Here is a 57,671-nt window from a genome sequence, read left to right on the forward strand (position 1 = left end):
GCGCGACGCTCATCGCGACCTTGCTGTTGACACTTCAGGGGACCCCTTATATTTATCAAGGCGAGGAAATCGGCATGACCAACAACGAATTCGACGGTCTTGCGGAGATAGACGACCCGATGACCGTCGGCGTGGTCGAGGACCTCATCGCCGATGGAGCCGTCAACTCTTACGAGGAGGTTCGCGACCTCGTCAACTACCAGAGCCGCGACCACGCTCGTACGCCCATGCAGTGGAACGAAAGTGAGAACGCCAACTTCACCGACGAGGACCCTTGGTTCGACGTTAACGACAACTACGACGAGATCAACGTCGAGGCATTGCGGTCCGATACTGACTCAATCTGGTACCACTATCAGGACCTGATTGAACTCCGCCACGAGGAGGACGCACTCGTTTACGGGGACTACGAGCTACTGCTGCCTGACCACGACCAGTTCTACGCCTACAAGCGGACGCTCGACGACGAGCGGTTCTTGATTGTTCTCAACTGGTCGGGCGAATCAGCGACATTTGACGCTGATATTCAGGCCACAGATTCCGAGAAGGTGATCAGCAACTACTCTGACTCACCGACCATCCCGTCCGGTGAAACGTTCCGACCGTACGAAGCAGTCGTCTATCGCTGTTAAACGACGTCTCTGCTTTCTCGCTCATCGACAGTGACTACAACTCCGGACTCCCGGCGAGCTGTCTTCCAGCGCGTTGCTCAGAAGTCGACGCCGGGGGTGCTCTCGCCGATCTGTCTCGGATCGTGGCCCGACGCGAACCCCACCTTTCGATCACCACGACTGACCTGCCGGAGGTAACTGAACTGGCCCGCGAGCGCATCGAGGCCGAGGGTCTTGAGGATCGGATCGACGCCGTTAGCAGCGACTACAATGAGGTGCCCATCCCCGACGCGGATCTCGTAACAGCGAGTCTGATACTCCATTAGGAGAATCTGGAGACGAAGAAGGCGCTCATGGAGAAATTCTACGACGCCGTCAACCCGGGAGGAACCTTCATCGCCATCGATCACATCATCGACGACGAACGCCGGGTAAATACCATGGGCCTGATTTTGGCGCTGCTGAATACAGGGTGCGCATTCAGCAACAGACTTCGATCGGCATTCTCCTAGACAGGTGCTAACTCTTAACAGGGCTATCCACGAATACCCGATAAGAGAGGGCACTATCGTGACCTTAGCATCCGTTCCAGAGTACGACCCGGGGCAAATCGCTCGTAATACCGGGTTTGCCATCGTCGTTGGGGCGGGAATGGCTGGACTGATGACGGCCCGCGTGCTGGCAGATTCGTTCGAGCGAGTAACGCTCATCGAGAAAGATGCTCTCAGGGACTCCCCCGTGAGCCGGAAAGGTACCCCGCAGGCAAACCACATTCACAATCTCCACGAAGCCGGTCGACAAACCCTCGAAGATTTATTCCCCGGTTTCAGCGAGGAGTTGCTCGCTGCCGGAGGAAACCGAATCGAAATCAACCGTGACTCCCGCGTGTTCATTGAGGAGGATGTGCTGGCCCACGGACCGGCTCAACTACCGATGTATTGTGCCAGTCGGCCGCTCTTCGAACTGGTCACGCGGCGGCGGGTCGACGACATCGAAAACGTCTCGCTCAAGGATAACTGCCAGTTCGTCGATTACCTCGCCGGGGGGACAGCGGATGTCGAGGGAGTAACGATCCGTCAGGACGGGCGCACAGAAGATATCCCTGCGAATCTGGTCGTCGATGCAACTGGACGGACCTCCCGAACCCCGGACTGGCTGGCAGACCACGACTATCCGATGCCCACAGTCGACAAGGTTCACATTGACGTGGCATACAGCACTGCGTTCGTCAACCGACCTACGGATGAACAACAAACGTGTGTTGTTCTTCCGAATCCCCCGCGCAAACGCGGCGGTGGCATGTTCCCGGTCGAAAACGGCCGGTGGATGATGACGCTCTTCGGGGTCCATGGGGAACACGCCCCACCGGAGCCTGAGGGGTTCACTGACTTCGCAGCCAGCTTGCCGATTGCTGATTTCGAGCGCGTTATCGACGAACACGGGCTGGTGAGTGAAACGATCGAGCAATACCCGTTTCCCTCAAACAGGCGGATCAGGTACGAGGAGATCGACCGCTTTCCCGACGGGTTGCTCGTGATCGGTGACGGAATCGCCAGTTTCAATCCAATCTACGGTCAAGGGATGTCGGTCGCCGCCCTTGAGGCCATCCAGCTCCATCACACCCTCGCAGCGGGCAGAAGTGACGATGTAGCCCACCGATTCTTCCAACGAGCCACAACGGTTGTTGACGATGCGTGGATGCTTGCGGTCGGCTCTGATTTCCAATTCGAACAGACGACCGGGCCGAAACCCACCGGAACGGATCTAATCAACAGGTATCTCTCGCGGCTGCTCCGGACAGCCCGGACCGACGGGAAGGTCGCCGATGCCTTCAATCGGGTTATCATCATGGAGGAGCGGCCGACCTTGTTGTTTCGTCCAGGCATCTTGTGGAGAGTCCTCACGCCGAGTTTCTGAATCACGTGCTGAAACCGCTCTCTGTATCGGTCACGCTGCTTCTGACAGAGAATGGGCAGTCGATCGAACCCGTGCAAGGTACAGCGCACGTATATATCAAAGTGAGTCGACGAAATCGCTCAGGACCTGATTGAACCGCTCAGGTTCCTCGATCGTGATACAGTGGCCGCTTTCCTCGAACAATTCAAAGCTGCTGTCCGGGACGACTTCGGCGACGTACTTTACGGAAGCAACGCTTCGCCACTTCTCGTCCGCCCCGGCGCACACTAACATCGGAACGTCGATATCAGGAAGAACATCCGGTGGTTCACGCAGAACATCAGCAAAGATCGCAGTCTTGATCGGGGGCGGGGTATGCGATGCCTCGTCGAACATCATCTTTTTGAGTTCCTCAGCCGAAGGATCTTTGAGTAGTAATTCGTTCTGCCGTTCGGTGAGGCTCAGATGGTCGGTCTGGATATCGACGAAGACACCGCTGAGTTCCTCCAGCCCCATTCGTCCAAATTCGTAGTCCTCCTGCTGGAATGGGGACGGTTCACTATCGACATTAACCAAACCTCGCACCCGTTCGGTTCCAAACTGATCAACAAACTCCCACGCGACGCCCGCGCCCATCGACCAGCCGACCATGATGACGTCGTCCAGATCAAGGTGGAGGAGGAATTCGTGTACATCGCTCGCGTATTGGCGGACGGTGTGGCCGTGCTCTGTTTTCTCTGACCGACCGTGGCCTCTGAAATCGAGGGCGACTGTCCGATATTTATCTGACAGGGCCGTGAGTTGTGGTTCGAAATATCTGAGTCCAGCCCACGCTCCATGGAGGAAGAGGATCGGTTGCCCCTCTCCGTAGTCCTCATAATAGAGGGCGGCTCCGTTGCATTGGGTCACTGCCATAGCTTCATGCTACGGGTCCTATCTGGATAACCGTTCGCTGCCGAGTAAGGCTCTGTATTCAGCATGTCCGTTCTGAGGGAGATGAGGTATGTACGTTTCCGGTCGCTTGGCTACTAGCAGTATTCAGGTGTGGTGAGGAGACAGCCAGACAGGGACTCTGCGGGAAACGGCGTTCCTTATTCAGAAACTACTAGTAGATGCACCAATTGCGAGAACCGACAGACTGCAGCCGTCTAACTTGACTGAATTTACCAAATGTTGAAGTTATCTGGGGACTGCTGAATACAGCGCGCATATTCAGCAGTCGGTGAATTCGACACTGGTGACCTCAAACCGGGCACCACCAAATTGGCTGTCGGTCACATTGATGTTCCACCCATGCGCGTCAGCGATCTCCTGCACGATCTTGAGTCCGAATCCAGTTCCATCCTCGTTCGTCGAATATCCAGCCTCGAATATTCGTTCACGTTCGTCTTCAGGGGAGCCGGGACCGTCATCGGCGACGTAGAATCCTCGCTCAGCATCTAATTCCCCGACATCGACGGTTACATCACCCTCGCTGTGCTCGACTGCGTTCCGCAGCAAGTTCTCGAAGAGTTGCTTCAGCCGGCTCTCGTCAGCGCGGATCGTTCGGTGGATTTCGATGGTAAGTGCCGCGCCGTTCGTTTCGACGTTCTGCCAGCATCCACGAATAATGTCGCCCAAATCGACAGATTCCGGCTCGCTAACTCGTTCCCCTTCACGAGCGAGGGCGAGCAAGTCATCGATCAACGAGAGACTTCGCTCAACTGCGTTGGCCGCATCGTCTAGATGGTCACTCTCGTGCTCCTCCGATGCCAGTTCGAGTCGGCCCTGTGCGACGTTTAGTGGATTCCTCAAATCGTGACTAACAACGCTACTAAACTGCTCTAGCCGCTCATTCTGCCGGTGCAGCGCATTCTCATGCTGCTTGCGGGCCGTCACATCCCGATAGAGCCAGAGGATTGCGTTCCCGTCCGGGAGCGAGTACGGAATATAGTCGCGCTTGACTATCCGTCCGTCTGCGAGTTCGAACTCTTCATTCTGAACCAGATCGCATTCCTCGACTCGCTGTTCAGTCTTGTATAAGAATTCGTCAGGGTCCGCGAACAGGTCCTTCACCTCTCGTGCGGTTGCTCTACAGTCGCGTCCAACTAAACCGTCCGCCGAAACGGGGAGATCCAAAACGGCAGACAGCCTGTCGTTGGCCATGAGTACCTCTCGATTTGCATCCTCGACGAGAACACCCATCGGGAGGTTCTCTACGATTGTCCGCAATACTGTATTCGCTGCTTCCAGTTCCTGTTGATTCTCCTTCTCGTCTGTGATTTCCGTGATGAATCCCTCCAGCGCCTCAACCTCCCCGTTCTCCGAACCAACTCCCTGACCGCGTTCTCGAACCCACTTGGTGTCTCCCTGTTTTGTACGGATGCGGTACGTGAGATCGAACGTCGTTCCAGTTTCGAGTGCGTTCTGCACAGCGTTCCAGACATCTTCGCGGTCGTCCGAGTGGATAATCTCATCGCCGAAGATCGCACCCTTGCTTTCGATTTCCTCCTCCAGATAACCAGTTAATTCCTCGACCTCGCCTCTGACGTTTTCCATCGGCCATCCCTGTTCATTCTGACATCGGTAGACCATCCCGGGCAAATTGTCAAGAAGAGTCTCTAACCGCCGTTCACGTTCCTTTCGCTGCGTGATATCACGCCCGATTCCGATAAGCCCGATTAGGTCGCCGTCTATGTCGGTAAGCCGTGAGCCGGTGAACTCGTACGGAATCCGTTCGCCGTCCGCTGTCAAAAAACGTGACTCGACGGTTACGCCTCCTGTCGTCAGCGTTTCGTCGATTGCCTCAGCGATCGTTGCTTGCTCGTCACTCGGGAAGAAATCAGTCGCTTGCATGTCCGCGATTTCGTCATCATCATAGCCGGTGACTTCTGAGAGTTCAGAATTCCATCGCTTGAGAGTCCCATCCGTTCCAACCACGTAAAACGTGTCGTTGAGTGTGTCCAAAGCCTGGTCAATGAACTCTCGTTGTTCACGAAGATTCGATTGGGTCTCCAGCGAGTAGAACGCGTGCGCAATGTTGTCTCCAAGCTCAATGAGTAATTCTCTTTCAGCGTCATCGAATGCATAGGAGCGATTTGCGTAGACGACGAGTTCACCGTACAGTGTTTCCTCGTGTTTGAGGGGAAGAGCGGCGACCGCTCGATATCCGCGCTTTATCGCTTCCTCTCGCCATGGTTCGAACTCCGGGTCGTCGTCGATGTTCTGTGAGATCGCAATACGGCCTTCACGGATTGCTGTGCCACCAGGGCCCTGACCAGTGGGCGACTCATCAGCAGTAACCGTGATTGTATCGAGATACCTGTCTTCGATACCGGCTGCTGCCCGTGGTTCGATTCGTTTCGTGTCGGGATCGACTCCGCCGATCCAGGCGAACAAGTAAGGGTCTGAATCGCTGATGATCTCGCAGATCTCGGCTTCCACATCTGCTCGGGATTCCGCCCGGACGAGTGCCTGGTTGATCTCGTTGACCAGGTTGCGGATACGATCGAGGTTCGTGGCGCGTTGCTGTGCCCGGTACTGCTCAACAGCGTTCTGTATACGATTCGTGAGGACGTTGTATTGGGTTGTTCCAGATTCCTTTTGGAGATAGTCGGTAGCTCCAGCCGTGATCGCGTCACTGGCTACCTCCTCTGACCCCTTTCCAGTATACAAAATAAACGGGAGGCATGGATGGTCCTCCCGGACCGTTTCGAGGAACTCAATCCCATTCTGGCCGGGCATATCATAATCGCTGACGATACAACTGTAATCGTTCTCAGTTAATTTTTCCCGGCCCACACTCGGGCTTGTTGCTGTATCTACCTTGATCTCCTTAGCCTCTTGTTCCAAGAAGTCAGAAACCATCTCGGCGAATCCTGGTTCATCGTCAACGTGAAGGACCGAGATTACTTCAGGGGCTTCACTCATAGGATCTCATCTGATTGCAAATAGTGTACGGTGAATTCATATAATACCGTCGCCCACCTACAGACAGAGAGCAGCAGATAATTCAGCGACAAGGTGAAGAAGAAACGAATTCGCCGTGCTGACAACATCCTCTCTATTCAGCACGCGGTTTCTGACAGCATCACGGAAGATCCCTGGATTCTCATTCCAAGCTAATAGCAGTTTCCGGATGTCATGACTGCACAACCTGAGAGACACTTTTGGCGGAGCGGCGTTTCACATTCAGGAACTACTAGTAGTCACAACGGTTGCAAAGATCGGCAGATGGCGTCCGACTGATTGTGTAGAACCCCACTATGTCTGACATGGTTTTGGAGGTCTGCTGAATACAGCGCGCTCATTCACCAAGGAACACGGAAAGGACCTCTAACGCCTCCTCGTGGGCCTTGGTCAGGCCCCCTCCGCTGGCTTTTCGGCCACGAAGAGATACTGATTGAAATTGAAAAAGAACTCCCCTTCCTCGGCCCGTTCGTGGAGGTCCTTGACCCACGCCTCGGCTTCTGCCTCGTCGATACCGCCCTGTTCGGTTACGAACTCCCGGATGGGTGGAATCATCGCCGCAGCGACCGCATCCTCGTTCAGTTCGGTCTCGAAGTGGACGTACACATCCTGCTCGGTCACCTCGAAGTTCGCCCGCTCCAGTCGTGGCTTGAGCGTCCGTGCGAGCCGCGGATGCGGACAGTGGGTATCGAACGCCGAGATGATTCGTTCCGAGCGTGCCTCATCGGCGGCGTGGAACGTCATCGTGCTCCAGTCCGAATCGAAGACGACAGCCCGTCCGCCGGGGCGGAGAGCACGATACAGCTCCCCGAATGCGGCGTCGAGGTCGGGGACGTATTCGTAGACCTGGACTGCTGTGGCCACGTCGAATGCCCCGTCTTCGAGGGGCAGGTCTGCGGCGTCGCCCTGCTCGAACGTTGCTTGTGGCTGGCCTGCACAGCGCTCGCGGGCGACCGTCAGCATCGGTTCCGCGGTGTCGATTCCGTGTACACGACCGGTTTCGCCAACGTCCTCCGCCAACCCTCGTGATTCGAATCCCGGCCCGGTCCCAATTGAAAGGACGTGTTCGCCCGGATCGAGCGCGAGTGCATTCCGGATCCGTCGGCGTCGTTCGGCCATCGATGCCGTGCGGTAGATCCGTTCCATCTCCGCTACCCACTCTTCGTCGAAGTCGATCCCCTCACTCACGACGAATCACGGCAAGGCAGCCTCGTATTGTGTCCGTCCCACTCGTGTCGCTGTTCCCCATGAATGATGTTTGTTAACACTAAGCAAAAAACGCTCCTACGAAGTGGTTGAACCTATCTTACCGATTTCGATGAATACAGTCTATTGACCGGGTTTAATTGCCGAGTAGCACGTGTGAGTCGGCCAGTCGTCATTGAAGCAGATACGAAATTGATAATTAAGAGGATGTCAACCAGAAGCCACATTGGGATCGTTCCGCAACGGCTGTCGGTGAACCGCCTACTAGGTAGGACTGCCGACGTACCGCTGTCGGTTCTACCAGATTCGTTGATGTTCAAGGGTTCGTGCTAAATACAGGGCGCGAAAGCACCACTCACTTGGTCAATGGGTGGTCTGGCCGTTGTAGACGGCCCCTCGGTTGTATCCTTCATCTAAACGGAACTCGGGGTGAGGGGGCGCTCACCCTGAGCGGATGTTCCGCACCAGTGCCCGGCCGAAGGTAACCGGATGCAAAAGCGGCGTCAGGACTTGCCCCATACCCTCCTCGGGGTCGTGGAAGACGCCCAACTGTCGGGCGAGCCCCGCACGGTCGTAGTAGACGCGCTCGCCGGCGAGTTTACCCTGGTCGTCGAAGGAGAACACTGAGCACGCATCAAATTCGACCTCCCGGCCGGTCCCCGGGAGCCCACGCAAATTCCCCTCGTGGGTCCCGCTCTGTGTGGTCTCCAGAATCACGTGATCGTCGGTCACGTGACGCTGGTGAATCTCGATGTGGAAGTCGGGGAGTGCCTGGAGCAACTCATCGTAGTAGGCACGGACGCTGTCGCGGCCATCGTGGTGCTCGCCGACCGGTTCGTTATCGTACCACGCTCCCTCCCCGAACGTCGCCATGATCCCGTCGAGATCGTGTTGATTCTCCTGTCGGACGTGTTCTTCGACGATCGCCAGGCGCTCCTCACGCGGTGCTGGTGTCTCCTCTGCCCCCGAATCGTTCGCGGCCATAATCCTTCACGTTCGATAATGATTATTTGGAGGGGCATAGTAGTGCGGGAAGATGACGATGAACTAGACTCGGTCACTGCCGGAAAAGCACATCTGATATACTGCTGAATCTACCCTCTCTATTCAGCACGCTGTTTCTGACGGCATTCAGGCAAATTCCGGGATTTCCACCATGAACTACTAGCAGTTCTCAGGTGTTGTGGCCGCACAGCTGGACAGAGACTTGTCGGGAAACGGCGTTCGTCACACCCGTTGTGAACAGCGAATCGGGACTGGTCGCTCCGTTCGTGTTACAAATACTCACTACACTCCTGCAAAGAAAGGGCCGCTCCCGAGTTCTGCAGCTAGCAGACAGCCACGTCAGCGGGGGCAGGGCACGTGCCACCGCGTTCCTCAAGGTTGGTTCCGTGTCGATTCTCTCCTCAGACCGTGTTCGTCACAGGGTTACCCCGAATACTCCACCACAACGGGTGTGACGCCACCAGTCGTCGCTTTTCGGTCGCTGTCCTCCAGCAAATCTAAGCCGACATAGCGTTGCTCGACCAATCCTTCGGCAGTCTCCATATCCATCGCCAGCAACTCCGTCTGTGTCTGGTCCCGCCCGACCTGCCGGGTCTTCGCACCGAGATCATCGCCGCCTAACTCCTGCATTTTCTCCCAGACACGCTTGACCGTCTGTCGATGCGGCTCTTTCCCAAGTTCGGCGGTCAAAGCAGTCTCTACATCGTCCTTCGTGAAGAAGACGCCACTCCCGTCAGTCCGTTCCGTAGCGAACTCTGGCCATCGCTTGGCGACACTAATCGCCCGGTAGGTGTTCTGACGGTTCGACCGCTCGACGAACATGGTCTTGACCTTCGCTTGACGGCAGTTTGCGAAGAAATCCAGCGGCGACGAACTGGGTTCGATGCCTTCGGGCAGGGTTTCGGCGTCTTCCTGCTGATTAGGGTCAGCCTCTAATTGCTGCGCCTTGGCGATGGCGCTCTTGGCGATCTCGTGGGTTTCTTCCTGTTGTTCCTCAACGTCGTCGAGGCGACTCTCGGCTTCGGCCGATTTGCCCACAGCGGTCGTCGCGACGTCATGGGTTTGTTCCTGCTTGGCTTCGAGTTCGTCGACGCGATCTTGGAGCTGGTCGATGGTCGCAACCAGTCCTTCGAGAACACTCGAAACGGGGGGTGGGGTTTCGTCTTCGAGCTGGCCCACCAGTTCCTGCAGGGCCTCAGTATCCGGCGCGTCGTCATCGTCGCTGATGTCCATCTCGAGCTGGGCGGCCAGCTGGTCGTCGGTAGCTGTACTGTCCGATCCACTGTCGTCGGCGTCGGTGTTGCGTGGCATACTGACCACAAGGCCCGTTCCGGAATCGAACCGGAATGACCGACCACGGGACGGGCTATAATCGAGTGGTGGGCAGCAGGCGCTGGCCGCTCTGGACGATGCAGTGGACACGGGCGAACGCGCCATCGGGCGCGCGGCGTCTCATCCCTCGACCTCCGTGCGGCGTTCGATGACGACGTCATGCCCGTAGTTGCCATCCCGATACTGGACGGCGAGATTCTCGACGGCGGCGAACTCGTCGGTCCACTCGGTGTAGTGGACGAGGTCCCCGACGTGATAGCGCAGTCGCCACTGCGGACGCTGTGCGGGCGCTGGCTCGGGTGCAGTAGTCTGAGAACGGTCTGTCTGGGCCATCACCGGCCACCCCCAGTCGTCGAGTGGACAGTCTCACGGCGTCGCTGGTGGCAGCGAACTGAACGAGGGGGCTGGCGAGGGAACCCGAATCTATCTAGCGGGAAGGTTTTTACAACTAACTGGTTAACAAAGTGACTGCTGTCAGCGGTCCAGTCGTGAATCCTTGGTTCTCGCGTCCGGTGGTCTGGTACTCCCACCGGACGCTTCGGCCTGATACACGAACACCGATGTGTCTCCCAGCCGCGGCCATCCTGTCTGTCGTGGGCTTGGCTGTGGTGCTGGCAGTCCGTCGCAGTGAGCGCCCGCGTGTGCCTGCGCGACAGTAGTCCTGCGCGGGTCATTGGGGCTCACGCTCCTGGCGGGCAGCACCATCGAGACCGGGCTCATCGAGGTGCTGGTATTCATCCAAGGGGACAGTAAATTTCGCGAGCTCAGTAGTCTGTTTCACCGCGAGTGCCAGCTCCTCACGACGGTGGCGGTCACCGGCCGAGGCGGCGAGTTGCTGGAGCGTCTCGGTAGCTAAGTCGGCCAGCAAGACGCCAGTGAGAGTGTTGTCAGCGTCGTCAACGGCGGTGACGAGCAGCCGTGGGGCACTGTCGAGTTTAGTGAGGACGACGACCGCGCCGACGGCGGGCGTCATTGGTCCCCTCCCAGCGGGGCGCTTCTAATCGACCAGTGTTGGTCGGGGTTCGACGGCCGTCTGTGGGTCTCAGCGCTGGCTGGGCAAGTTAGTGAGACGGGGCCAGTCATGGCCGGTCGGCCTCCGTCGGGGAGTGATCACCGCCGTCGGCGACCGGCCGCGGGCGGTCACAGCAGCTAGCGAGGGTGTTGGCCTGGTGGGCGAGCAGGCGTCGTCCAGCGTCAGTCAGGGTATACGCGTTGGTGCGGTCGTCGAGGGGGGCACAGTCAACGAGCTGGTGCTCGATGAGCTGGTCGAGGTTCTGGTAGAGACGGCTGTGATTGATCGGGTCGCTGTAGCGCTCATCGAGGTAATCCTTGAGCGCGAGGCCGTAGGGTTTCTCGTCGATGGCAGCGATGGCCTGCAAGACGTCCCGCTGGAAGCCTGAGAGGTCGTAGTAGGTTGGCGAGCGATGCGTCTCGTCGTGGGTCGGCGTTTGCTCAGTCATGAGTTCAGTGCGACGCCGTTATTTTTTGTTTATCTCAGGGATTTGCTCAGGTTCATCTCGCCCCGAACAGCGCCTCACATGTTTGCTGTTATCCCACAGCCTATTAGTTGTTGCCCCACAGTTAACTTCTGTATGGACGCCTTCAAGATTAGGCAAGTTCTTTTCGGGCCCTATTCGACAGTATTGGTAAGAATGCCCGGTGGTCGGAAACCAGAGACCGAAGATATTGAGATCCTCCGCTTGATTGCTCTCCACCCAGGTCCGGGTGTAGCCTCAACGGAGCTTGCTGATCTTTTAGAGATGACTCAACAAGGAATAACACCACGTCTCACGTCTTTAGCTGACGATGGTCTAGTCCAATATCGGACAATCGGTGGGACTAATGTCTATACACTCACGTTAGAAGGTCAGGAATATGTTGCACGTCGACTGATCAGCAATTACGAAGATGGTCGCCAGTAGGCACTGCCACCGCTTTTCTTCTTTTCTATGTCACCTCGCTTGTGTAGCTGAGTGAGTCGATAATGAGCCGACTGCTGGGTAATATCGAATACTCTCGCTACTTCTGTAGTTGTCAAGGGCCAATCGGAGTTCTCTAACAACTTTTCAACCGCGTTATAGCTTAATTCTCTGTTTCCCTCTGGACTATCACCACTCATTAGGTGGTATTTAGCTGTTATCCAACAAAGAACTTATGGTGGTGGCGTAACATAAGCCAAGTATAGGAACGCACGCGTCGCTGGTCGATTTCTGCGGTCAGGAAATCGCCCCGGTGTTAGAGCACCGAGGCGCGTGGTTCCAGGAAAGAACCAATGGCAACTACGCAAGCCAATCCCCAAGAACGTATCGCCCGCGACCGACTGACCCAGCAGCCGTGCTTCGTCGGCATCGACGGTGACGACGCCGGCCATTACTGGGACAGCTACGAATCTGCTATTGTCGTCGTCGACCCAGATCTGAATACCGAGAAATTCGAACTCGACGAGACGCCCTGTCAAACCCTCCGAGACTGGTGTGAGCACACGCGGCAGAAGCGTGGCTGGAGTGTCGGTCCGCATGTTGGCGGCTCACTGGTCGGCGACCTTGTTCGAGGTGTCGAAGCATGAGCTGTACCGTCGACGATCGAAAGCAAGTCCGGCGGGCTGCCCGGGCGATTCGAGATGCGGTGCCGACCATCGCCGTTGACGTCGTTGCGCCGAACGCGAGTCGACACGACGCGTGGACGCTCGACGCCGTGTTACGTGACCGAGAGAGTGTGCCGCCCGAAGTGCTGCGGGAATTAGCGTTGGCCGGGTTGACGCTGCAGCCGGTGCCGTCGCAGGCTGGGTATCAGCATGTGGTAGCGACGATATAGACAATTTACGGCTAATTGGTAACAAGACGTTTCAGGGATTCTAATCTCATTCTGGACCTTTCCCCCATCATGATCGATATTTGGAGGGCTACTCGCCGGGGCTCCGTCAATACGGGTGCCTGCCGAGGCTAGGGTAGAATGCTTACCCAATCGTCGCGGAGTGGAGTTCATCATGCGCTATCCCTCACTGAGGAATTCGCGTCGAATTTCCATCTTCTCGCGTTCCGTGCGCTCGTCATAGTGCTGGTCCAGCACGTCCTTGAAGACGTTCGACCGGTCAGAGACGACCTCTTGGGGCGTCCCGTTCCGGAGGTGATCAGTTATCGATCCACGCCGAATACCGTGTGGCGAACGTGAGGACGGACACCCGGCACGCTTACCATGGCGCCTATACTCGCACGTCTCCGGATCCTTGTCGTGAGGGCAACCGCCAATTCCACACGGCTGCGTTATCCGGTAAATCGTCTCCCGGACCGCGCCCTTGCTGAGCCGGCCTTGTGAGCTGGTGATTAGCGGCTTTCGCCGGTGGTCGTCGACAACGTTCTCGCGGTTGTGTTTGAGGTAGCTTCCCCGGAATGTGCATACATCGAGGATTGTGAATACATCTGCGTCTGACCCCGGGAGGTCGTAGCTTGATCACCGCTACAGAAAGGTTAGCCCCACTTCGACTCCGTTCCATCTGCATCAGCCAAGGCACATGTACTGAATTGGATCTGATTCGTGAGATAATCATGACCAAAGAGGGCTGCTGCGTTGCTCCGACTACAATAAGTGATGAAAACAGTAATCCAACAATTGTCTCTTTCAACGGCAGGAAAGATATATCGGTGGGGAATTATAGAATTGAATCGAAACTTGCAGACTACAAATAGAGAATCTACTCAGACCCGGCCAAGGATACCTGAAACTATTACGTCTCTTGGGTCTGTTGAAAAATTAGAGCAACTGTATGTAGCCAATCCTAGAACTGTCTTAATCCATCTGTTGGGCATTCTTGGGGTAGGAAATGGCCTTATTTTAAGTTTGTTTACGGTTATTTATGATTTTGGCGACTTGCTACCGGCCCAGGGCACGGCTGTTACATACCTTTCTGCAATTGCGGGGGCTCAAGCAAGTGTTCTGGCAATTGGGGTGTCTGTCCTTTTGTTGGGTTTCGAGCTGATCGCTAATAGGTACTCTACCCAACTGACATCAATTATACTTGAAAACCCAGTTTTCCCGACCACATTTGCACTTTTAATCGGGTCAATTGCACTCGATCTCTGGCTCATTTTCAATATAGAAGGGCTCTATGCCCCTATTTCGATTTTTGGTTACACGGAATTAATATCGATAATCGTGGGACTCCTTCTGTACCTCACTGCCCCAGTAGCCTTCTTATCGGCTCTAACTTTGTATTTCACAGTCCGTCATGGGGTAAGAAATGGCACACCTGAGGGTGTCGTAAAGTCCTTTAGAAACCAACTGTCCCCAGACAAATACGTGTCCCAGGCCCTCCAATCAGAGGAAGATGAAACAATCCTCCATCCCTTGGCGGACCTCAATTTTATAATCTCAGATTCCATTCAAAAGCAGGAACCGCGAATTGTACATATGGCATTCGATGTTTATTCCTCAAAGTTACTTGCTGCCACAGAGCATGCTATGGAAGGGGAACGAGTTGACCTTCTTTCGGACGCAAACGGGGATTACGGTGGGCCTCTGTTTAAGCCTGTATTGAAGTCCCAATTACCCAGAATAATCAACGCAGATCTTCAATCTCAGCAGGAGATAACAGAGAAAGCATCAAATCTACTCCAAGAATTGTCTAGTAATACACAAAAAGATGAGGAGTATAATTTGGCAGTCCCGATCGCCTTTAGCTATGTCCGAATAGTCGATAAAGCACCTCTAACTCAAAATACCGAGAACTATCTCTCGAATATTATAATCAATCTTGGTGATCTTATCCGAGCAAGAATCCACCAAGGTCAGTATTCAAACGTCGTCACGATTTGTCGCCACTCGATGACAATTGTGGATTCAGATGTTTCACCCCAGAACAAACCGGCGAAACAAATTCTCTATGCATTTTTAGGTGAAATTGCGGATTCCTTCGTTTCTATTGAGGATACATATAGAGGCAGCCCTCTCTTAGTTCTGGGTGGCCAGGTAAGCGATACTAGATCAGAAACAATACGCGAACTAACGAAGTTGTTTTTGAGGTGTGTCGCTTTGTTGATTGACTCGTCACCTGACTCTGAGCAATCCCAGCGCATTCAATCTCTTTGGGAGACCGTTCTTACAATATCTAGAAACACAGTGTCCGACCGATATCTGGAGATACTCTGCCAAGGTGTTATTGAAACTACTTTATTGTTCCAAGAGAAGTCGGCTGATTTCGATCAAGAAGAGTGGACCAACCTTCTTGCTCGGACGATGGAACACCAAGGCCCAGAAACAGTGCTTAATGCATTTGACGCAATTGGAGACCGAAAATACACTACGAGTTCACATTGGGGAACGGAGAAATTTTGGGATGACTTAGATTCGAGGAATTATTCCTCAGGAATTCTTCCATCAAGTCAACATCCTACATCGACATATTCGAATACAGGTGCAATAAACGAAATCAGGGACCAAGTGCTTGATGAATATCGAAGACGAAACTGGGATAATAAATTCATTCGACGGTTCGTTCAGAATCGTCCTGGCGCTGTCGAATCCGGTCTCTCTATAAGAAAGACAGATGTGGAATTTGACCCAGTAGATTACCTCTGCCGAGATAAACGCAACCGAGCAGTTCATCTCGTGATATGTGAGAAATTCTATGAAGAAATGCTATCTCAATTGGATTTGACTGGTATTCAGAGAACCATCATCATCTCAGCAAGAGAGCCAGAAGAAACAGAAGAAATCAGGGAAGCCCTTGAATATGATGACTTAGAGATATGCTTGATGGATTTCGTGGACCGCCCGGAGCCATCCCAAACCCAACTTAGAGAATTCTTCCGTGATGCAAGGTCAAAACAGGAAAATAGCGGAACAGACATCAAAAGAGCTCCCAAGACGCAGTCTACTATTCCTGATTACGGATAACCGTTTAACGTATTCTTTGCCCGTTGGATATCAGATACCAGAAGGGGGGAACAGTTTCTCCCTGTACTTATATCCAGCAATCGAATTTCCTTATGATCAAATGTGTCAACTATGTGATCAAATATAACCTCTGGCTCTAATAACTTTCGACAGTGTTTACACTCCCCTACTAAGCGTGACATAGCAGGATCTCCTCTAAATATTGCTTCGCTCACCGCATAATTTGGATAGCCGCAAACACATTCGTAGGGTAGTGCCACTAGCGAAAGACCTCCAACTAACTCTCGACCCGGCTGACTAGGTTCCGTGTACTCTAGATGGCTACCTTCGGTTAGAAACGAATATTCTCCCCTCTTTCGAATGACAATATTATACTCTCGACCCATTATCGGGATCGCTCCTTACATTGATGTTCACTTGTCATTGGTTATAAAATATTGTTTAAAGGTACCAGAGGAAACCATGATTGACCCATTCACATATGGGTATTTACACTCAAACGTTATGGAGATCTCCTCTCTGCTGTTCCAGCTTCACCTCCGTGGGCTGCTGGTAGTAATGCTCGTTAAGCATGTCTCGGCCGACATTCATTCCGGTGCTGATGATCTGACGGGAACGGCCTGACTCTGAAATTATGGGATGCTTCCGTAACGGGTCGTGCGCCAGTTCAGCGACTCGCCGCCCTTCCGATCCTATCATTGATATCCACTCATATTTTGTTGTAATATAATCTGAAAATCCGAAAGATGGCTTAGACTAAGTAAAGGTTATATCACGCGATTTTAATGACATAACCATCCAGATGACTCAGAAGACAATTGGACAGAACACCGGTCAATCGGGCCGGGTGAATTTGTCGGGACCTGAACTCGACCAATTCGATGCGGAGGTTGGAGACACCATCAAGGTTGATGTCGCCGAATCGAAGGGAATCGCCAAGGCGATTATCGAGAACAGCACGGAGAGTGAGTTCGTGATTGTGTCCAAACCAGCAGCTGATTCATCATCCACGGAGGAAATCGATGAGTAGCAAGCACCCCTCTCTTTTCGAGAGCTGTCAGCCACGAGACGATGTCTTAGACGGCTCGCTCCAGGAGGAACAGTTTGCTGCGAAACTATCGACTGTCGTCCACAACCCTGAGAAGGCAGCTCCAGTCTATCGAGACCCCGACTCGTTCTACGATATGACCTACCCCACGGAGGGGCTCCGTACGCTGCTTTCCAATCTCACAGGCCGTTTCTTGGCAACGACAGAGTACGATCCGGGATCGTATACCTCGAGTATTCTCTGCCTCGACACACGATTCGGTGGTGGGAAAACGCACGACCTCATCGCGTCGTACCATCTTGCCGAGAACCCTGCCGATATTGACGATCTCTCGCACTACCTGCTGGACGGTGATGAGGAACTTGCGGCTGATTACCAGAGTGCGGTAGACGAGGGCCTCGACATCGCAACGGGGGTCTTCATCGGAACGAAGGCTGATAGCAAGGATGCCCGCCATGCTGACGATGACCCGAATGCTCCGAACGCTCGGACCATGTGGGGTGAACTCGCGTACCAGCTCTACGGGCTCGATGGCTACGAGTACCTGAAGGACTACGACCAAGACCGGGACGCACCCGGTGAGGGGACGCTCTCGAAACTCTTCGCTCAGTACGATCAGCCGGCTCTCATTCTGATTGACGAAATCGCCGACTACATGAACAAAGCCGCGGGGACACCTGTCGGCGACAAGACGCTCGCCGATCAGACGCTTTCGTTCGTGATGGCGCTCCTCGAAGCGGCTGCCGAATCGGAGCACGTCACGGTCGTCTACTCCATCGCGGATACGGCGTTTGGTGAGCAGGCTGACCGGGTTCGTGATGGCGTCCGTGATCACATTGAGGAGGTCAACGAGATCGGCCGCCGGCAGCACAAGACGGTCACGCCGACCGATGAAAACGAGATCGGACAAGTCCTCCAGCACCGACTCTTCTCGGAAGTACCAGAAAACGCCGCGCGCGAAGCCGCTGACTCATACTTCCAATTCTATGACCAGGAAGACCGGCAGTATCCACAGGAAGCCACCGACGCTGGCTACGTGGATGTCCTCGCTCGCGAATACCCCTTCCATCCCTCCTTAATCGACGCTCTCACGGACAAGATCGATACCATCCCTCGATTCCAGCGCACGCGTGACGCCCTCCGCTTGCTGGCTCGAGCCGTCTACTACCTCTGGAATCATCAGCCCGACAGTTACGACCGCCACTGGATTCGGATTTACGACCTCACAGTCGCCGACGACGATCCCGGTGGTGGGATTCAGACGATCCTTCGCGAGCGGCTATTCGACTTCGTCGATCTCGGTCCCGCAGTGACCGCCGACATCTACGACGACGATGGTACCGCGCACGCCCAGCTTGAGGATCGTAAATGGACCGAAAACGGCCTCCCGCCGCTCGGCACCCACCTAACAACGACAGTTCTCTGGCACAGCCTCGCATATGGTGAACAGGCCGCAGGCCTAACTCACGCCGATTTGAACCTCGCCATCGGTCATCCTGATCTGAACTTCGACGACTACGATGCCGCACTATCCGCACTCCGGGGCGACGATATGGATGTCGCGTGTTACTTCCTCTACGAGGAAGAGCGCCTCCGGTTCAAGCAAGAACCAAACCTGATCCGGATCATCGACCAGCGAATCGAGTCTACCCCCGAAGCGAGCGCTCATTCGCGTTTCGAGAACCGACTCACCTCAAAGGAAATCGGCGATGGTGGCTTCCAGCCGGTGGAGTTCCCTGAATCGCCGGCGGACTTACCGGATACCCCGGATACGCCGAAGCTCGCGATGATGCATCCGGACACCGCTGCTGTCGAAGACGGGGGCGATACGCCGCCGAACCGGGTAACTCAGCTCTACGAGCAGCAAGCCGCAAAACACGAGGGAGAGACTGAGACGCGAATCTACAAGAACTACGCTCTGTTCCTCGCCCCTGACGCTGATCGAATGGATGCGGCAATCGACGAGGCTCGCCGTCTTGAGGCAATTGAAGCCCTGCTTGATAGCCCTGAGCAGAAAGCCGACCTCTCCTCGGAACAGATCGAAGAGCTCCGAGAACGGAGCGACGAGGCACAGCTGATGCTCGGAGAGCTCGTTCGGAACGTCTACCGGCACCTCTACTACCCTGACCGGGACGGGCTCACCCACATCACAATCGGTGCGACCGAATCCAACGGCGGGACGACACTGGTCGATGCGGTCCAGACAACGCTTGAGGATAAGATCGTGAAACGCGACGCCGGTGCTCGTGGGTCTGCTCACGTCCAACAGAAACTCTGGCAGCAGACCCAGGACGCTATGTCCACCGAAGCGCTGGTCAACCAATACGCGAAGAAGCCGGGGCTGGACTACCTCTTCAGTACGAAACCAATTCGAGAGACTGTCTCATCTCTCGTTAGTGACCACGGGTACGCATACTGGGATGGTGAGTCTGGTACTGCATACTGGGCCGGGACGACAGAGCCGTCGACGTGGCCACACCCGGAACCGTTCGCGGAATCCCCTGATGTCGAGACCTCGATTCGGGACAGCGATGTCCAGATCGGGAGCGTCTTCGTCGTCTACCGAGATATCGACGCGCTCGTCGACGACCACCTCGACGAAATCGACCGGCCAGAACAGACGGTTGCCACCTGTGCTGAGTGTGGGGCGGAGGTTGAAAACCCAGAAGGTAGCGAACCCTTCTACTGTGAGGAACACCAGTCCGATACGACCTGTAGTTCCTGCGGCAAAGAGGTCGCTAGCGAGCAGCTGTTGGACGAACGCGGTCGATGCCAGGAGTGCCAGCCCGACGAGTCCTGGGAGGCAAGCAAGAAGATGATGTCTGCCTCACGGGCGTTCTCGGAAGTCCGCCGTGATGCGGAATCCAAGGCCAGAACCGACCGGACGCCGCTGCTTGAAGAAGTGACCATCCAGGTCGGTGGTGACGAACCTTTCCAAGCGGCCAAGTTCATCAGTCAGCGACCTGGATTCAAAGCCCGCGAAGATGCGGTGACGGTTCGAATGCAGTACGAAACCCGGACTGACGACGGGACGTACAGCGCAGAATTCACAGGCTCACCAAACCGATTCCGGGACGTGATCGACCAGCCCGGCTCGTTCGGCGATGATCGAGAGACCATCCAGTTCCGCTTCCAGTTTGACGAGCCCGAACCGATTACTGACGAGGGCGACGACCTCCTCGCTGCGCTCGACAACGACCTCGATGCGGGTAACATCGACGTCCGAGTCGAAGGGCGTGGCCCGATCCAGGCGAGCTCGGAGGTGACGGTCTGATGGCGAGTCGCGGATCGGAATTTGAGGCTGCCCCGGCAGAGGGAACAGAGGAGGATCGGCTAGTCCGCTACGGGACGAGTATGTTTGGTGGCCGCCCAACGTTCACGCTCGTCCGGCGAGAAACAGACGGTGGCGGAGAGTGGACGCTCCATGAACTACTCCCCCGCGAACAGGCTGAAGCCCGCCGTGATCGCCTGGAGCGGGATGGCCGTTCGCTGAGTATCACACCAGTCGAGGATCTCGTCTCGGACATCGCTGGTGACGACCTCCTTTCCAAGCTCGATGGATGGACGTGGGATGAGTGGGCCGGCGTAAAGGTCGCACGGCTTGACCCGACCCGCGTCCGTGCGCTTCAGGATGTCGTCCGGGAGGCGATCGAAGGCACGCCAGGAGATTCATCAGAAGTTCTCACTGGGGGGACTGGGTTCGTGTTCCTACCCGAGACGGCAGGCGTCCGGCTTGCTGTTGCCTTCCGTGGCGTGAAGCCGATCCAGCGTATCGACCGGATGCGGTCGCTGGCTCGAGGCGTTGCACGGATGAGCGATGAGGAGTGTTACTACTGGTACGCGAAGTGTCGGTCCCCGTCGAGTCCGAACGGTGAAAAGGCGCTTCGAGTGTTGCTGACTGACCACATCAAATAGATCAATGACTGAGAACAAGTCTAATCCGGATGCAATTGAGGGACAGAGTCTTGCAATAGAGGGGAAACTCCCACTGAAAGCCGTTGGGATAGAGAATCTGAAGGAGGCAAACCCTAAACATATGCCTCCCCATCGGTATCTTCATCCTTGGTTTGCTCGCCGTCCTACACCTGCGGCTAGGTTAGCGACTTTGGCCTCAATCCTCCCAGAAGGTATTGATTCTGATCAAATACTTAGCTGGATTCAAATTGGCCCCAAAGAAGGAATTGAAGGGGATATTTCGGAATACGTTGAACAAAAGAAAGCTAGTGAGGGAGATAGAAGCGGTTCTCTGGGCGACCATTACGGTTATCCACGCCCATTTACACAATCTCCGAATAAAAAAGAGAGAGATGAAATCCATGAAATACTGGAAGAGACATGGGATGGTGAACTTCCAACCGTCTTAGACCCTTGTGCGGGTGGAGGTGTTATTCCATACGAGGCGATCAGATATGGTTTGCCGACTAAAGTCAACGAGCTAAACCCAGTTCCATCGGTAATATTACAGGTATTGCTGAATTACGCACCAAGAGTTGGCTCATTAAAGGACGATTTGGAGCGGTGGAGCCAGCGTATTGATGATCTTGCGGAGGAGAGACTGGAACAGTATTTCCCATCGGAAGGAGAACATGACTCCGTTGATTCCTATGTCTGCGCTCATGTCGTTACCTGTCCCGACTGTGGAACAGACATACCGTTAGTTTCGAAATGGTCTATTCGCACAAGACGGAGTGCAGATACGGTCATCTCTGTTCCTGAAGTAGGTGAAGATGGCTCGATTGAGTACGATTGTATCATTGAGCCGACGGAGGAGGAACTAGACGGATTTGATCATAAACAGGGGACTGTTTCTCGAGGGGGTGACGCTGAGTGTCTGAATTGTGGGATCGTCACCGAATCAGAGGATATCGTAGATATGCATCAAGACGGGGATTTCAGTTATGACATTATCTGTGTCCGGTATATGGACTCCTCTGGCAGCTACAGCTTCCGAGCCCCTAATAAAGCTGATTACCAAGCTTTAGAAAGTGCCGAACAACGTATTGAGTCCGATTTTGACCTTGCATCCTTCTTGACTACTCCTCTCCCAGAAGGCGAAAAGACCCGGGAACCACGGGAACATGGGATTCACGAATGGAGAGATATGTTCACTCCACGCCAGTTGGTTTCTCACTACGAGTATTATAGGGCGTTTGAAGATAGGAAAGACGAAATTCAAGAAGAATACCCGGAAGATGAAGCAGAGGCACTTCTGACTGTTCTCTCCCTAGTTCCAGGTAAACTCGTTGACTATAATTCCCGCTTTTCACCATGGCATACCGGGAAAGGATATCCCTCGAACGCAATGGGGGGGAAACACCTGTCCCTTGCTAAATCGTTTGCAGATATCAATATGTCAGTCGGTGGTATGGGGAGCTATCAATCTGCTATTGGAAAAATAATTGAATCCTATGAAGAACTGGTATCTTATCTTCCCGATGATGCTTCCCCTGCAGAACTATCTACGGGAGATGCTGCGAATCTCCCTTATCCGGATAACGAAATTGAGGCGGTTGTAATAGACCCCCCCTACTATAGCAGTATTATGTATGCTGAACTGTCTGACATGTTCTACGTCTGGATGAAGGAATATTTGGACGACGTCTATCCCAACCAGTTCCAGTCAGATCTCACAAACAAGGATGACGAAGCGGTCGCGAATCCCAGCCGATTTGATGGCATTGCAGGCGGCTCTGACTCTAAGCGAGAACTAGCAGATAATGAATATGAACAGAAAATGAGTGAAATATTCTCTGACTTATACCGTGTTCTCAAGCCTGGTGGAGTAATGACCGTGATGTTCACGCATAAAGAAACAGATGCTTGGGACACCCTCACTAAATCCTTAATCAACTCTGGTTTTACAATAACATCAACGCATCCAATTTCTAGTGAAATGCCGGCCAGAATCGACACTCAGGATAGCGGATCTGCTGATAGTACTCTGTTACTCACTGGACGGAAGACTACTGAAGGCTCATCCCCACTCGATAGCGATGTACCGACTCTTTGGAGTGATGTACGTGCCGACACAAGGCTGGCCGCGAAAGAAGCTGCACGAGACCTTCTTGATTCAGGCCTTTCTCTCACGAAGACTGATGTTATCATTTCTGCATTCGGGCCAACTTTAAAAGTGTACGCTGATGCCTATCCTGTTGTAGATGATCAAGATGAACCAGTACCGCCGCGGCGTGCATTAGAGGAAGCGCGCGAAGCGGTGACACAGATTCTTGTCGATGAGTATCTAGAGGGGGAAGGTCTTGGTGAATTGGATGACATTACAGAGTGGTATGTACTTTCGTGGCTTGTTCACGAGTCAGATACGTTCAACTACGACGAGGGGCATCAATTAGGACTCGGTATTGGGGTTGATATCGACGATATCAAGCGGTCAACCAAACTCTGGCGAAAGCGCCGAGGAGACATCAAATTGCGCGGTTACGACGATAGGGTTCAGGATATCACTCTTCCAAAAGAAGACCGTTCTAGCCGGAAACCAGTCGATCCAGATGCCATCTCATTCACAATTGCCCTGGATGCGGTCCACGCGGCGATGCATGTTTACGCGAAGCAAGGTGAAGACGTTGCAATTGATTGGCTCAAAGAACGGAATTTCGACACGGATGCACCGTTCAAAGCCACTCTAAAAGCACTTTTGCAGGTACTCCCTCAGGATCATCCTGAATGGGAAGCTGCTCGCGACCTCGCCTTAGGTCGGACCCACGACGCGCTTGGTCTGGAATTCACTCCCACCGATTTCACTGACGCCTCGGAAAACACCCTAGAACAGAGCGAACTCGGTGACCACGCCTAACTCGAAATCCCTCCAGCATGACTAATCTACATGAACACAAGTGGCAGTCCATCTACGAGAGCAAACCCGAACAGGGGCGAGCCCACTTAGTCAAGGATTTCTACGAACCCGCACTGGAACGCAGTCAGCAATACGACCGGATAGCGGGTTACTTCTCCAGTACGGCACTTGCGGCTGCTGCCAACGGTGTTCACGCCCTCGTCGAGAACGACGGTGAAATGCGCCTCATCGTCGGCACCGACCTCTACGAATCAGACCGACCGGTCCTTGAGACGCTCACCGACCGTCTCGAGGAAAACCTCGAGGACCTGGATGACGAACGCTTGGATGCGAATCTCCGTATTCTCGCGCGTCTCCTCCGCGAGGGACGGATCCACATCAAGGTCGCCTATCCACGCTCTCCCTCTCACGACTGGGAGATCTTCCATCCGAAAGTTGGACTCTTCCACGATAGCGACGGAAACACGATTTCGTTCGAAGGTAGCGTCAACGAGACTGTCGGCGGCTGGGCACGCAACTACGAGCGGTTCAAAGTTCATCGGTCGTGGGTTCCTGAACAGGCGGGCTACGTCGCCGGCGACGAGGAAACCTTCGAGCGACTGTGGAGTGATGAACACCCCTTCGTCGAAGTGTATGATCTCCCCGAGGCGATCGAAGAGGACATCATCGATTGGAAAGCTCCCGACACCGAGAGCGATCTCCAGGAAGCGATCCAGATTGCGAACGGTACAGCTCCGCCGACGGGCCGCGACAAAGCGAACATCATTCAGGATGGACCACTCTCGCCCGGTGGGCTCGCACTGGCCGAGGAAGCGAGTACGATCACGCCGTGGCCTCATCAACGAGTTGTCTCAGACACACTCGTGAACACGTATCCGCAGAGCTTCCTGCTGTGTGACGAGGTGGGACTTGGGAAGACGATTGAGGCCGGCCTGACGCTCTCCCGGCTAGGCCTCACTGGCGAACTCGAAACCGGGCTGTTGCTGGTTCCGGCAAGTCTGCAGCGACAGTGGCAGGAAGAGCTCTGGGAGAAGTTCAACATCAATGCCGTTCAATTCGACCGGGACACAGCGGGCGATCACGTTTTCCGGGACGTTCGTGGTCGCGACCACTATCCACCATCGACAACGGACCTCGACCTCACCGGCGAGTGCGAGTGGGCGGACAGCCCCATCTGGCGGTTCCTCTACGAGCAACAGTCGACTGACACCGACGCATCATCGCCGCTGGATGGGCCGACGGTCGTCATTATGTCGTGGCACACTGCTCGTCTCGATGATCGATGGGATCAGGTCGCTCCCTTGGACCGGGTATCCGACCGGTCTCGGGACGTCATCCCGGCAAGCTGTCGCGGACGTGATCACGATACGGAAGACCGGATGGGTGTGTGGGACACCGTCATCGTCGACGAGGCGCACAACGCCCGGCGCGGCAGTAATTTCTACGTCCTTCTCGAACAGCTTCGCGATTATACGCACGCCTACTACCTCCTGACTGCTACTCCGATGCAATTGCACTCTGGCGAGCTCTACGATCTGATGCAGCTGTTGGATCTTCCGGGTGGTTGGGATAACCGGGATACCTTCGTGGAATTCTTCGAAACCCGAGACGGACTGTCGCAAGCCCTCAACGAGGTTCTCGACAACCCTAATTCAGAATCCGACGAAGCGGAGGCTTCCTGGAACACGCAAGCCACGCTCGATGGACTGGAACACCAGGACCGGCTCCCGACAGATCGACCATTCTCCTCAAAAGCCTTCCAGCAGCTTGCAGACGAGCTCGAGATCAATGAGGACGGACAGGACCGTGCCATCGCCAAAGAGCGTGTGCTGACCGCGTGCCGGCTCGCACGGGCTTATGGAGACACCTACGACGGCTATCTCGACCACGTCGACGACGCGATGGCGGACTATGACATCGACCGCTTCGAGGCGAGCGAAGATACGAAACTCAAACGACTCCTCTATCCTGAAGACGCCGACGAGTGGTTGATGGCGTCCCGTAGCGACCGGCAGGACGCACTTGACGAACTCTCTCCGGGCGGTTGGCGAGTTATCCGCGATGTTCTCGCGGAGTCGACGCCCGTCGACGCGCTCATCCATCGGAATACACGGGACACACTCCGGAAGTACGAGGCGGTCGGGCTCCTCGATACAACCGTTCCGAACCGTAATCCCGAACAACGGAAAATCGAACTCACCGAGGAGACACGGGCGGTCTACGACCAGATCGACGAGTATACCCGTGAGTTCTACAAGCGAGCCCAACAGACTGACGAAGCCCAAACACGCGCCATCGGGTTCGTGATGACCACGTACCGGCAGCGACTCACGTCGAGTGTCTATGCGATCAGTCAGAGCCTGAAACACCGGCTTGAGACACTCCGGGCGCAACGAACCGTGCTTGCCGGGCGGGAGCGCGCTCGTGATCGGGACTATAGTGATGCGGAGCAGGTCGTCCTCGAAACGCTACAAAACGCCGATCTCGACGACGGGGACGTTCTTGATGAACTCGACGCTAGTAGCGACGACTTAGACCTCTCTGAACTCATTCCGAGCGTGACTGAAGAGGGGAAACAGCTTATCGAGGAAGAAATCGAGGCTCTGGAAGCGTTCGTCAACGACTTAGACTTGGTTGATACAGACCCGAAGATTCAGCAGCTATACAACGACCTCGACGAGCTGGACCGTGCTGGACACAACCGGGTGATTGTCTTCACGCAGTACGCGGACACAATGGATTTCATCCGGGACAGTCTCTCGGATCTTCTCGGAGCGACTATCGCGACGTACTCCGGTCGTGGTGGCGAGCTGTACGACCCCGATTCTGAAACGTGGAAGCACGTCGGGAAAGAGCGCGTGAAGCGTGAATTCTCACGAGATGATGGGCAGGTCGATATCCTCGTTTGTACCGACTCCGCGAGTGAGGGGCTAAACCTCCAGGAGTGTGGGGCGCTCATCAACTACGACCTGCCGTGGAACCCGATGAGGGTTGAACAGCGTATCGGTCGGATTGACCGTATCGGCCAACGATTCGACGAGATTCGCATTCTCAACTACAGCTACGAGGATACGGTTGAGACGGACATCTATGATCGCCTCGACGACCGAATTGGCCTCTTCGAAAACGTCGTCGGTGATATGCAACCAATACTCTCCGGCGTCAGCCAACAGATTCGGGATGCGACCTTGAACGCGGACAGCGCTGACGACCAGGCTGCGGTCGAATCAGCTGACCGCGAGTTCTCTGAAGAACTCGAAGAACGCGATCAGGGCGACCGCGTCGATGTCGGAGAGTCCCTTGAGGACGTTGACGACCTCGTCGCTCAGGACGTCGTCGACGAAGCAAAACTTGATGCGTGGCAGTCCTACGGTCACCCGGATCTCGTCGATGTCGGCGAGGAGGAATACGAGTATCAACCTCCATTCGAGACACCAAGCCTTCAGCCAGTGTTGGTCGATAACGACGCTCTCGCCGAGGCCGGTGTCGAATTTACCCCGGTTCACGAGATTGACTTCGAGTACGATGACGGGGACTTCGACTTTGCGAACAGTACATATCGCCTCTCAGTAGGTGACGCACCGATTGAGGTCCCAGCCGGGGATGGGGAACAGACGATTGCACAGGCAATTGCGACAGCTGCTGATGAAGTGGCGGTGACGTTCTCGGCTGTATGTGCTGACGAGTTCCCATCGGTTCAGCATCTTGCGCCAGGTCATCCACTCCTAGGACAGCTCCTCACAGTACTGCAGGATGTGAGTGAGGAGCCGTCGCGATTCCAACAGCGAATCGTGACCCGACCCGACCAAGACCAGGAGCCAGTAGTGTGTGCGTGGGGGCGGGATGGCGTGTTTACCCGGATTGCAGGCGATGGGACAGTAACTGAAAATGGACCGATGGATTCCCTTCCGACGTGGTGTGATCAATTCCTCGATAACCGAGAGAAGTCTACAAAGCAGCCTCAGTAGCTGGGTAGTTTTGTAAGCATGGACTTCCCAGATGAATCAATAGATGCTGAACACTGCTCTTGAAGCAAATCTCCGCGCTATCGGGGACAGTACGAGACTGGAAAGTTTGCTGTTGACTTGATTGGTCGAGAAGGATACGACGTCGATCCAACCGACGTGAGGGGTCCGGATGGGGGGAGAGATGCACTTTTGAACGCTCGGGAAAATCTGGCGTGCTCCGTTAGCTATCTCTTTGTGGCTCCGATTTGACTCGGACAATATGCCGAAGCCAGATATTGAAGTCTTGGACGACGGCGACGCCTATCCATATTCGTCGCATATCAGCGTAGACGGTACAGAACTCCAGCTGGGCGATCTTCTCCTCGTGTTTGAATCCCCCGACGATAATGGTGTCAGCTTCTTTGAGCGCGTCTTTGGGTTCACTTGGCCGGGAATCATCACTCACGTGGTCGATGGGCCGGTTCCTGCTGAGTTCCACAATTACGAGGACTTTGGCGCAGATCTCGATAGCGGGAAGTTAGCGGTTGCCAGCGAACGCGAACAAACGAGCTTCTTCGTCGACGATGACACCGTCCGCACTATCACCCTTTACCGATACCAGTACCAGGGTGGGTGGCAGCCGATCCTGATCGATGAGCAACGAGATCCACTTGAGAACACCCCCTTCAATGAATCAATTACTCTCTGTGAGGATGGAGAGCAGGTAATTGAAGAACTACTCGGGACGAGTTCCCCTGAGGAGAAGCAGGAGGTTGAGCATATCCGCGAATTTCTGCGGTCTGCTGGTTATGAACTAGATCCCTGATTCAGACGGTTAAGCCTCTCACTCACCGATTCACATATAGTAGAAATACTGTGGCCGAACCTCTGAAATGGACTCAGTATCTACTTCGGAAAGGATTGTGCCGACACGCTTTGCAACACTCACGGTTGCTGGCATCCGAATTGCGTAGTCAGATGTATTCCAGTCGAGTTTTGTGAAAAAGAGAATCTCCTTACAGATCTCTAACGAGGGTGTCTCACAAATCTCGTCAGGCCGGATCTCAATCGGTGATGGTACTCCACTCCCCTGATAGGTCGTCTCTTCCGGGACATATCCAGATGTGTAGAGATAGTGGATGTCGTCATCAGGGACGCTCAGGAGGGTTCCCCGCATGGCGGGGTAATCCGTAGGTGGGAACAACCTGATCTTTGGCCGCCTACGAACCCATACTAGATCTAAATCGCGAACACCGTCTGTGGCATCAAGTAACCCTTCACGCTCTTCTTCCCAGAAGACAGATGGCTTATGAAGGACGAACCGGCTGGGACGTGTCCCTTTCTGAGCTTCGTAGTATTCCAGAATCTGCTCACCTACCTGTCTAGCCGCCTCATATGAGAGGTGGGGAGATCCATTCTCATCCTCGGTGATATCCGGGAGTGGATCGCTCTGAAGGATAATATGGTCCCGTCCGTGAAAGACGTGAGCAAGAGCAGCTCGGATTACATCATCTCCTTCGTCTCGCTCCCTGTAGAACGAGAGCCCTGCGTAGCAGTGTCCATCTTCGATCTGCCGAGTTTTCCAGGGATGCCCTCGTTGAGACTTGTATAGAAGTCCGACTGTGAGATTCCAGGCCCGAGATGCTCGCTGTCGGTCAGTACGGATCGCAAGTGTGGATGGCTTAATCAGCTGTGTGGGGATTCGAGCCTCCATCCCGATTAGTTTGATTCGATTTCGCAGGTCAGAACCCTCCGACTGGATTCGCGCATGGTCCTGGTTCTCTGGAGTACACGCGTCCATCACTTCTTGTGGAATACAGACGATGATTGCGTTCGGCTGAACGGAATCCCGTTCGATTATCTCGATGTCTTTCCGCACTAGCTTCAGGAATCGCTCCATCCGGTCTCTGGGGGTTGATTTACTCGTAACAGATTGGATGTCCCGTCGACGAATCTGGCGTCTCCAGCCCTTTTTTGCATTAATAGAGAGATTGAGCGGGGAACTCTTACCTAGGCCGGGATACGGAACTTGCCACGGATTATCACTTGTTCCTGGATGGATCCCGACCTCCATATCGTGAAGTAGTTCAGTTAACCGGCGTATCGAATCTCGATCGCCGATAATCCCGAGTTTGATTGTGTGGTGTCCTTCCTCATAGAGCCGTGGACCATATCTTATAAGGCCTCGCTTGGGAGAGGTTTCAGTACCCCCTTCAAACTGAATCTCTGGCTCCTCGAGGTGACGAAGCGTGAACGGGGAATCTTGAGGCGTCATTGTTCAATTCCACCTGTGTTTTCGAGATCAGACGCTGACTCGATGAGCTCGTCACGTTCGTCTCCGTCTTTGGGTGGGCGGACATTGAGGAACAGCGAGTCAACTCTGGTTACTTCGAGTTCCTTTATGACGGGTATCTTTTCGCCCATAAATCGGTCAAGTTGGGTCTGATCGGACATCAGTAGCTCTTCCCAGACACGCAGCTGGCGGTCGTACTTACTATTCTGGGCGTGGAAGCGGTTCGGTGAGAAGTCGTTTTGGAGCCGTGATTTACGCTCGCCTTTTACAGGCCGACGACCGTCAGAAGTGAAGACCTGTGTGGGTAGCAGAACGTAGTAGTACTCTTCCGCATAGCGTCGCACTCGTACTTTGACACCACGATGGATGACATCGGGGTAGGAGTCTAACTCCTTTGCAACCCAAGATCGACCTAGTTTCCGCTCGGTGCCGTGCTTTTTGCGGTCGAGTTCTGGGTATACCGTTGTTCCTTTCTCACGGTCGATGAGACAATCGTTATCTCTCGCAACAAGTGTAAATATCCCTCTGAGAAGCGATTTTACGATGTTTTCGCCCTCTTCCTCTTGAGCACCCGTTCGAAGGAACTCCTCGAAATCTCGTGTTTCGAAACGGTCCTCGTGGAGGTAATGACGAGTAGACCCTGGAAGATGGTCCGGATGAACCAGAGAATATAACTTCCGCTCGTGAAGCTTGATGGGAAACGCCTCGTTGTTGTAATTATAGACGCGAGCTGACTCGGCTTCCTCCGTCGTCTCTATGATGTACAGTGTCTCAGGGTAGTGGGTTACCTGAAACAGATTTGTCGCATATTCTGTTTCTTCCGTAACTGGTTCGTACGAGTGAAGATATGGTTCGTACTGGAACCGTTCTGTTTTCTCGAGTTGATGAGCTTGTTGACGGAGATCATCGTATGTACCTACGAAAACATGGGTATCGATTGCAAAATCTCGGAACTCATCTACATCGGTATCATCTAGCCGATCTACGACCTCATCGTTGACGCTGTCTTTGAGTTTTTCGTAGAAGTCGACCAGTTTCTGATTATCGGTGACATCACGATCGAATAGGGCTTTCCAGAGCTGGTCATTAGAGAGTGTCTCCGTAAAAATATAGAAATCAAAACGGTGGGGTTGGGGCTGTTTGATGTATTCGAGGAAATACCGGGCGAGTTCGTCTCTAAAATCGTTCGGGCTGAGGCCTGTGGAATACGCTTTGGCCTCGGCTACCACTTTATCGCCCGTAGCTTTGTTCACAAACTGAATATCGTCAAGTGTGGAGTGGAAAGCTGAATCCCGCTCAACCATGTAATTCAGCCCTTCCATGTACTCAATGACGACTTCCTTATAGTCCTCCCCGCGTCGCGCCGTCCCTTCCCGCTCTTTATATAGATTGTAGATGGGCACGTTGTATCTCGTTACAAGGAAGTCTCGTGTGAATTACTTTTCCCTCAGTCGTTGGATAGTCTACTGGGATTCGACGGTACTTCTATAAAACGAGCGTTAGATATTAGAGATAATGAATCGCGAGGACTTGGGAACGACTCTGCGCCTCCTCAATCACGAACGAGGGGCCGCGGATGCGCTGCCGAAAAAGTCGCTTCACAAGCTCCTCTATCGTATTGATGTCAAATCTGCCGAGCAAGATTTGGACATCGAAATCCCGTATTACTGGTATCTCTTTGGTACTGTCTCTCCAGCTACGCCCTCTACTGTCCCCTCAGCCAGTATTAATGAGCCCGAAGTTGAGGATCGCCTGCGTTCTATTGTCTCTGAAGCTATTTCTGAATATTACGAGCATGGATTAGAATGGCTCACAGACAGAATGTATGATGATGCGCCGTATCAGGTACAGCGGGATTTTCGCGAATTAGATAAGAAAATCCGGACGCTACATACAGAATATCACGATTTCTTTGAGGTTGACCCAAGTAGAGAAGCGGTACTCAGTTCGGTTCACGAAACTTTTGAATCATTTCCAAACGACCGATTCCCGGAGTATGACCGACCGCTAATCAAGTGGTATAATGCGGTCACACGAGAACTCCATTCGCATTCTCCGGACCCCTCCAAATTGATGACGGTGAATGTAACGTTCTGGCGTATATTTGCTCTCGAACTTGCTCAACGACATGCCCAGGGAATGTCTCAGGAAGAGGTTCGTAGGAACCTCGGTATAACCTCATTTGAGCAGGCTCGGAGTTCTGCAATCCTGAAACTTGACGAATTCGAAGAACAAGATCTTGATGCCAAATTTTCTGGATTAGCGACCGAACTCGAATCTGAACGGAGCGCAGCTGACGAACTTGTTGCACCGATTCTTGAACGCCGGGGAATTGCACACGAAGATATCCATCCGGGCCAATGACTAGATACTTCGTAGACACTAACGTCCTCATTGGACTCACGTTTTCTCACGACCGGTGGGCCGTAGAAGCAGAGCGTATTCTAGACGGTCATAACACGCTCTTCACGAGTGAGTTTGTGATCTACGAGTATTGCAGCCGCCCGAAAGGAGGGCCACGAGTTGTATCCGGCCCCGATCAGCTACAGGTTGACCCTGACGATACAGGTGGCGTGTTTGGAACCGTTCTTGAAGACTTTCAAGAGAATGTGGAAGACAATATCCCAATGTACAATCGGGAAATCGATTTACAGCGCTACGATGGACTTTCGTTCGAAAAGATATTAGAGATTTTCTTTGATAATATTGAGGTTCGAAGTCAGGCCAAGCCACACTTTGTGCGACACTTCCAGAACTACTTTTCCTCGCGTGAGATCACTCCCCGGAATGCAAAACGGTGTGTCGAAGACCTTCGAGATCGTGTTCTCTACGACGCAAAGGAGCGGAAAGCCGCACTAATGGATACTGTCCACGTTATGTCCTCCACCTACGATGAACAGGACCGTGCCCGCGGTCTCGTTGATGAGCATATTGGAATTCGAGAGTCCAGAATCCCTCCAGTAGACTCACAGTGGCTTCTTGACGCAATAGGGCTTGCAGAACGCGGGGTGCTTCATCGGGTTGTGACTGGAGATAAGAAAGATGTCGTCCGATATCAGCAACAGTTGACCTCCTTATTTGATGTGTCAATCCTGTATATATTGGACGAGTTCCATACTCACTCCCAAGTCGGCGAGGATACACACGAGATCTTGTGATTACGTACCGACTGTTTAGAAGGACCACAGTCTGTTGATCTCTGCTGATTCTCCTATCGGTAGGACACTCTTAAGCTGTCAGTCTCGCCAAGAGTGAAGTGAGACCGATATCTTGGTAGGGACTGTTCGATGGATACAACGCTTCTTACCGGTCCGGAACACGCCCGATTGGAACAACGGGCATTTCAGCGGGCTGACGACATCGCAACCGGCTCGCTGGGGAGTATTCTCTACATAACGCGGAACGACGCTCGCCGGAGTACGGTTGAGGACAGATGGGCCGCTTCGCACGAACCTCTCCGTCTTCGTGCCGAGACGCTCGATGCGGTCGTTCGAGAGTGGTACGAAGATCTCCAGGGCCCGGTCCAACCCCTCTCCGGACAGTTGAATCGCCGGCTCGCAGAGTACGCACTCGACAGAACAACAGCCGAAACAGATGGCGCTCTCGCCGGCGAACCCGCCTCAGCCGCTCTCGCGGATTCGTTTAGTAGTCGCTTCTCACTCTTCGACGACGCCGGCGTCGAGACTGCCGACGCGCTCGCTGCGGAATTCGAGGGCTCAGTTCTCGATGACCGTATTGCGACAGCGACTGTCGACGCCTACCGCCACTACCAGAACCTCCACGCCGACTACGTCGACGAGTGGGCCTGTACCCGGGGAGAGATGTTCGACGCCGTCGCGACGACAGAGAAGTCACTCTCGGCCCTCTCCCCGGAACTGGACGTCGTCGTCCTATCGGGGTATCATGAGTTCCGTCCTGTCGAACGCCGCCTCATCGAACGTCTCGTTGACGAACTCCCGGTGATCGCGCTGCTGCCGCTCCACCAGGATGGTCGGAGCGGAGTCGACACTGTTGCGGGGGACGCCTTGGAGGTCTACGAAGCGCTGGACTTTGAGAGAGTGGATCTCGAGCCCGTCGACGAGTCCGGACGGGCCTTCGGTACGGTTACCGAGTCACTCTACCGCCCGGACCCTGACACCGTCTCTCTTCCAGACGGACTCCGGTGGCGGGAACTCCCGACGCCCGAGCGCGAGATTCGCTTCGTCGCTCGCGAGCTCCGAACCGAGTTGGCCGGTGGGCGCGATCCCGACGACCTTGCTGTTGTCGTCCCAGGGACGGAGGCCTATTCGGGGTACGTCGAGGACACGTTCGATACGTTCGACATTCCCCACGTCACGACAGCCGCATCACAGCTGAACCGGACGTTTACCGGGAGCGTCGTTCACGATCTGCTGAACCTGGCCGAACCTGACCCGCGTGCTGAGGATCTCACATCCTTGTTAGCGAATCCGCTGGTCGACGTCGTCGACACCGACCAAGCCAACGCCGTCACGGCAGCTGCTCGCCGGCGCGACACCGTTTCTGTGTCGCCCCTGCTCGATGACGTCGACGGCGAGGTCGCGTCCTTGGTCGAGGATCTGCTGGCCACGTTGGAGACGCTCCGAACGGACGACATCGAGGACGCAACCGAGACCCTCCGACGGCTGATGGACGACCGCTTCGACCTGGAGGCGGCGACGGAGGACTACGCCAGCGGCGCCGAGCAGGCCGTCGAACAGCGGGCCTACGACCTTGTGGACGAGGTTCTCTCCTCGTTCGAGTCGCTGGCGGCGGTCAATAGCGATCTTTCCCCGTTGGCACTCTTCACCCGTGCGTTCGACGGTGTGCCGATCCGGGTTCCGCAGCGCGCCGCCGGTGGTCACGTCGAAGTGATGGGATTGCTCGACGCCCGGATGCGCTCGTTCGAGAAGGTGTTCCTCGTGGGACTGACGAGTGAGCACTTCCCGGTGACGCCGGAACGACCGGCCTTCTTCGAGGAGATGACCGACGCCCATCCGCGGTTCGACACCGGCGACGAACGACTCCGTGGCCGCTATCTCTTCGCGACGCTCCTCGCGAACGTCGACGAGCTCACGATCACCACACCGGAGACAGGCGACGACGAATCTGCCGTCGTCCGGTCACCGGTCCTCGACGAACTCCAGCGCGTGACTGGCATCGACCCTGAAGACGGCGTCGACGACCGCGTGGGCTCCCGCGAAGACCTCCAGCGTCACGTCGCTGCAACGGACGACCGGCGTGCGGCAGTCAGCCGCGCCGGCGACCGGGGTGACCTCTCCCCCGAGCAGACCAAGCGCACTGATCGAGGACTCCACTGTGCGGACAACAGGGGAACGGCTGGCCTCTCCGAACACGATGGCGTGTTAGAACCCGAGACAGTCGATGAGGTGTACCCGCCGTCGGAACGGGAACCCTACAGCGCGAGTCGAATCGAGCGATACGTCGAGTGTGGGTTCAAGTTCTACGCCGACAAGGTACTCGGAATCGAGGACCCCGACGACGTCGAAGTTGTCCCCACACCCCTCGAAACCGGGTCGTACGTCCACGATGTCCTCGAACGGTTCTTCGCGGATCTGCAGGACGAGAATGAGGATGGTGTCAATCTCGCTAAGTTCGACCGGGACGACCTGGCGACGCACCTTCGCGAGATCGCTGTCGAGGAACTCCGGGATGCTGACTTCGAGTACGACGGCCTGTTCTACGAACGTTGGAAGGCGGAGTTGTTCGCGGGTCTCGGCGACGATGAGACGGCCCCGTATGAGGCCGGGAGCAAACCCCACAACGCGCCGGAACGAGGATTGCTCGCCACGTTCCTCGACAACGAACTCTCACGGGACGGCGCCGCGCGCCCACACCTGTTCGAAGCTCCGTTCGGCGAGGGGCTCCCCGACTCTGATGCTGGCCCGTTCTCGGTTGAGCGATCTGACGGGTCGACTGTCTCGATTCGCGGTTACATCGACCGCGTCGATGTGAGTCGAGACGGCGAGCAACCGACGCTTACGCTGTACGACTACAAGACCGGGCGGGCACCGTATATGACGAAGACGACCGGCGGCACAAAGTTCCAGCTCCCAATCTATCTACTCGCTGCCGCCGGGGTCGTCAACGGTGATCTGTTCGAGCAGGGCTCGCTCTCGGCGACGTACTATCAGGTGCGACCCCCCAACGACCTCAAGGTTCCACGCGGGGTTGAGTCGAAGTTCGATTCCGAGGTCGAACTTCGTCGCTTCTTGAATGACGTCGTTCCGGAGTGGCTGGGCCAGCTCGACGAGGCGATCGCTAACGGACGATTCCATACGACGCTTCTGTCGGCCCGCGGTGCGAACTGCCAGTACTGTGATTATCGCCGGGCGTGCGATATCCGACATCACCGCAAGCGGGAGTTCGTCAACGAGGTCACCAATGACGACGCTGCGTACGTGCCACTCCGTGTCCGTGACGATGAAGACATAGAGGGAGTGATGAGCGATGACTGAGGAGAGCGAGGATATCCAGCTCACAGAGGAGCAGGAAGATGCGCTCGTCCAGGGTCGGAACGTCGCGATCACTGCCGGCGCCGGGACGGGGAAGACGACAACACTCACCGAGCGGTACGTGACGATACTGGCCGAGAACCCGTCGCTCACACCGGAGAACATTGTCACGATTACCTTCACGCGAAAGGCCGCTGCCGAACTGACCGAGCGTGTTCGGGAGGAAGTGTACGACCGGCTCGAGGCTGTCGACTCGCCAGAGGCCTATCACCGCTGGCGAAACGTCCTCGACGACCTGGAGGACGGCTACGTACACACTATTCACGCGTTCTGTACTCGGCTCTTACGAGAACGGGCTGTCGAGGCTCCGGTCCCGCTCGGCTTCGACGTGCTCGACGAAGATGGCGCCGCGACACTCCAACGCGAAGTCGTGACGGAGTTCCTCGAACGCAACCAAGACGATGAGGATGTCGCCCTTCTTGCTCAGCTCTGGGGTCGCGACCAGTTGATCGATGTACTCGCTGGCTTACTAGATGAACGCCCACAGAGCGAAGCCGTCCTCGATGAGTGGCGTGACGCCGAGGCCGACGACTACATCGAGATCTGCTGGGAGGTTGTCTGTGATCTCGACGTCGTCGACGCTCGACAAACGCTGTATGCGGACGTACTCCTCGACCAGCTACGTTCGGTTGCGGATAGCGTCGATAGCGAAGCCGTGATCTCCGACGAGGACGGCCTTCGGGCCTACCGAGCCTTCACCGAGGTCGCGACGACACTCCCTGACGACCCCGAGGAAAGCGATCCTCGCGACTGTCAGCGGGCAATCCTCGAGCTTTACGAGGTCTGTGAGAAGAAGAACGGCGGACTGTACAGCAGTTCCGGGTACGTCGTCGGTGACCGGGACGATTGGGGTGAGTACGGTGACGTCTACGACGATCTGAAGGACGCCATCGACGCGGTCATCACGGCCGTCGAACCGCACGCGGATGCAGTCGAGACGACCCCCGGTGAACTGGAAAAAAATAGCGCTCACTACGCGCTTGCCCTGATGTGGGTCTTCGACGATATCCTCGAAGCTTATAGTGACGAGAAGGAGCGCCGCGATACGCTCGACTTCCCCGACGTGATCGAGACAACGCTCGAGTTCTTGCGAGCCAACGATGCGGTTACGGAGCGGCTTCGAGAGCAGTTTGCGGCTGTGATGGTCGACGAGTTCCAGGACACGGACCCGCGGCAGTGGGAGCTGGTCAAGCTCCTCACTGGCGTCGACGAGCGGACGGCGTCGAACGTCTTCTTGGTCGGCGACGAGAAACAGAGCATCTACGGATTCCGGGGGGCCGACGTGACTACGTTCGGAGAGGCACGCGAGGAACTCCAGATCGTCAACGAAGTCCGTGGTGTCGACGACGTCCCCGACAGCGACGCCGAGAGTCCGACGGCGCTCGAGCTTTCAGGGAACTTCCGAACGCTGGACGAGCCACTGTCGTTCCTCAACGGGCTCTTTGAGTATCTCTTCCAGCCGGAGGATGACACCCACGAACCCTACGAAGCGCCACCACAGGCGCTGTCTACGGAGCGCAACCGTGTCGAAGACATCGCGGGACTGACCGGGAGTGTCGAGTATCTCGCTGTCCCCGACGACGCTGAAACGGCGGCGGAGCTCTTCGGCGACGACCATCCGGTCGCTGAAGGAGCACTCGACCACACCATCGAGGCCGAGGCTCAAGCCCTCGCTGCTCGATTGACTCACCTGTTCAACGACCCGCCGACAGTCCAAGACCCAGACACAGGGGATCATCGCGATGCTACACCCGACGACACGGCAATCCTCCTTCGTCGGCGAACTCATCTGGATCGGTATCAGCGCGCCCTCGAGGAGTACGACATCCCCTACACTGTCGTCGGTGGCGTCGGGTTCTACGATACACCCGAGGTCCAGGCGCTTACGAACCTGCTTCGTGTGCTTGGTGACCCAGAGGACGATGTCTCCCTCTATGGAGTGCTTCGGTCACCGCTATTCGGGTTCGCCGATGATCGACTTGCACCGGCAGTCGCAGAGGCCGAGTCAGTGTGGGATGCGCTTGCAAAGACGGACGATCCGCAGCTGTCGGACGCGTTTGACCTTCTCACGACGTGGCGGATCCTCAGCGGCTGTGCGACGCCGTCTGAGGATGGCGTTCTTCGGTGGAACCGCCTGCTGTCCCGGGTGATCGACGATACCGGGTACTTGGCAAGCGTGAGCGCCGACGAACGCGGTCGGCAGGCTGTCGCGAACGTCGAGAAGTTCCGTGATCAGGTCCGCACCTGGAGCGAGAACGGGGTAGACACCGCTGCTGGATTGCTCCACCGTATCGACCGACAGGCTGAAATTGATCCTCGTGAGGGAGAAGCCGATATTCCGGGTGACGCCGAGGGCGTTCGGATCATGACGATTCATTCCGCAAAGGGTCTGGAGTTCCCGATTGTCACCGTTCCCGACCTCGGGAGTGACCTCAACTTCGGCCGGTCCATCGACGATCATGGGTACGTTCGACTTGTAGAAGGGACTGACGACGCGCCTCCGGTCCCGGCAGTTGGTGGTCCAAGTCCGAGCGATGCGTTCTCCATCGAGAAGACAGCCGTTCACGAGTATGCCGACCGGCAGTCACTCTCTCAGGAGCGAGCGGAGTCAAAACGGCTCCTCTACGTTGCCTGTACGCGGACACGAGATCATCTTTTGCTCTGTGGGACACACGACATCGACGTTGATGATGGCGGTGCTATCACACTCGGAGAGCCTTCTGCCTTCGAAGATGCAACCCGGTGGCGAGATTGGCTGCAGACAGCGCTCCTTGATGCTGATCTTCTCCAGCGAGCGATTCAGGAGGGACAGGTTAGTGGACAGATAGACGGCGCCAGCTATACAGTTCGGAAGCCACCGCAGCCGGTGGACTGGCATCCCGATGACGAGACTGGGGAAACGGACCCTGAAATATCGATCCCCGCACCACAGACACAAGCGCCGGCGAAACGAATCTCGGCGACAACTCTCGTAAATGCGGTAGCGGACGCATCCGAGAACGGTCACGGTTACACTGGTTCCGATGAGTCAGCCGACGGTCTGAGCCCGACGACGTTTGGAACGGTCGTCCACCGAATCAACGAACTCCGCCCGCCCAGAGACGAGTGGCCAGCATTGATTCAGCGGCTGAGTCGGATGGCGGGCGAGGAGCCGACAGAGACCGACCTTCGCGATGCTGTCGATCACGCCGCCGATGCAGTCGAATTCGTAGACCAAGTTGAGGCCAATACACAGCTCCAAGCTGCCTACGATGAGTACTCTGTCGTCGCCCGACTTGATGGATCGCGGATTGTTGGGGATATCGACCGACTGCTTGTCACTCCAGACGCCTACCATATCATCGACTACAAGACAAACGACCTCTCGTTATCCTCGGCCGCCCAGTTGGCTGACTACTATCACCCTCAGATGCTCGCGTACGCACTGGCCCTGCTTCAACACGATCCGGACCGTGATGTGCGTGCCTCGCTCCGGTTCACCGATGCAGGTATCGATGAAGGATTCGAATGGGATGCGAGCGAACTCTCCACAATCGAATCGGAGGTTCGTTCTATGGTAGAGATGATCGTCGATTGACTCCCCTTAGCCGAACGTGATTCGGAGATAACCGCCACGTATTGTCCGTTCTAGAGTGGTGGCGACGATGGTGTCCACAACATCGTCTGACACACCCTCAAGTGCTGGCAGGTTTAGGTCAGGGAGATACGCATAGAGGTCTGCTGGCGTCCTGAACGTGACGCCTGGCGCTGGCGTGACCGACATTGAATCAAGGGAACCGATATCGTCGCCTTCGACGCGAACCAATTGGATGCGATACGGGACATCGTTACGGACGAACTCCAGTGCCCGGCGGAACTCGTTCACCGTGAAACGGACGGTGTAGGGCGCGTCGCCAGTTACAGCCTTTACTTCGACCGGAGTTGGCTGACCGGCTTTATCCCCAGCTGTTCCGGCGACCCGCCCGGTGATATCGAGGATATCGTACCCTGGACCCCGCTCGTCAGCGGCGACGAGGGCGAGGCGGGGCGCATCGTCGGATCGAGTTGTCTTCCCGGCTTCGATGGAATCGAGAAGGTGCCTGGCGAGTCTTCTAGGCGTATGCTCTATACGGTTGAGGTCGCTGCAACGACCAGGGTTATGCCATGGGCAAGGACTCGATTCGTTAACGATCGATTGGAGATGCTCTCCCAGTCGCTGTTGCCAGTCGTCGGTATCCTTGGCCAACGTCTGTAACTGGCTGCAGACAGAAGCGAAGATAACCTCCTCCGCGAACTCTGGCCGGTCGGTGAGTTCGTTGCTCCCACCACTTCCATATCCGGCGTCTCGGGATTGAATGCGACCACTTACGCCGGCACAGGCGTTACCATCTAACCGTATCGGTTCGGCTTGGATTGTCTCAAAGGCCCGCTCTCGCACCCTCCGAGTATGTGTCTCTTCGGAGGCCGACATATCGTGAACGTCTGGGAACGTCCCGGTCTCGAGATACTGCCTGAGTGATCGACGGAGGGCCTCCTTGCTGTCCTGACTTTCTTCCTCCGACCCAGCATCAGGTGATCCGTCGTTACAGATGACTGTGAGTATAGTTTCGCAGAGGTGGTCCACGGCGGCAGGGCCGAGTGAGAGCCAGCAGTCCTCTTCGACAGGTTTGTCCTCTGATTCAAGGAGGCGATGTGCAAACGGTGGCCTGGTCCAAGACCACTCCGCGGGCTGCTGGCGCGTCTCCACTCGCCATACTTGGACGTCTCGGAGGTCAGTCCACCGGGTTTCTTCGTCGGCGTTCCACCAGATTCGACACACCTTCTCTAGACGTTGTGCTTGCTCTTTCGGCAGTGTGTGGTGCTCTTGGAAAGTCGGGTGATGGGCGTCCGCCCACTTGACGAACGTTTCCGGAGCAATCGTCTGTGACAGCGTAGTGCAGGGGCATTCGTCCGCTAAAGCTGCCCGATCGGAGAGCAAAGTTTGGACCATCTCAACGACGGGTCCCGAAGCCGACTGCGTCGCGTCAATGAATGGTTTCATGTCATCGGTGTCGGGTGTGCCGCCCCCGATGGCCTGCCGGATGTTCATCCGGACGGTATAGGCATCCGTATTCGCCTCGGTGAGTCGGCCGTCCAGGCGACTCAGTTCCTGATCTATGTCGATTGATACCCCGACCGTATCCAAGAGAGTAGCTGCAGCCTTGATGTCTGATCTGAGCGCGTCAACCGAACCCTGACCGATTGCCCGCCGAACGGCTTCGACGTCGAGATCTGCGGCGAGTACCTCCTCCTCGTCAGCGAGAGCGAGACGGAGGTACGTTGAGCGCGAGCGCTCGAACAGTACCTGGAGCGCCTCGGTGAAGACTGTCGGATCCGGATTGTTCTCATCAACGGACGTTACGTTATAGGCGAGCCCATACCGGGTGCTTCCAGTCCGAGATCCGTTTTCGCCAAGCGGGTAGACGGCAGAATGTTCGCCGAATCTGGAGTCCTGCAACGAGAAGCGCTCACGGTAGCGCACGAACACCTCCTCTGGGACGCTTCGAATGTGGTCGATGGCTACCTCCAAATCCTCACGGTGATCGGGTTGGAACGTCTCGCTGGTTTCGGCACTCAATGCCGCGAGAATGAGTGGTCGGCGACTGCGTAGTTTTGCGGCGAGGCGCTCGTCCATCTCGGGGTTGGCCGAAGCATCAAGTTGAGCAGCCGATAGCTGTGGTCGGTCGCCAGCCTGTGTCCGGAATTTGCAATCGAGAGCTGCTGCAAGGGCTGCCCCTCGGCCGACAGTCGGCGTCTCTACGACCCACGGACCTTCCCACGAGCCGTCGCGATCTTCCCACGGAAGTTGCTGGCTGTCGCTGAACCAGTAGCTCTCTCGGTCGCGGATGAGTTCGAACGGTACCGATGCCCATCGATCGCCAGCCTTGACCGGGAAATGGGTAAGGAAGGGGAGTTCACCGAGCGTTGAGTCGTCACGGTCGAGGTAATCGGCGATGGGTGTAATGAGCCGTGAGTAGACGGTCTTCCAGCCGTCGGCGATGCCGTCGGTGGCTAACTGCTCGAGTCCAACGGGCTCGTCCATCTCGGCCATCAATGGCGCTGCAGCAAGCTCCTCCTGAATTTTCTGGAGACGGAGTGCAGCCTCTGTTGCCGACAACCCTTCAAGCGGTCTGACGCCAAGGTTTTGCCAAATCGAGGCATCGACCTCAGTCGCCCCCACGTCGACTGTTGGAAGCCAACTGCCGGTCTGTGACCCCTCGCCGGCGCGCTCAACCGCCCAGAGTATGGAATCATCGGACCACCAGTCCGGTGTTTGGACGGCATTATGCTCACTCCACATTGACGCCGCGCGGAGCTGCCAGTTAAGCAGTGTTGGGACCGTCTCCGTCCAGCCATGACGCCCGCCGTGGTCGGCACGACATGACCATCCCGTTGTTAGGATCGACTTCTCGAGCCTATCGCCGTAGGTGGCGAGGAGATCACAGACGTATTCCACCCCTAGTTGGGCGAATGGACCGTCCACACCCTCAGTAGAGCTCCAAGTCCACGATTCCAAGGCGACATCGTAACTGTCCAGTCCGCCCTCCACGGCTGACGGTTCGGTGCCGAGTTCGCTCTCGGTGTATCGGCCACGGAGATCCTTAACTGAGCACTGATCGCTGTGGCCGGCCGTCGTTTGCGGACCGAACTCTGGTGCGGTGATCAAGTCGAGATACGATCCGCTATCCTCACCACGGCCCCCGACGGCTGTCCCGTCGATGACTTGCTGTAGTGTTGTCCGGAGACTCGAAATTGACTCCGCGTCAACCTCAGCGCGAGCATCACGTACGTTCCACTTGAGCGGGTTCCAGTGGTCGCGACCCCGCTTTGGCGTTTCCGTCTGTGCAAGGGCTTCCACTTCCGGGAATGCAGAGAGTCCGAGGATGCCGAGAAGCTTTGCCGCCGTGGTAGGGCTGATCCCCTGCTCGGCCAAGAACTGCCACCGATCATCGTCCGGCGGGCGGACGATTGGGCCACCGTTCACCGGCTCGACTGTGGTTGTCGGCTGTTCGTCAATGTCTGGAGACAGTCCCTCCCAGGTATCGATCCGTTCGTCGGCGTCCCGGAGTGCCTGCCAGTTCGATGTCAGGCGAATGTCGGTGATTCGGTGATCCGTTCCATCAGTCCGGTCGAGAAGATCCGCCCCCAGCCGATTCCGCCTTACTGCGAGGCGGTTCAAGAGGTTCCGACGCCGCTCGGAGTTGTTGGTGTGTTTTTCGACGTTGTCGTGATTAAGATACGCTCCTTCCGTCGGAATGAGACGCTCCCGCTCTTGGTTGGCAACGGCTCCTGCAAAAAAGCTCAGGGCGGCGTCGGAGAGCCCTTTACTAGAGGAATCGGGTTCGCCTGTTCGGCCCTGTTGGCGTTGGGTTGATCCGAGGAGTTCACGGACGTACTGTGGATATGACCGAAGCTGGACGATGCCCCAGTCATTCCCTGCCTCTGAGAGGATGTTGCTGGACTGGGAGTCATCAGAGATCGCTTCGTCAATGACGAACACGCTGAGGCCGATACTGTCTGGGGGGATGCGTAGCTTCGTCTCCGGCGCGTCATCCCCCCGCCAGAACACCGTCCGCGTGTACGTTTCCGTCACGTTGCCCCCTTCGCCGTGGGACTCGACTGGGACCAGCTGGACACGTTCCTCCTCGATGGTTTTCGAACGGTAGGAGCACGGGAGGATATGGACGCCAGCGTTCTCGATGTCGAACTCGTCGTCCAGCACCTTCTGAACGTCTTTCTCATTTATATCGGCATATGCGTCCACCAGCCTCACTGATCCGAGGAAGAGTTGCTGCCCGATCTTTGCCGGGACAACAATCCGTGCATCCGGAGTTGCGAGGTGTTTTGAGAGCTGGGTCGTCCAAGCCTCTACTAGAGAGCGATACCGCTCAACATCGTCGTTCGTTGACGGCGGTGCCTCCTCTATGAGATAGCGGTATCGCTTTGACCAGTCCACGGTGTCAAGATCGTCGTGGATACTCCACCGAAGGAACGTGAGTAGGCTTGCGAGGGTGGGGAGACGACGAGTCGTCTTTGCCAGATTCCTCACTTGGGCGGATTCCTTCAGTTTCTCTCTGACCAGGTACAGCGCTGCGAAGGCTCCCACCACCTCGGGATCTGGATGCAGAAGCGCCTCGTTGACTACCGTCGCTGGTGCGTCGCCATCGTCTATCTCTTCCGTGGGTAGACACGATCTTTTTCCCAGTTGCTCATAGACGGCCCGTGAGAATAGGTCGAGTAGGCCGACCCCGGTTTCGTCGAGGTGTATCTCGTCATTGATGATTTCTTCGAGTGTCACGTCATTGGCGCCTGCTGGCGTCGGTGGTAGGAGGTTCCACGGGCTGTTCACGGTACCCGGGTTCTTTGTCCCTCCTTCTTGACGAGCGAGTACGGTGGCGACGTCCCCGATTAGCGTCGCGCAGTGGTCTAGGATATACGCGTTGTACTGGTCTGAGTCAGAGTAGAGTTTTTCCCGATCTTTGGAAACCTCAACGTTCGCGTGCAGGCAGAAGGGGAACCGTTTCGAGGCACCCGTGATGGGGTAGTAGAGATATGGTGGGTAGGCGTGTGACTCTGGTCCGATGCCATCCAGTGCCTCGCCTTTGAGGACTGCCTGCAGGTCCTGCTTAGCTAGCCATGCTGGCGGTTCGTTATCCGTAGGAACGAGGATTCGAGGTTGTACGTCAACTTCCTGCTCGTCGTTTGTTGACCGACGTTGCTCCGTAGTCAGCAAGGTGTCCGGGACAATCGGTTCGTGATCCTCTACCCAGTTGAACAGTTCGTAGGTCTGTTGAACCTGCCCTTGACTCTGGTCATGATCTTGCTCCTGTTGGTTGACCGTTACCGTGACAGATGTGGACTCCACCGGACGTTCGGTATCTGTCGTGTATATTGCTGACTCTGATGGTTCAATATCCCACCGTTCGTGGGCCGTCCGCTCGGTTCCCTCAAGCTGATCCAGTACGAGTTGGTCGATGTTCCCGAAATGGATTAGCGATTCCGGTGTGACCTCTCCTCTTGACTCCCCGTAGGCATTCGCAGCCGCTGAGTACTGCAGCCGGGCCCACAGGTTGTTTGCGATTCGGTCGGGATCTCTGTCACGCTCCTGTTCGACTCCGAGGGCAGAGCGGAAAGCCGCAAGGTCCTCGTCTTTGAAGCGCACGATGACGGCTGTTGTGAACTGATCCGGAATTTCTGGTCCGTCAACGACCACTGACGCATCTGTTAACAGCTGTCTCGCCACCTGCTGCAATGACCCTTCCAAAGCTGCTCTGTCGTCTGGTATCTCGAGTGGGAGTGGATATGAAAAGAAGGGGAGACTTGTGACATCTTCAGCACGAAAAGAATCTGATGTGACACGGTTTTCCTGATCCGTCGTCGTGACGAGGTCGGTGAGTTCAGACGTGGCGAGTCGCTCTCGAAAGCGGTTGAGTCGATCTTTGACCTCGGGATTGTTGTTCGTCGCCGTTGACCGGGAAAGGACAGCCGCTGTCGGGTTTACAGGACCACACTGGAGTCGTGCAAGATTCCCGTCGTTCAGGTCCGTCCACACCTCGTAGGCATCCCCAATAGTACAGACCGATGTCAAACCTACCCCTTTTTCCCCGATTGCGTCTGTTTCCTTCCCTGAACGGCTGACCTTTCGTAAGTCTTCGAGGACCTCTTCGTCGTCGAACTCAAACGGTGCACCCGTGTTCGCGACGAGGACGCCCTCACGTGAAACAGCGACGTACAGCGTTCCCCTCTGGTCAGCCTTTTGGATGGCATCGCGCCCATTCTGTAGCAGTTCGACAAGTTCACGGTCTTGATGTGCCCCTGCTGTTCCTGCCTCTCCACCACCGATACTCGTGTCATCGAAGAGTGCTTGCTTTGGGGTATCGTATCGACCTTCCGACCCAATTGATTCCAGCTTTTCCAAAAGGTCAGCATATCTATCTGTCAGTTCGTCAGCCCACTGTCTCGACGTGAGTACCATCCGATTGCACGTACTTTCTCCTAAACATAATTAAACACCTTCCCCTGCTCAACTGCTGAGTAGCTTGTGGCATTCCCACTCTGGCCCTTAACAGAAACCTAGTACTTTCTGCGAAATCGTCACAACTGGGATTGGTTATATGGAATATGCCGGTCGTTAGAACTCACTCGCATATCTGTAGCGTCCATACGTTAGATGCGCTCTGGACTGCTGTTCGAAATAAATCTATGGAACCCCTGCGTATCGAGCGCTTCGTCTGGAATCGTGCTGGGCAGTAGCGGAGTATTTTGGTTTTGTGCCCTTAGGCACACTTTGAAGAGGGAACTTGACCTTTGCAGTCGGATTTCTCCTCGGATGATGACGGCTTGAAGTAGCCGGTCACCTAATTTGTACGTATACTTATTTGGTAGTTTCAAAAGTTGTTGAAACGAGTGGTTCGGGTAATGGTTGCCACTCATCAATTGGGCGTCAGTTAAGTGTTCCTGAATAGCGGACCACCCATCGGCTCAATAGCAGTCTGGCACGGATAGTTACTACCAGGATACTTCTCGTAGGTAACGCTCGCGATCCACACCCTGAGTCACTATTTCGTTAACTGCAGAACTAGTACGAGAGCCCGGAGAGCACCATCCCGCAAACGAATCCAACTCCATGACCGACAATATTCGTCGTCGTCCCCTCCTGGACAAGCTCCGCTGGGAACAACAGGAGCACAAAGAGCCCGAGTAGCACAATAGTGAAACCAACGAACCCAACCTCCAGAACCGCATCCGACTGAAAGTCACCCACCACTGGCAACACAATCTCGCCGACCAGCTGCCACCCACTCAACGCGATGCCAACCAAGCCCAGCCCGATAATGGTGACCGGCACACCCGACGCGTAGATGACCGCAATCTCGAGCAACAACCCAATGAAGACCATTGGGCTCACCGACCACGCAACCGCACGCGAGTACCGCCTCTCCAACCAAACGAGCAACGCGACGAAGAGAAAGCCAACGAACCCTGCGGCGACACCAGAGAACCCACGTTCAGCCCCCGCGAGTCCAGGCTGCAGACTCGTTAGCACCAGATAACTCGTCGAAGTCACCAAGGCCGGGACCACCACAACGAGCACGACGACCGTCCGACGGAACCAGCGACGCTGGCCAGCCTGCCAAGACAGCAGATACGTCATACTCGCAGCCAAGCCATAGCCAACCAGATTCGAGACCAAGTGACTGGTACTATGATGGACAAACGCACTCGTAAACACCGACAGCACAGCTGGGTGCTGGTACCTGAACGCCAACTGCGAGTGCATAGCTGGTGGCAACAGGACATGAATCGCGACCACAGCGAGCCCAATCCCACCAACTAGCCCGAGATCGACGAGCGTCGCTGTGGCTGGCGTGTGAATCCGACTAACAATTGCAGTCCGCTGGTCGGTCATTTACTCCAGCCCCAGTGCCGCTGCCACCATTACAGCCACAATCGAAAGCGTAAGCATAGTTGCCCAGAACCACGAGCCCCCGGACATCGACGCGAGGCTGGACTGCATATCGATGGCCGCAGCAACCAGTGCTCCACCTATAATAACGAGAACGAAGACACTGAGGATGGACCGAACCTCAATTTGTCCTCGCTGCTCGTTTTGGGTAGTGTACGATACTGCTCGGGATCGTGTGCACAGCGTTGCACTCTCTTCGTCATCTGACATCCCCATCCAGGAAGACGGCAACCGGGGCCAAAAAGCAAGAAGACCGTTCAGAAATACTCTATGCGGGGTTGACAGCCATCAAGGGGTACCCGTATCGTCAGCAACCCCAACACAGCCCTTTATTCTCTCTGGTTGTCTAACAGGATCCCATGGCACGGGTGCCGGCGGAGTTTGCAAAGGAGTTCGATGCGAAGGGGGACCGATTCTTCGAGATAGCTGCGCTGCTGTATGCTAATCCCGATCACCAGTACACGCAGGACGAACTCGCCGAGACGTTCGACTGCTCAACGACGACGATTAGCAACCACACTGGAACGATGAGCGAGTGGCTCGACCGTCGTGACGGGCAGACCACCTATGCGTGGGACGTCGACGTCCATGATCCAGGCCATACAGAGACCACCATGGCGGTACAACGATTCTACGCTGACCTCTGGAACCTCCTGAAGAAACACTCACGGACTGGGCCAGGGGCATTTGCGCTGCTTGGGTTCGTCATGCTCCTCACTGGTACCGTCGTGCTCTCGATTTACGTGGGGTTCGTGCTGGAGCTCTTTGCAGAGTCGGCGCTACCAGCTAGCGTCTACTTGGGAATTGCAATCGTATGTCTCTTTACCGGTGTCTTCGTGACGCTCTGCTCACCATACATGGCTTGGATAAGCGGGATTCTGTGGCCTCGATTGCCTGACAGTCCGTTCGAAAAGGAGTGAGATTCTCCCCAAGATAGCCATGAGCTCAGTTCTGTCGTTCCCAACCGACTCCGCGGGCTTAGATAGTTACCTTTGAAATATATCTCTCCTCTGTTATTCGGTATGAGTAAAGATCCCGATTGGCCGAAGATTTTGCAGTTCCTACGCTCTCAGGATGGGTCTTACAGAAGAGAAGCAACGCAAGAAGAGATTGAGAACGAAGACCTGACTCCTCCACAGGTTGCTAAGAAAAAGCTAGCTGAGGATCTGGGGGATGAAATCTCGATGAATAGCGAGATAGATGAGCTGCAAACTACTCTGGGGTTTTTAGAGAATAAGCTGGGTTTCGTAGAATTTTCCAGTGCTAAGAATCGTGCTAATCTGAAACTGAAACGTGAGGGTTTCAAAATATCTCATGAACGAGAACTTAGTGAACGGCGAGACAAATCCAATGATGCGCTCGTACTCTTTACTTTAGCACTTGTCCTTGTCGGAGTCATTGATCTGATTCCGGATAAGGGGTTTAGGGTAGGAATGAGTTTAGTCGTCTTGGGTCTCCTTCTATACATGGTTCAGAGAACCGAATTGCTTGATCTTCCAACAATTAAATAAAGAGAATAACTCCTCACTTAGATAGTAAGGGGGAGTCGTGGAGAAAGTGCGAACGAGAACCCCACCACTGGATTCGCGCAAGCTCCCAGCCGCTGCAACAACAGCCCACTGCCCGAGATACCACAACACCAGACCGAGAACGATGCCAGCCGTCACAGGCCGACCCTGAACCGTCACACGAGGCTGCAGGAAGGCCCACAGAGCTGACCGTCGCTTAATCGCCATCGCGAACCACCTCGGTCTCGGCTGTTCGCTTCAACAGATATACTGTCGGGCCGGGCTGCTTACAGCGAGCATGCCGACGCGTCGTCTCGCCAACGGCCAGCTGTTCGGGGACCCCACCATGGCGATGCGTCGCGCCACAACACGTGCACCGCTCAACGATATACTCCGTGCCCTTGATCCGATCGATATGGTTGACTGGCAGGTACTCCTTCATACCTACTCCACCCATCAGTCATCGACACGATGTAGCCGAACCGCCAGCCGTCGCGATAGATCGACAGCCAGTGTTGCCACTCCGGCAGCGTCTCTGTCTCCTGACATCACAGGCAAACCAGAAGGTAGACAGGGGTAAAACGGATAGAACCGTTTACGGCCCCGAAACACCCGTTAATAGCTATCAACCCTGCCCCGAATCGTCAGCAACCCCCATCTCAATGCTTTTGTCTGACGGTTCAGTAACAGAATGATATGGGGACTGTACCGGATCGGTTCACTGAGGAGTTTGCAAACCGGGGGGAGACGTTCTTCGAGCTCGCAGCGATACTGTATGCCAACCACGGCCACCAGTACACACTCGATGCGCTCACCGAACACGTTGACGTCTCGAAAACCCGAGTCAGCGAACTAGTTGATGCCATGGTAGCGGCCGACGCCGAGTGGGTCAACAAGACCGACGGCCAGATGACGGTCGTCTGGAACACAGAAGCGCATAATCCGGCCGCGACCGAATCAGCAGACGCTGTGAGTGGCTTCTATCGAGATCTCTGGCGGCTCTTGAAGACCCACTCGAACACAGCACCGGGAACGTTCGCAATCATGGGGTTCCTGCTGTTCGTGGCTGCAGTCGTGGTGTTTGCCTTCTACATCGGCTTTTCGTTGAGTATCACCCAGGACTCGGCGATTCCCACAATCGTCTATCTCGTAATCGCCGGCGGTTCGTTCCTCACCGGTGTCATCGTCACTGCACTCTCACCGCTACAAGCATTCGTGAATAGCGTCATCATGTCCCGCCTGCCAGCAACCCTGCTCGGAAATACTGAGTAGCACGTCAGACGGCCGGAGGCTTTTGGCCGCCGCTGTTGAAGACTCTGTATGCCGTTCAGTGCAAGTTGGCACACGCTTCTCGATCACGCTGAGGAGCTACCGTCTGATGCGACACTGCTCACGCCCCTGTCGCGGAACCCCTTTCGCCTGACTGATGTGCAGGAACACCGGATTCTCATCGCGTACCGAGATGACGAGGGAACCGTTCCACTCCAACGCGAGCAGTTTGAGACGCTGTTGCAGCGTGTGCAAGACGCTCAAGCCGGCTTCGAGTTGGACCGACTGCCACCAGACACCGAACCATACGCGACCGTCCTGAGTCTCCATCCCCGGTTCGAGTTGGATGACCGGGAGGGCACGCTGACAGCAACGGAGACGCCAACGAGTTCACCACTTGTTGCCGCTCACGAAGTGGCCAGTGAGACGACTGACCGGGACGAACCGGATATTCCAGTCTACGCCGACGCACTGCTCCTGATTGACGCGCTCGAACGCCACGATCCAACCGATCTCGACGGGATGGACACGCCTGCACTGGTGAATCTCTATACATTGCTTTCAGATGTCCAGCGAAACGCGAACGACCTCCGACAAGCGGTGCGTGGCTTACTCCTTGACCGCCTCCATCATGACCAACCAGTCAGCGGCCAATACGGGTCAGTGCAACGCACGGCACGCCGAAACCGCTCGCTCAAAGATGACGAGGAAGTACTTGCCCTGCTAGAAGACGCAGGGATTGACCGTGAGCGTGTGACGACCGTCGATTCCAGTAAGGTCGATGACGCACTGGCGGTTACCGAACTCGCCGAATCTGATGTGTACGACATCACGGAGAGTGAATACGTCCGGAAAGCCGAGGTGGACGAAGAGCGCAAGGAAACACGACTGCAAGGGCTGAAAGACCAACTTGCTGCTACGGACGAGAATACCGAAGAACTCCAGCAGGAAATCGAGGAGTTAGAAGCTCGAATCGACGACCTCACGAGCTTCGAGTCTGGAACGACGTTTCACACGTCATCGAAGGGATAACTGTGTGAGTGCGTATAACTCGTCTGCAACGGTAAGCAGGATCTAGACAGTAGGTGGCAGAGAGCTCGTTACAGGCTATTGGTTTCACTACTCGCGAGGCGAATTAGCTGTTAGGTAGGTGTGCGCACCGAACAGTTAATTCGGTAAGTTCAGCGCAAAAGAAATAATGGCATAGTGCTGAACAGACCCTCTATATTCAGACCTCTCTGTGACGTTGATTCTCCATCCTGATCCCGCACACACTGCCAAACAGCGTCGAATCAGAATTTCCCGAACAGGCGGCTCAACAGAGCAGGACCCTTCCCGCTCCGGAGCCCACTCTCATCCGGATCGGTATACGTGTCGCCGTCAGTGTCGGTATCTGCTCTGCTCATTTCTATCTGAAGATAGCGCGCCAAGACACATTAATTTGGGTGGTCACGACTGGTGGCGATTGCTGTAAGCGCCCAGACGAATGAGACAATCACGCCAGCAGTGCATATTCCAAGGGCAGCCTTCCAGGGGCCAATTGGAATGAGGGCTGCTGCACCGAAACCAACACCAACCAAGAGCATGAGCTGACAGAATGTGAAGAGGCGCGCATTTCGCTCAACTTTCTCCTGATTCCTACTAATCCACCCCGGTAACTGAATCAACAGATCCACCTCCCAGTCAGTCCCCCGACGCCCGTCACGCATACGATCGAGATAGTCAGCCGTTGGGCCGACAATCTCAGCTGATTCACTGTACGTGAGCACGCCAAACGTTAACGAGAGAAACAGACTCCCAAGGCCAATGGCAGCTGTGGTATCATTCACTGTCAGATTCTTCACGGCCTGCAGTCCAGTTGCTGCGACGCCGATGATTAGGGCCGTGATTCTGACTGTTCGGAGGGCCTTGTCGTCGATATCGTCTTTTTGTGCTTCGAGAACTCTGTTCCCCTGTTCGTACGTCACCTGACGATTCTTCGTGGACCAGTGCGGGCCATCCGCTCCATCATCGGTGGAGTCATCAGCTGGCATCGTAGTAGATATCTAAGTCACGATTGCCCACCAGGAAAATAAGATTTTATAGCCAGTTTGAGGGAATATTTGGCATCGCATCGATTTACCATTAACGAAAGGATTGATCGGACTCTCCACTACTCGGTGCATCCTCTGTACTGACCACGGTTCATTCCTCTGATGATTCCTCTTCCCTCTCCAAACGAGGGCTGACAGTTCGGTCAGGTCTCGCAACCGAAGTCGTCGTCCGGTGTTTCTAGACCATCTGCGGACGTTTCAGTCGGTTTGTTCAGTTCTGCCAGGAGTTCAGGTTCAAGGTCGGATAACATCGCCTGACCCTGGCCGGGTTCGAGCACGAACACCCGATTGCCATCCAAAAAGAGTCCATCCCCGCACAGCGCGGGACTGTCTCGAGTAACCGCATACCTGTCGTCAGCAACCCTATATTTGGATAGTTGCGAGCCGTTGGCAACATCGTAGGCCCCACTCGCCGTATAGACGACGTCGGCGACATTGCCAAGTTTCGGCCAACTCCAATCGGCGCTGTGAATGAATTGACTGTGCTCACCAAAGACGAACCTATTGTGATGGTACAAAGAGTACCAGGACAGGACGATGTCTCGGTACTCTACCGGATAGACAGTTGGTAATCAAACCATTCCTGAGTGAAATATATATCTCATATAAAGATCCATGCGGTCACGCCATCCCGGTTCACTCGATGTCATCGGATACTACCAGCAGCACGGATCTCGTCTCGCGTCGAAACATAATCAAGGCGACTGGCGCCGCAGTAGGTAGCACGATGCTAGCAGGGACTGCAACGGCAAAACGGCAGGATGACCGGAGCCACGATTCTTCAGAGGGTCCCTACAGTACCGCTCACCGGGGCTACCGCGACGTATTCCCACAGAACACCGTTGCCGCCGTTTCTGGGTCGGCCAAACTGGGCGCCGACCGAATCGAGATTGATCTTGAGGCGACGAGTGACGGTGAGATAGTCGCCTTCCACGACACCAGACTTGATCAGCTTACGGACAAGACCGGACTCGTCGCCGAGACGCACTCTAAAGAAGTCCTCGAGGCAGAGGTCCTCAACTCCGGGGAGACGATTCCGACGCTCAGCGAAACACTCGCGGCAACCAGACCGCCAGTGACGATGAACCTCGAATTCAAGGATCGTGGACCACTCTCTTGGGAGGAGTTCACCGAGCGGACACTAGAAATCGCCTACCGATATTCCGGTGATTTCTACGCGTCCTCGTTCGATCACGACGCTATCCGCGCTGTTCGGCAGATCGATTCGAGCGTCGACATCGCGCCGATCTTCGGCGGCAACAAAGACGAGAATCTGGCCGTGGCTCGCGAACTGGACGCAGAAGCGCTCAATTGCTCGACTGGCGTCCTCGACCGGGAGCTGGTTGAGACGGCCCACGACGAGGGACGGGCCGTCAACGTCTGGACGATCGACAGCTGGCGGGAAGCGAAAATGCCCATCGAACTCGGTGTGGACGGGTTGATTGCGGACTATCCGCACATGGCTACGTTCGCGACCGACGGGGTCGACCGGGGGAACCACGGCCGATAGCGATACTCGAAGGATTGCTGGGTTACGTCTGGGAGACGATCGAGACACAGAGCATGGTCGACGCCGGTTGACCTTGCTCCAGCAGAATCGCAATCTGCTAAGCGCCACACAACAGCGGGTTTTGTGTCCTGACATACTTGTACCAGAGAACAGTAGCACCAACTATGCCCGACGACGAGGCCCCAGTGCGCCACTGCACACTCCCCGAGCCGACGAATCTTCGAGAGATACTCGAACGAGCTGGCATCGAACATCTCGATGTCGACGAGGAGCGAACGGTCGTCATTTACCAACAAGCAATACTCAAAGTTATCGCCACAGACGGCCAGATAACAGCAACACAGGAAATCGACGTCGAACTCTGGGAAGCAGCGCCACGCTCGACGGCACCGGATCCCGACTCAGTCCTTACTGCGTTCACCGACGAGCTAGTGGACGCGACTGACACACCTCGGTAATACCTTAAGCCATCCAGAACCCGCACTATTCGGCTATTTCGATCCCAATCTGGTCGGCCCACGCGCCTCTTAATGGCCCTGAATACGAGCTCCATCAAGCAACTGCAGTATCCCGTTCCAATGAGCTATCACTTCGACGATAGCGTGTGCTGGCTGTGTCACCTGCACATCCGTATCGTTGCCACCCTCAATCCACTGGGCCTCGAACCCCAGCCGCAGCGTACGGTTCGAACCAGTTCGATCGTCCATAGCAGCTTGGTCGTCAGCGCTCCAAAACCGACGCTGTCTCTGAAAACATTGTCTTTTCCCATGTCATATACAATTCTGAGTAACCTTAAAATGATATGTAATGAGATAATAAATTGTAGTATGGCTAGCATAGCAGAGGACGAACTGCTGCTCGTCGAAGATAATCCTGCAGACATTGAACTCTTCAAACACGCACTTTCAGAATCCGATTTCGAGGGGACGCTCCGAACGGCGACTACGGGCACGCAGGCACTCCAGGTACTTCAGGAAGAGGCAATGGATCTCGCTATTCTCGACATTAATCTACCGGGTAAATCGGGAATCGAAGTGCTTGCGGAACTGAACGACGAGTCAGAGGTAGGAAGCACGCCGATACTCATCTTTTCTTCAAGTGACGATCCTAAGCAGATTCGCAAAGCTTACGAGCTCGGAGCGAGTGCATATATTGTCAAACGGATGGACTTCGAGGATACGGTTTCGCTGGTTAAAACTCTTCAAGAGTTCTGGCTAAACGCTGCTGAACTGCCAGACTGAGGTACTACATTTTTGACTGGGACAGTCGCACGCTCTATCTAACGGCTGTTTCATTCCATATTGTATCTGAAGAATATGATTTCAACAGAGCCGGCGAAGCGTATCTCCAAGAGACATCACGTAGCTGAGGGCGGTCGCCTCGTACTGCGGTCGGTATAGGCGTTCAATCGGATTTGCTCTCCAGTCACCATACGCTGGCGGCCCAGAAACCGACCACGCAATATCGTCCGTTAGAATCCCGGAGAGCGAACGGCCTCGTCGCGAAGCCGAGAGACGTTGTGATCCGACTGCCGACAGTCGACATCGGCCATCACCGTCGGGAATTGGAGGAGTCTAGACAGAGGCGACGCATGGGTATCGAGCCCGGGGGGACTATACGTCTTGCAGCCAGTACAGTCAGCTATGCTTCAGGGGCTGTTGGAGAGACTACGACAGACACTCGTAGCAGGGCAATCCCACGGGAATACGGTCGACACCTGCCTTAAGTGTGGGAATGCAACAGTTCCAGGCGCCGGCCGGTGTACGGACTGTCTCACCGAGTGACCGCACGTCGGATCCGTCACAGGTAGTCGACGGGCGGCTCACATATACGAAGACACTCCGCTGACAACACAGTACCAACTGCTTCAGATGAATCCGACTGGCGCTGGTAGTTGGTCGCTGGTCGCCAGTGGTACTACTAACGGTCCTCCCCGAAGCCATTCCCGCGAGACACGTACTCTCGCCCGCCAGCGTCACTCTCCTAGCCGAACAACCCCTGGAGAGCCATCGCTGTCACTCGCGAACACCACGCCAGCGTCCACCATACCGCTCCAAGACACCCTTCGATTACCGAGGTACTCCGACCAGTAACGAACACGCAGCCTGCTACAGCACCCGCCTGCACATATCGCGACGGGCGATAGGTGCCACTAGCGACAGCGATGCCCACCACGTTCGACACCCAACGGCCCGTACACAGTTCTCGCGACCACGACCGTCGGCATGACGGCGTGCGTCGCCGGCGCCACACTCGCGAAACTTGTCAAGTCCAGTCCCAATGTGCTACTCAGCGGGTATCTTGCGTTGGCATTCGGCTGCTCATCCGCCTCGGCGGTCGCGTGGCTGTTACGAAAAGCGCATTAGCCTCATCGTCACTCCTCATAGCACCGAGACCGGGAGACAGCTGCCCAAAAGAGGAGGACCGGGCCGATGGTGGAGGGCCAGTACAGTGAGCTGTCGGCTGGGAGACTAGCTACGACCCGCTTCTGATCATGTTGTAGTGCACGACAGCGGCAGATACAGCCACTCAGTAAGAATGCGAATTGACCACTGGCCGCCTTATCAGAAATCAATGATGTCCACGTATCGTGCTCATACAGCGCGCATATGGGTCAGTACAGAGGGGAATCTGCCCCGTACTGACACAGAACGTGTCGAAGTCGGTTGGCCCGGTTGCGTAGTTATTCGTCGGCGACGATGACCACGCCGTGCATCCCGAACTCGTTGTAGACCATCTTCTCTTCGAAGTTCTCTACCTCGAACGGTGCCCGTGGGGCGTGCAGTAGTAGAGGTAGTTGCCCGGCTCCTCAAATGTAGGAGCAGTCATCGCTGCCCGGAAAGTGGATGCCACTATTGAAAAACGGAGGTCCAGTGAAACAGTGAAACCCACCGCCTTATCGCGATTCAATAGAGTCGGTTGATTGTTCCGGCCAGTTCCATGCGATTAGCGTCACGATAATAAGAAGCGCCCCGCACGTGGGTTAGATGGAATGGACCGACCACACTGGAAGCGCGATTCCGAAGCGGAGCCAGAGCCTGAAGACGAATCGACTGCAGAGGCGGATTCACGAGACTCCGTCTCGCTATCGAGACGGGAGACGCTCGCTTCGGTTGCCGGACTCGGGGGAATCTCGTTATTACCGGAAAGCGACGGCAGCAGTTTCCTCGATGGGCTGAATCCAGCGACGTCTACGGCTCCGGCAGACGTTTGGCAGCAAGAAGCGCGATTGACTGGTTCCGGCGAAGGGTTCGGTGCGGCCAGTGCTGTCAGCGGAGACACGG

General features: G+C 55.6%; 39 protein-coding genes (2 of these 39 running past the window's edge). 25 read left to right on the forward strand and 14 right to left on the reverse strand.

Annotation, left to right across the window (positions count from 1 at the left end; genetic code table 11):
• The 4 genes from E4S61_RS18805 to E4S61_RS18815 all read left to right on the forward strand — a co-directional run.
• Positions 1-632 carry the final stretch of a glycoside hydrolase family 13 protein gene (locus E4S61_RS18805; protein ID WP_135305479.1) on the forward strand. The gene continues 1,069 nt to the left of window position 1, outside the view, so 632 of the gene's 1,701 nt are visible here — the last part of the coding sequence; its start codon lies off the left edge, out of view; the stop codon is at positions 630-632.
• 122 nt (positions 633-754) lie between these two features.
• Positions 755-937, forward strand: coding sequence for a methyltransferase (locus tag E4S61_RS26800; RefSeq protein ID WP_167768576.1), 183 nt, complete (start codon positions 755-757; stop codon positions 935-937).
• A gap of 27 nt (positions 938-964) precedes the next feature.
• A complete protein-coding gene (locus tag E4S61_RS25620; RefSeq protein ID WP_167768577.1) occupies positions 965-1,123 on the forward strand; it encodes a hypothetical protein in 159 nt (52 codons plus the stop codon).
• 4 nt (positions 1,124-1,127) lie between these two features.
• Positions 1,128-2,528 carry an FAD-dependent oxidoreductase gene (locus E4S61_RS18815; RefSeq protein WP_245180847.1) on the forward strand — a complete coding sequence of 467 codons (1,401 nt, stop codon included), beginning with the start codon at positions 1,128-1,130 and terminating at the stop codon, positions 2,526-2,528.
• Positions 2,529-2,624: 96 nt separating this feature from the next.
• Here E4S61_RS18815 and E4S61_RS18820 read toward each other — a convergent pair whose 3' ends face one another.
• From E4S61_RS18820 to E4S61_RS26805, 9 genes are all read right to left on the reverse strand, one after another.
• Entirely contained in the window at positions 2,625-3,422 is a 798-nt protein-coding gene (locus tag E4S61_RS18820; protein WP_135305480.1) for an alpha/beta fold hydrolase, read from the reverse strand.
• A gap of 297 nt (positions 3,423-3,719) precedes the next feature.
• On the reverse strand, positions 3,720-6,416 hold the full coding sequence (locus E4S61_RS18825; RefSeq protein WP_135305481.1) for a hybrid sensor histidine kinase/response regulator: 2,697 nt from the start codon (positions 6,414-6,416) through the stop codon (positions 3,720-3,722).
• Positions 6,417-6,845: 429 nt separating this feature from the next.
• Positions 6,846-7,643, reverse strand: a complete 798-nt coding sequence (locus E4S61_RS18830) for a methyltransferase domain-containing protein (RefSeq protein ID WP_135305482.1) — start codon at positions 7,641-7,643, stop codon at positions 6,846-6,848.
• Positions 7,644-8,102: 459 nt separating this feature from the next.
• Positions 8,103-8,645 carry an ester cyclase gene (locus tag E4S61_RS18835; protein ID WP_135305483.1) on the reverse strand — a complete coding sequence of 181 codons (543 nt, stop codon included), beginning with the start codon at positions 8,643-8,645 and terminating at the stop codon, positions 8,103-8,105.
• Between the two features lie 444 nt (positions 8,646-9,089).
• Complete coding sequence (locus E4S61_RS18840) at positions 9,090-9,977, reverse strand: hypothetical protein (protein WP_135305484.1); 888 nt, start codon at positions 9,975-9,977, stop codon at positions 9,090-9,092.
• Positions 9,978-10,118: 141 nt separating this feature from the next.
• Positions 10,119-10,331: a hypothetical protein gene (locus E4S61_RS18845; protein WP_135305485.1), complete on the reverse strand. Its 213-nt coding sequence runs from the start codon at positions 10,329-10,331 to the stop codon at positions 10,119-10,121.
• Between the two features lie 337 nt (positions 10,332-10,668).
• Positions 10,669-10,971: a hypothetical protein gene (locus E4S61_RS18850; protein WP_135305486.1), complete on the reverse strand. Its 303-nt coding sequence runs from the start codon at positions 10,969-10,971 to the stop codon at positions 10,669-10,671.
• 106 nt (positions 10,972-11,077) lie between these two features.
• A complete protein-coding gene (locus E4S61_RS18855) occupies positions 11,078-11,458 on the reverse strand; it encodes a helix-turn-helix transcriptional regulator (protein WP_135305487.1) in 381 nt (126 codons plus the stop codon).
• A 440-nt stretch (positions 11,459-11,898) separates the two neighbouring features.
• A complete protein-coding gene (locus E4S61_RS26805; protein WP_394346460.1) occupies positions 11,899-12,117 on the reverse strand; it encodes a FaeA/PapI family transcriptional regulator in 219 nt (72 codons plus the stop codon).
• A 153-nt stretch (positions 12,118-12,270) separates the two neighbouring features.
• Between E4S61_RS26805 and E4S61_RS18860 the strand changes: the two genes are divergently transcribed.
• The 9 genes from E4S61_RS18860 (at position 12,271) to E4S61_RS18905 (ending at position 28,522) form a co-directional block, all read left to right on the forward strand.
• On the forward strand, positions 12,271-12,564 hold the full coding sequence (locus tag E4S61_RS18860; RefSeq protein ID WP_135305488.1) for a hypothetical protein: 294 nt from the start codon (positions 12,271-12,273) through the stop codon (positions 12,562-12,564).
• Positions 12,561-12,812, forward strand: coding sequence for a hypothetical protein (locus E4S61_RS18865; RefSeq protein WP_135305489.1), 252 nt, complete (start codon positions 12,561-12,563; stop codon positions 12,810-12,812). Before E4S61_RS18860 ends, E4S61_RS18865 begins: the two co-directional genes overlap by 4 nt.
• 774 nt (positions 12,813-13,586) lie before the next feature.
• Positions 13,587-15,890, forward strand: a complete 2,304-nt coding sequence (locus E4S61_RS18875; protein WP_135305490.1) for a DUF2254 domain-containing protein — start codon at positions 13,587-13,589, stop codon at positions 15,888-15,890.
• 802 nt (positions 15,891-16,692) lie between these two features.
• On the forward strand, positions 16,693-16,920 hold the full coding sequence (locus E4S61_RS18880; RefSeq protein ID WP_135305491.1) for a hypothetical protein: 228 nt from the start codon (positions 16,693-16,695) through the stop codon (positions 16,918-16,920).
• The gene (locus E4S61_RS18885) at positions 16,913-20,212 is read left to right on the forward strand and encodes an ATP-binding protein (protein WP_209309559.1); all 3,300 of its coding nucleotides are present in this window, start codon (positions 16,913-16,915) and stop codon (positions 20,210-20,212) included. Before E4S61_RS18880 ends, E4S61_RS18885 begins: the two co-directional genes overlap by 8 nt.
• Complete coding sequence (locus tag E4S61_RS18890; RefSeq protein ID WP_135305492.1) at positions 20,212-20,853, forward strand: DUF7680 family protein; 642 nt, start codon at positions 20,212-20,214, stop codon at positions 20,851-20,853. Before E4S61_RS18885 ends, E4S61_RS18890 begins: the two co-directional genes overlap by 1 nt.
• Positions 20,854-20,857: 4 nt before the next feature.
• Positions 20,858-23,749 carry a DUF1156 domain-containing protein gene (locus E4S61_RS18895; protein WP_135305493.1) on the forward strand — a complete coding sequence of 964 codons (2,892 nt, stop codon included), beginning with the start codon at positions 20,858-20,860 and terminating at the stop codon, positions 23,747-23,749.
• Between the two features lie 17 nt (positions 23,750-23,766).
• On the forward strand, positions 23,767-27,717 hold the full coding sequence (locus E4S61_RS18900; RefSeq protein WP_135305494.1) for a helicase-related protein: 3,951 nt from the start codon (positions 23,767-23,769) through the stop codon (positions 27,715-27,717).
• A 259-nt stretch (positions 27,718-27,976) separates the two neighbouring features.
• The gene (locus tag E4S61_RS18905; RefSeq protein WP_135305495.1) at positions 27,977-28,522 is read left to right on the forward strand and encodes a hypothetical protein; all 546 of its coding nucleotides are present in this window, start codon (positions 27,977-27,979) and stop codon (positions 28,520-28,522) included.
• 30 nt (positions 28,523-28,552) lie between these two features.
• Here the strand turns inward: E4S61_RS18905 and E4S61_RS18910 are convergent, their stop codons facing one another.
• Entirely contained in the window at positions 28,553-29,971 is a 1,419-nt protein-coding gene (locus tag E4S61_RS18910; protein ID WP_245180849.1) for an argonaute/piwi family protein, read from the reverse strand.
• On the reverse strand, positions 29,968-31,392 hold the full coding sequence (locus E4S61_RS18915) for a hypothetical protein (protein WP_245180851.1): 1,425 nt from the start codon (positions 31,390-31,392) through the stop codon (positions 29,968-29,970). The genes E4S61_RS18910 and E4S61_RS18915 overlap by 4 nt, the downstream gene beginning before the upstream one ends.
• Positions 31,393-31,504: 112 nt before the next feature.
• Between E4S61_RS18915 and E4S61_RS18920 the strand changes: the two genes are divergently transcribed.
• The 4 genes from E4S61_RS18920 (at position 31,505) to E4S61_RS18935 (ending at position 40,099) form a co-directional block, all read left to right on the forward strand.
• Positions 31,505-32,353, forward strand: coding sequence for a hypothetical protein (locus tag E4S61_RS18920; RefSeq protein ID WP_135305496.1), 849 nt, complete (start codon positions 31,505-31,507; stop codon positions 32,351-32,353).
• Positions 32,350-33,147, forward strand: coding sequence for a PIN domain-containing protein (locus E4S61_RS18925; protein ID WP_135305497.1), 798 nt, complete (start codon positions 32,350-32,352; stop codon positions 33,145-33,147). The genes E4S61_RS18920 and E4S61_RS18925 overlap by 4 nt, the downstream gene beginning before the upstream one ends.
• Positions 33,148-33,276: 129 nt before the next feature.
• Entirely contained in the window at positions 33,277-36,465 is a 3,189-nt protein-coding gene (locus E4S61_RS18930; protein WP_245180853.1) for a PD-(D/E)XK nuclease family protein, read from the forward strand.
• On the forward strand, positions 36,458-40,099 hold the full coding sequence (locus E4S61_RS18935) for a UvrD-helicase domain-containing protein (RefSeq protein ID WP_135305498.1): 3,642 nt from the start codon (positions 36,458-36,460) through the stop codon (positions 40,097-40,099). The genes E4S61_RS18930 and E4S61_RS18935 overlap by 8 nt, the downstream gene beginning before the upstream one ends.
• A gap of 6 nt (positions 40,100-40,105) precedes the next feature.
• Here the strand turns inward: E4S61_RS18935 and E4S61_RS18940 are convergent, their stop codons facing one another.
• The gene (locus tag E4S61_RS18940; protein WP_135305499.1) at positions 40,106-46,516 is read right to left on the reverse strand and encodes a sacsin N-terminal ATP-binding-like domain-containing protein; all 6,411 of its coding nucleotides are present in this window, start codon (positions 46,514-46,516) and stop codon (positions 40,106-40,108) included.
• 603 nt (positions 46,517-47,119) lie between these two features.
• Positions 47,120-47,695: a hypothetical protein gene (locus E4S61_RS18945; RefSeq protein ID WP_135305500.1), complete on the reverse strand. Its 576-nt coding sequence runs from the start codon at positions 47,693-47,695 to the stop codon at positions 47,120-47,122.
• A gap of 671 nt (positions 47,696-48,366) precedes the next feature.
• Here E4S61_RS18945 and E4S61_RS18950 point away from each other — a divergent pair.
• The 4 genes from E4S61_RS18950 (at position 48,367) to E4S61_RS18965 (ending at position 51,816) form a co-directional block, all read left to right on the forward strand.
• Positions 48,367-48,927 carry an HTH domain-containing protein gene (locus E4S61_RS18950; protein ID WP_135305501.1) on the forward strand — a complete coding sequence of 187 codons (561 nt, stop codon included), beginning with the start codon at positions 48,367-48,369 and terminating at the stop codon, positions 48,925-48,927.
• Between the two features lie 102 nt (positions 48,928-49,029).
• Positions 49,030-49,518: a hypothetical protein gene (locus tag E4S61_RS18955; RefSeq protein ID WP_135305502.1), complete on the forward strand. Its 489-nt coding sequence runs from the start codon at positions 49,030-49,032 to the stop codon at positions 49,516-49,518.
• Between the two features lie 693 nt (positions 49,519-50,211).
• Entirely contained in the window at positions 50,212-50,787 is a 576-nt protein-coding gene (locus E4S61_RS18960; protein WP_135305503.1) for a hypothetical protein, read from the forward strand.
• Positions 50,788-50,835: 48 nt separating this feature from the next.
• Positions 50,836-51,816 carry a hypothetical protein gene (locus tag E4S61_RS18965; RefSeq protein ID WP_135305504.1) on the forward strand — a complete coding sequence of 327 codons (981 nt, stop codon included), beginning with the start codon at positions 50,836-50,838 and terminating at the stop codon, positions 51,814-51,816.
• 404 nt (positions 51,817-52,220) lie between these two features.
• On the opposite strand, the gene E4S61_RS18970 is transcribed toward E4S61_RS18965, so the two are convergent.
• A complete protein-coding gene (locus tag E4S61_RS18970) occupies positions 52,221-52,751 on the reverse strand; it encodes a hypothetical protein (protein WP_135305505.1) in 531 nt (176 codons plus the stop codon).
• 769 nt (positions 52,752-53,520) lie between these two features.
• On the opposite strand from E4S61_RS18970, the gene E4S61_RS18975 reads away from it, so the two are divergent.
• The 4 genes from E4S61_RS18975 to E4S61_RS18990 all read left to right on the forward strand — a co-directional run.
• On the forward strand, positions 53,521-54,387 hold the full coding sequence (locus E4S61_RS18975; RefSeq protein ID WP_135305506.1) for a glycerophosphodiester phosphodiesterase: 867 nt from the start codon (positions 53,521-53,523) through the stop codon (positions 54,385-54,387).
• A 164-nt stretch (positions 54,388-54,551) separates the two neighbouring features.
• Positions 54,552-54,845, forward strand: coding sequence for a hypothetical protein (locus E4S61_RS18980; protein WP_135305507.1), 294 nt, complete (start codon positions 54,552-54,554; stop codon positions 54,843-54,845).
• Between the two features lie 369 nt (positions 54,846-55,214).
• Positions 55,215-55,628: a response regulator gene (locus E4S61_RS25625; protein WP_167768578.1), complete on the forward strand. Its 414-nt coding sequence runs from the start codon at positions 55,215-55,217 to the stop codon at positions 55,626-55,628.
• A 1,751-nt stretch (positions 55,629-57,379) separates the two neighbouring features.
• Positions 57,380-57,671: the 5' end (the start) of an FG-GAP repeat protein gene (locus tag E4S61_RS18990; protein ID WP_135305509.1), read on the forward strand. 1,418 nt of this gene lie beyond the right edge of the window; only the first 292 of its 1,710 coding nucleotides appear in the window; the start codon lies at positions 57,380-57,382; the stop codon falls past the right edge of the window.

The sequence above is a fragment of the Haloarcula amylovorans genome (assembly GCF_004681185.1).
In the GTDB taxonomy this organism is placed as follows: Archaea; Halobacteriota; Halobacteria; order Halobacteriales; family Haloarculaceae; genus Haloarcula; species Haloarcula amylovorans.

Coding starts and splice junctions, on each gene's coding strand:
- E4S61_RS25620 (WP_167768577.1), top strand. CDS start 965: ATGGAGAAATTCTACGACGCCGTCAACCCGGGAGGAACCTTCATCGCC.
- E4S61_RS18820 (WP_135305480.1), bottom strand. CDS start 3,422: ATGGCAGTGACCCAATGCAACGGAGCCGCCCTCTATTATGAGGACTAC.
- E4S61_RS18825 (WP_135305481.1), bottom strand. CDS start 6,416: ATGAGTGAAGCCCCTGAAGTAATCTCGGTCCTTCACGTTGACGATGAA.
- E4S61_RS18835 (WP_135305483.1), bottom strand. CDS start 8,645: ATGGCCGCGAACGATTCGGGGGCAGAGGAGACACCAGCACCGCGTGAG.
- E4S61_RS18840 (WP_135305484.1), bottom strand. CDS start 9,977: ATGCCACGCAACACCGACGCCGACGACAGTGGATCGGACAGTACAGCT.
- E4S61_RS18845 (WP_135305485.1), bottom strand. CDS start 10,331: ATGGCCCAGACAGACCGTTCTCAGACTACTGCACCCGAGCCAGCGCCC.
- E4S61_RS18850 (WP_135305486.1), bottom strand. CDS start 10,971: ATGACGCCCGCCGTCGGCGCGGTCGTCGTCCTCACTAAACTCGACAGT.
- E4S61_RS18855 (WP_135305487.1), bottom strand. CDS start 11,458: ATGACTGAGCAAACGCCGACCCACGACGAGACGCATCGCTCGCCAACC.
- E4S61_RS26805 (WP_394346460.1), bottom strand. CDS start 12,117: ATGAGTGGTGATAGTCCAGAGGGAAACAGAGAATTAAGCTATAACGCG.
- E4S61_RS18860 (WP_135305488.1), top strand. CDS start 12,271: ATGGCAACTACGCAAGCCAATCCCCAAGAACGTATCGCCCGCGACCGA.
- E4S61_RS18865 (WP_135305489.1), top strand. CDS start 12,561: ATGAGCTGTACCGTCGACGATCGAAAGCAAGTCCGGCGGGCTGCCCGG.
- E4S61_RS18875 (WP_135305490.1), top strand. CDS start 13,587: ATGAAAACAGTAATCCAACAATTGTCTCTTTCAACGGCAGGAAAGATA.
- E4S61_RS18880 (WP_135305491.1), top strand. CDS start 16,693: ATGACTCAGAAGACAATTGGACAGAACACCGGTCAATCGGGCCGGGTG.
- E4S61_RS18885 (WP_209309559.1), top strand. CDS start 16,913: ATGAGTAGCAAGCACCCCTCTCTTTTCGAGAGCTGTCAGCCACGAGAC.
- E4S61_RS18890 (WP_135305492.1), top strand. CDS start 20,212: ATGGCGAGTCGCGGATCGGAATTTGAGGCTGCCCCGGCAGAGGGAACA.
- E4S61_RS18895 (WP_135305493.1), top strand. CDS start 20,858: ATGACTGAGAACAAGTCTAATCCGGATGCAATTGAGGGACAGAGTCTT.
- E4S61_RS18900 (WP_135305494.1), top strand. CDS start 23,767: ATGACTAATCTACATGAACACAAGTGGCAGTCCATCTACGAGAGCAAA.
- E4S61_RS18905 (WP_135305495.1), top strand. CDS start 27,977: ATGCCGAAGCCAGATATTGAAGTCTTGGACGACGGCGACGCCTATCCA.
- E4S61_RS18910 (WP_245180849.1), bottom strand. CDS start 29,971: ATGACGCCTCAAGATTCCCCGTTCACGCTTCGTCACCTCGAGGAGCCA.
- E4S61_RS18920 (WP_135305496.1), top strand. CDS start 31,505: ATGAATCGCGAGGACTTGGGAACGACTCTGCGCCTCCTCAATCACGAA.
- E4S61_RS18925 (WP_135305497.1), top strand. CDS start 32,350: ATGACTAGATACTTCGTAGACACTAACGTCCTCATTGGACTCACGTTT.
- E4S61_RS18930 (WP_245180853.1), top strand. CDS start 33,277: ATGGATACAACGCTTCTTACCGGTCCGGAACACGCCCGATTGGAACAA.
- E4S61_RS18935 (WP_135305498.1), top strand. CDS start 36,458: ATGACTGAGGAGAGCGAGGATATCCAGCTCACAGAGGAGCAGGAAGAT.
- E4S61_RS18940 (WP_135305499.1), bottom strand. CDS start 46,516: ATGGTACTCACGTCGAGACAGTGGGCTGACGAACTGACAGATAGATAT.
- E4S61_RS18945 (WP_135305500.1), bottom strand. CDS start 47,695: ATGACGTATCTGCTGTCTTGGCAGGCTGGCCAGCGTCGCTGGTTCCGT.
- E4S61_RS18950 (WP_135305501.1), top strand. CDS start 48,367: ATGGCACGGGTGCCGGCGGAGTTTGCAAAGGAGTTCGATGCGAAGGGG.
- E4S61_RS18955 (WP_135305502.1), top strand. CDS start 49,030: ATGAGTAAAGATCCCGATTGGCCGAAGATTTTGCAGTTCCTACGCTCT.
- E4S61_RS18960 (WP_135305503.1), top strand. CDS start 50,212: ATGGGGACTGTACCGGATCGGTTCACTGAGGAGTTTGCAAACCGGGGG.
- E4S61_RS18965 (WP_135305504.1), top strand. CDS start 50,836: ATGCCGTTCAGTGCAAGTTGGCACACGCTTCTCGATCACGCTGAGGAG.
- E4S61_RS18975 (WP_135305506.1), top strand. CDS start 53,521: ATGTCATCGGATACTACCAGCAGCACGGATCTCGTCTCGCGTCGAAAC.
- E4S61_RS18980 (WP_135305507.1), top strand. CDS start 54,552: ATGCCCGACGACGAGGCCCCAGTGCGCCACTGCACACTCCCCGAGCCG.
- E4S61_RS25625 (WP_167768578.1), top strand. CDS start 55,215: ATGGCTAGCATAGCAGAGGACGAACTGCTGCTCGTCGAAGATAATCCT.